Annotated in this window: 51 protein-coding genes and 4 pseudogenes (1 of these 55 only partly in view); 25 read left to right on the top strand and 30 right to left on the bottom strand. The window is 69.7% G+C overall.

Features of this window, described 5'->3' with window-relative positions:
* Together M8J74_RS28055 and M8J74_RS28050 are read right to left on the bottom strand one after the other, a co-directional pair.
* On the bottom strand, window positions 1–540 hold the 5' portion of the coding sequence (locus tag M8J74_RS28055; protein ID WP_372500292.1) for a SigE family RNA polymerase sigma factor. Its footprint begins 27 nt before the window's first position; 540 of the gene's 567 nt are visible here — the first part of the coding sequence; it begins with the start codon at window positions 538–540; its stop codon lies beyond the left edge, outside the window.
* Window positions 537–2,078, bottom strand: a complete 1,542-nt coding sequence (locus M8J74_RS28050; protein ID WP_249839111.1) for a sodium:solute symporter family protein — start codon at window positions 2,076–2,078, stop codon at window positions 537–539. The genes M8J74_RS28055 and M8J74_RS28050 overlap by 4 nt, the downstream gene beginning before the upstream one ends.
* A gap of 168 nt (window positions 2,079–2,246) precedes the next feature.
* Between M8J74_RS28050 and M8J74_RS28045 the strand changes: the two genes are divergently transcribed.
* From M8J74_RS28045 to M8J74_RS28030, 4 genes are all read left to right on the top strand, one after another.
* Complete coding sequence (locus M8J74_RS28045) at window positions 2,247–2,465, top strand: DUF3311 domain-containing protein (protein ID WP_249839110.1); 219 nt, start codon at window positions 2,247–2,249, stop codon at window positions 2,463–2,465.
* Window positions 2,466–2,556: 91 nt separating this feature from the next.
* A complete protein-coding gene (locus tag M8J74_RS28040; RefSeq protein ID WP_372500295.1) occupies window positions 2,557–4,644 on the top strand; it encodes a carbon starvation CstA family protein in 2,088 nt (695 codons plus the stop codon).
* Complete coding sequence (locus M8J74_RS28035; RefSeq protein WP_249839108.1) at window positions 4,641–4,829, top strand: YbdD/YjiX family protein; 189 nt, start codon at window positions 4,641–4,643, stop codon at window positions 4,827–4,829. Before M8J74_RS28040 ends, M8J74_RS28035 begins: the two co-directional genes overlap by 4 nt.
* 78 nt (window positions 4,830–4,907) lie before the next feature.
* Entirely contained in the window at window positions 4,908–5,840 is a 933-nt protein-coding gene (locus tag M8J74_RS28030; protein WP_249839107.1) for a hypothetical protein, read from the top strand.
* A gap of 829 nt (window positions 5,841–6,669) precedes the next feature.
* Here the strand turns inward: M8J74_RS28030 and M8J74_RS28025 are convergent.
* The 4 genes and pseudogenes from M8J74_RS28025 to M8J74_RS28010 all read right to left on the bottom strand — a co-directional run.
* Window positions 6,670–7,266: pseudogene (locus M8J74_RS28025) on the bottom strand (ABC transporter); the annotation flags it as partial.
* A gap of 241 nt (window positions 7,267–7,507) precedes the next feature.
* On the bottom strand, window positions 7,508–8,188 hold the full coding sequence (locus M8J74_RS28020; RefSeq protein ID WP_249839106.1) for a class I SAM-dependent methyltransferase: 681 nt from the start codon (window positions 8,186–8,188) through the stop codon (window positions 7,508–7,510).
* A 228-nt stretch (window positions 8,189–8,416) separates the two neighbouring features.
* On the bottom strand, window positions 8,417–9,142 hold the full coding sequence (locus tag M8J74_RS28015; protein ID WP_249839105.1) for a class I SAM-dependent methyltransferase: 726 nt from the start codon (window positions 9,140–9,142) through the stop codon (window positions 8,417–8,419).
* Window positions 9,139–9,654 carry a hypothetical protein gene (locus M8J74_RS28010; protein WP_249839104.1) on the bottom strand — a complete coding sequence of 172 codons (516 nt, stop codon included), beginning with the start codon at window positions 9,652–9,654 and terminating at the stop codon, window positions 9,139–9,141. Before M8J74_RS28010 ends, M8J74_RS28015 begins: the two co-directional genes overlap by 4 nt.
* Before the next feature lie 135 nt (window positions 9,655–9,789).
* Here M8J74_RS28010 and M8J74_RS28005 point away from each other — a divergent pair, with 135 nt between their 5' ends.
* The 3 genes from M8J74_RS28005 to M8J74_RS27995 all read left to right on the top strand — a co-directional run bounded on the left by M8J74_RS28005 (window position 9,790) and on the right by M8J74_RS27995 (window position 13,270).
* Window positions 9,790–11,064, top strand: a complete 1,275-nt coding sequence (locus tag M8J74_RS28005; RefSeq protein WP_249839103.1) for a sensor histidine kinase — start codon at window positions 9,790–9,792, stop codon at window positions 11,062–11,064.
* Window positions 11,052–11,702, top strand: a complete 651-nt coding sequence (locus tag M8J74_RS28000; protein WP_249839102.1) for a response regulator transcription factor — start codon at window positions 11,052–11,054, stop codon at window positions 11,700–11,702. Before M8J74_RS28005 ends, M8J74_RS28000 begins: the two co-directional genes overlap by 13 nt.
* A 485-nt stretch (window positions 11,703–12,187) precedes the next feature.
* Window positions 12,188–13,270 carry a class I SAM-dependent methyltransferase gene (locus tag M8J74_RS27995; protein WP_249839101.1) on the top strand — a complete coding sequence of 361 codons (1,083 nt, stop codon included), beginning with the start codon at window positions 12,188–12,190 and terminating at the stop codon, window positions 13,268–13,270.
* Here the strand turns inward: M8J74_RS27995 and M8J74_RS27990 are convergent.
* The 3 genes from M8J74_RS27990 to M8J74_RS27980 form a co-directional block, all read right to left on the bottom strand.
* The gene (locus M8J74_RS27990; RefSeq protein WP_372500290.1) at window positions 13,239–13,982 is read right to left on the bottom strand and encodes an ABC transporter permease; all 744 of its coding nucleotides are present in this window, start codon (window positions 13,980–13,982) and stop codon (window positions 13,239–13,241) included. The genes M8J74_RS27995 and M8J74_RS27990 overlap by 32 nt on opposite strands.
* Window positions 13,983–14,093: 111 nt before the next feature.
* Window positions 14,094–15,791, bottom strand: a complete 1,698-nt coding sequence (locus tag M8J74_RS27985) for a purine-cytosine permease family protein (RefSeq protein ID WP_249839099.1) — start codon at window positions 15,789–15,791, stop codon at window positions 14,094–14,096.
* A gap of 301 nt (window positions 15,792–16,092) precedes the next feature.
* Window positions 16,093–17,175: a substrate-binding domain-containing protein gene (locus tag M8J74_RS27980; protein ID WP_249839098.1), complete on the bottom strand. Its 1,083-nt coding sequence runs from the start codon at window positions 17,173–17,175 to the stop codon at window positions 16,093–16,095.
* A gap of 108 nt (window positions 17,176–17,283) precedes the next feature.
* Here M8J74_RS27980 and M8J74_RS27975 point away from each other — a divergent pair, with 108 nt between their 5' ends.
* Entirely contained in the window at window positions 17,284–17,745 is a 462-nt protein-coding gene (locus M8J74_RS27975; protein WP_249839097.1) for a MarR family winged helix-turn-helix transcriptional regulator, read from the top strand.
* A gap of 731 nt (window positions 17,746–18,476) precedes the next feature.
* On the opposite strand, the gene M8J74_RS27970 is transcribed toward M8J74_RS27975, so the two are convergent.
* The 13 genes from M8J74_RS27970 to M8J74_RS27910 form a co-directional block, all read right to left on the bottom strand.
* Window positions 18,477–19,166, bottom strand: coding sequence for an Rv1363c family protein (locus M8J74_RS27970; protein WP_249839096.1), 690 nt, complete (start codon window positions 19,164–19,166; stop codon window positions 18,477–18,479).
* Window positions 19,167–19,207: 41 nt separating this feature from the next.
* Window positions 19,208–19,732: an Rv1363c family protein gene (locus M8J74_RS27965; protein WP_249839095.1), complete on the bottom strand. Its 525-nt coding sequence runs from the start codon at window positions 19,730–19,732 to the stop codon at window positions 19,208–19,210.
* Window positions 19,705–20,982, bottom strand: coding sequence for an MCE family protein (locus M8J74_RS27960; protein ID WP_249839094.1), 1,278 nt, complete (start codon window positions 20,980–20,982; stop codon window positions 19,705–19,707). Before M8J74_RS27960 ends, M8J74_RS27965 begins: the two co-directional genes overlap by 28 nt.
* Window positions 20,979–22,256: an MCE family protein gene (locus M8J74_RS27955; RefSeq protein WP_249839093.1), complete on the bottom strand. Its 1,278-nt coding sequence runs from the start codon at window positions 22,254–22,256 to the stop codon at window positions 20,979–20,981. Before M8J74_RS27955 ends, M8J74_RS27960 begins: the two co-directional genes overlap by 4 nt.
* Window positions 22,253–23,359, bottom strand: coding sequence for an MCE family protein (locus M8J74_RS27950; protein ID WP_249839120.1), 1,107 nt, complete (start codon window positions 23,357–23,359; stop codon window positions 22,253–22,255). The genes M8J74_RS27955 and M8J74_RS27950 overlap by 4 nt, the downstream gene beginning before the upstream one ends.
* Before the next feature lie 8 nt (window positions 23,360–23,367).
* Window positions 23,368–24,441: an MCE family protein gene (locus M8J74_RS27945; RefSeq protein ID WP_249839119.1), complete on the bottom strand. Its 1,074-nt coding sequence runs from the start codon at window positions 24,439–24,441 to the stop codon at window positions 23,368–23,370.
* A gap of 383 nt (window positions 24,442–24,824) precedes the next feature.
* Window positions 24,825–25,862, bottom strand: coding sequence for an MCE family protein (locus M8J74_RS27940; protein ID WP_249839092.1), 1,038 nt, complete (start codon window positions 25,860–25,862; stop codon window positions 24,825–24,827).
* Entirely contained in the window at window positions 25,859–27,094 is a 1,236-nt protein-coding gene (locus tag M8J74_RS27935; protein ID WP_249839091.1) for an MCE family protein, read from the bottom strand. The genes M8J74_RS27940 and M8J74_RS27935 overlap by 4 nt, the downstream gene beginning before the upstream one ends.
* A 5-nt stretch (window positions 27,095–27,099) precedes the next feature.
* The gene (locus M8J74_RS27930) at window positions 27,100–27,903 is read right to left on the bottom strand and encodes an MlaE family ABC transporter permease (RefSeq protein ID WP_249839090.1); all 804 of its coding nucleotides are present in this window, start codon (window positions 27,901–27,903) and stop codon (window positions 27,100–27,102) included.
* Window positions 27,904–27,906: 3 nt separating this feature from the next.
* A complete protein-coding gene (locus M8J74_RS27925; RefSeq protein ID WP_249839089.1) occupies window positions 27,907–28,677 on the bottom strand; it encodes an MlaE family ABC transporter permease in 771 nt (256 codons plus the stop codon).
* Complete coding sequence (locus M8J74_RS27920) at window positions 28,674–29,615, bottom strand: ABC transporter ATP-binding protein (protein ID WP_249839088.1); 942 nt, start codon at window positions 29,613–29,615, stop codon at window positions 28,674–28,676. Before M8J74_RS27920 ends, M8J74_RS27925 begins: the two co-directional genes overlap by 4 nt.
* Window positions 29,616–29,899: 284 nt before the next feature.
* A complete protein-coding gene (locus M8J74_RS27915) occupies window positions 29,900–30,928 on the bottom strand; it encodes an RNA polymerase sigma factor (RefSeq protein WP_249839087.1) in 1,029 nt (342 codons plus the stop codon).
* A 114-nt stretch (window positions 30,929–31,042) separates the two neighbouring features.
* Entirely contained in the window at window positions 31,043–32,053 is a 1,011-nt protein-coding gene (locus M8J74_RS27910; RefSeq protein ID WP_249839086.1) for a lytic transglycosylase domain-containing protein, read from the bottom strand.
* A gap of 17 nt (window positions 32,054–32,070) precedes the next feature.
* Between M8J74_RS27910 and M8J74_RS27905 the strand changes: the two genes are divergently transcribed.
* The gene (locus M8J74_RS27905; protein WP_249839085.1) at window positions 32,071–32,238 is read left to right on the top strand and encodes a hypothetical protein; all 168 of its coding nucleotides are present in this window, start codon (window positions 32,071–32,073) and stop codon (window positions 32,236–32,238) included.
* 72 nt (window positions 32,239–32,310) lie between these two features.
* On the opposite strand, the gene M8J74_RS27900 is transcribed toward M8J74_RS27905, so the two are convergent.
* Window positions 32,311–33,003: a response regulator gene (locus M8J74_RS27900; RefSeq protein ID WP_249839084.1), complete on the bottom strand. Its 693-nt coding sequence runs from the start codon at window positions 33,001–33,003 to the stop codon at window positions 32,311–32,313.
* The gene (locus tag M8J74_RS27895) at window positions 33,000–34,649 is read right to left on the bottom strand and encodes a sensor histidine kinase (protein WP_249839083.1); all 1,650 of its coding nucleotides are present in this window, start codon (window positions 34,647–34,649) and stop codon (window positions 33,000–33,002) included. Before M8J74_RS27895 ends, M8J74_RS27900 begins: the two co-directional genes overlap by 4 nt.
* Window positions 34,650–34,747: 98 nt before the next feature.
* Here M8J74_RS27895 and M8J74_RS27890 point away from each other — a divergent pair, with 98 nt between their 5' ends.
* The 6 genes and pseudogenes from M8J74_RS27890 (at window position 34,748) to M8J74_RS27865 (ending at window position 41,242) form a co-directional block, all read left to right on the top strand.
* Complete coding sequence (locus tag M8J74_RS27890; protein WP_249839082.1) at window positions 34,748–35,734, top strand: Bug family tripartite tricarboxylate transporter substrate binding protein; 987 nt, start codon at window positions 34,748–34,750, stop codon at window positions 35,732–35,734.
* Window positions 35,735–35,852: 118 nt separating this feature from the next.
* A complete protein-coding gene (locus M8J74_RS27885; RefSeq protein WP_249839081.1) occupies window positions 35,853–37,298 on the top strand; it encodes a GntP family permease in 1,446 nt (481 codons plus the stop codon).
* A gap of 258 nt (window positions 37,299–37,556) precedes the next feature.
* Window positions 37,557–38,547: pseudogene (locus tag M8J74_RS27880) on the top strand (sensor histidine kinase); the annotation flags it as partial.
* Window positions 38,548–39,212: 665 nt separating this feature from the next.
* Complete coding sequence (locus M8J74_RS45055; RefSeq protein WP_372500289.1) at window positions 39,213–39,698, top strand: hypothetical protein; 486 nt, start codon at window positions 39,213–39,215, stop codon at window positions 39,696–39,698.
* Window positions 39,699–40,084: 386 nt separating this feature from the next.
* Complete coding sequence (locus M8J74_RS27870) at window positions 40,085–40,891, top strand: maleylpyruvate isomerase family mycothiol-dependent enzyme (RefSeq protein ID WP_249839080.1); 807 nt, start codon at window positions 40,085–40,087, stop codon at window positions 40,889–40,891.
* A 93-nt stretch (window positions 40,892–40,984) separates the two neighbouring features.
* Window positions 40,985–41,242 carry an IolE/MocC family protein gene (locus tag M8J74_RS27865; protein ID WP_249839079.1) on the top strand — a complete coding sequence of 86 codons (258 nt, stop codon included), beginning with the start codon at window positions 40,985–40,987 and terminating at the stop codon, window positions 41,240–41,242.
* A 367-nt stretch (window positions 41,243–41,609) separates the two neighbouring features.
* Here M8J74_RS27865 and M8J74_RS27860 read toward each other — a convergent pair whose 3' ends face one another.
* The 3 genes from M8J74_RS27860 to M8J74_RS27850 all read right to left on the bottom strand — a co-directional run bounded on the left by M8J74_RS27860 (window position 41,610) and on the right by M8J74_RS27850 (window position 44,698).
* Entirely contained in the window at window positions 41,610–42,272 is a 663-nt protein-coding gene (locus M8J74_RS27860) for a response regulator transcription factor (protein WP_249839078.1), read from the bottom strand.
* Window positions 42,269–43,399 (bottom strand): sensor histidine kinase, encoded by a 1,131-nt coding sequence (locus tag M8J74_RS27855; RefSeq protein ID WP_249839077.1) that lies wholly within the window; start codon window positions 43,397–43,399, stop codon window positions 42,269–42,271. The genes M8J74_RS27860 and M8J74_RS27855 overlap by 4 nt, the downstream gene beginning before the upstream one ends.
* A gap of 156 nt (window positions 43,400–43,555) precedes the next feature.
* Window positions 43,556–44,698 carry an ABC transporter substrate-binding protein gene (locus M8J74_RS27850; RefSeq protein ID WP_249839076.1) on the bottom strand — a complete coding sequence of 381 codons (1,143 nt, stop codon included), beginning with the start codon at window positions 44,696–44,698 and terminating at the stop codon, window positions 43,556–43,558.
* A gap of 913 nt (window positions 44,699–45,611) precedes the next feature.
* Between M8J74_RS27850 and M8J74_RS27845 the strand changes: the two are divergent.
* A pseudogene (locus M8J74_RS27845) lies at window positions 45,612–46,205 on the top strand (flavodoxin family protein).
* Between the two features lie 240 nt (window positions 46,206–46,445).
* On the opposite strand, the gene M8J74_RS27840 reads toward M8J74_RS27845, so the two are convergent.
* Both M8J74_RS27840 and M8J74_RS27835 read right to left on the bottom strand, forming a co-directional pair.
* Window positions 46,446–46,634 (bottom strand): hypothetical protein, encoded by a 189-nt coding sequence (locus M8J74_RS27840; protein WP_249839075.1) that lies wholly within the window; start codon window positions 46,632–46,634, stop codon window positions 46,446–46,448.
* Between the two features lie 19 nt (window positions 46,635–46,653).
* Window positions 46,654–46,833 carry a hypothetical protein gene (locus M8J74_RS27835; protein WP_249839074.1) on the bottom strand — a complete coding sequence of 60 codons (180 nt, stop codon included), beginning with the start codon at window positions 46,831–46,833 and terminating at the stop codon, window positions 46,654–46,656.
* Window positions 46,834–47,005: 172 nt separating this feature from the next.
* On the opposite strand from M8J74_RS27835, the gene M8J74_RS27830 reads away from it, so the two are divergent.
* The 4 genes from M8J74_RS27830 (at window position 47,006) to M8J74_RS27815 (ending at window position 51,344) form a co-directional block, all read left to right on the top strand.
* Window positions 47,006–47,812, top strand: a complete 807-nt coding sequence (locus M8J74_RS27830; RefSeq protein WP_249839073.1) for an ABC transporter permease — start codon at window positions 47,006–47,008, stop codon at window positions 47,810–47,812.
* A gap of 300 nt (window positions 47,813–48,112) precedes the next feature.
* Window positions 48,113–48,766, top strand: coding sequence for a response regulator transcription factor (locus M8J74_RS27825; RefSeq protein WP_249839072.1), 654 nt, complete (start codon window positions 48,113–48,115; stop codon window positions 48,764–48,766).
* Window positions 48,757–50,025, top strand: a complete 1,269-nt coding sequence (locus M8J74_RS27820) for a sensor histidine kinase (protein ID WP_249839071.1) — start codon at window positions 48,757–48,759, stop codon at window positions 50,023–50,025. Before M8J74_RS27825 ends, M8J74_RS27820 begins: the two co-directional genes overlap by 10 nt.
* Window positions 50,026–50,063: 38 nt before the next feature.
* Complete coding sequence (locus M8J74_RS27815; RefSeq protein WP_249839070.1) at window positions 50,064–51,344, top strand: hypothetical protein; 1,281 nt, start codon at window positions 50,064–50,066, stop codon at window positions 51,342–51,344.
* Between the two features lie 40 nt (window positions 51,345–51,384).
* Here the strand turns inward: M8J74_RS27815 and M8J74_RS44600 are convergent, their stop codons facing one another.
* Window positions 51,385–51,519 (bottom strand): hypothetical protein, encoded by a 135-nt coding sequence (locus tag M8J74_RS44600; protein ID WP_283948672.1) that lies wholly within the window; start codon window positions 51,517–51,519, stop codon window positions 51,385–51,387.
* A 300-nt stretch (window positions 51,520–51,819) separates the two neighbouring features.
* On the opposite strand from M8J74_RS44600, the gene M8J74_RS27810 reads away from it, so the two are divergent.
* The 5 genes and pseudogenes from M8J74_RS27810 to M8J74_RS27790 all read left to right on the top strand — a co-directional run bounded on the left by M8J74_RS27810 (window position 51,820) and on the right by M8J74_RS27790 (window position 56,007).
* Window positions 51,820–52,881 (top strand): bile acid:sodium symporter family protein, encoded by a 1,062-nt coding sequence (locus M8J74_RS27810; RefSeq protein WP_249839069.1) that lies wholly within the window; start codon window positions 51,820–51,822, stop codon window positions 52,879–52,881.
* A gap of 496 nt (window positions 52,882–53,377) precedes the next feature.
* Window positions 53,378–53,664, top strand: a pseudogene (locus tag M8J74_RS27805) (integrase core domain-containing protein); the annotation flags it as partial.
* Between the two features lie 155 nt (window positions 53,665–53,819).
* Complete coding sequence (locus M8J74_RS27800; protein ID WP_249839068.1) at window positions 53,820–54,389, top strand: potassium channel family protein; 570 nt, start codon at window positions 53,820–53,822, stop codon at window positions 54,387–54,389.
* Window positions 54,390–54,673: 284 nt separating this feature from the next.
* Window positions 54,674–55,162, top strand: coding sequence for a hypothetical protein (locus M8J74_RS27795; protein WP_249839067.1), 489 nt, complete (start codon window positions 54,674–54,676; stop codon window positions 55,160–55,162).
* Window positions 55,163–55,467: 305 nt separating this feature from the next.
* Window positions 55,468–56,007 (top strand): DUF1707 SHOCT-like domain-containing protein, encoded by a 540-nt coding sequence (locus M8J74_RS27790; RefSeq protein WP_249839066.1) that lies wholly within the window; start codon window positions 55,468–55,470, stop codon window positions 56,005–56,007.
* The last annotated feature ends 321 nt before the right edge of the window (window positions 56,008–56,328 follow it).

Here is a 56,328-nt window from a genome sequence, read left to right as displayed (position 1 = left end):
CAGCGCGGCGAGGCCGCGAGAGGTGTGGGTCTTCACCGAGCCGCAGGAGATGCCCATCGCGGCGGCGATCTCGCTCTCCTTGAGGCCGAGCCAGTGCCGCAGCACGAGCGCCTCGCGCTGCCGGGCCGGCAACTGCTGCAGCGCGCCGATCAGGACACGCTGGTCGTCGCGGAGCAGGGCCGCGCTCTCGGCGGAGACGACGGTCTCCTCGGGTGGGTTCTCCAGGTGCCGGCGTGCCACCTGGAGATGGCGTATCCGCATCCGGGTCAGATTGCAGACCGTGGAGCGCAGGTACGCCTCCGCCGCCTCGATGTCCCGCAGCCGGCGCCACTTGCGGTAGATCTGGTAGTACGCCTCGGCCACCACGTTCTCCGGATCGTCCGCGCCCAGCAGCACGGCCAGGCGCAGCATCGAGGAGTAGTGCACCTCGAAGAGCCGGGCGAGTCCGGCCTCCCGTTCCAGCTCGGCGGGGTCCGGCACGACGGGCGCCAGGGGCTCCACGTACGGCTCCGGTACCGGAACGGCATGTCTGCGTCTCACGGTTGGTTCGCTCCCGTCTCGGGGTGCCGCCTGACGGGCAGGCGGGACGGCAGGTCGGTCAGGTCGGCGCCGCGCGGGACGCCGAGACGTTCGAGGACCGCGGTGCCGGCCACCGTGACGGTCAGGTTCAGCAGGAGTGCGGCCAGACCGGCGTAGACCTGGAGCGGTCCGAAACCGAGGGCCACGATGGACGAGAAACCCTCACGGACCACCATGAAGGTGCCGGCGGCCATGCCCACAGCCCATCCGGCGAGCAGCGCCCGCGGGTGCAGCCGGCCGGTGAACAGCCCGACGGCCACGGCCGGGAAGATCTGCAGGATCCACACCCCGCCGAGCAGTTGGAGGTTGACGGCGTCCTGGTCGCGCAGCCCGAACACGAACGCGACCGCCCCCACCTTCGCGGTGAGCGAGACGGCCTTGGCGATACGGACCTGCCGCTTGGGTGTGGCCGTCGGGTGTACGTACTCGACGTACACGTTCCGTACGAAGCTCGTGGCGGCCGCTATCGACATCACGGCGGCCGGGACCAGCGCCCCGACGGTGATCGCGCCGAACACCAGCCCCGCCAGCGGCCCCGGCATCAGCCGGTCCACCAGCATCGGCACGGCCGCCTCGGCACCGCCCTTCGGCGCCCGCACCCCCGTCGCCAGCGCCGCGATGCCCAGAAACCCGAAGAGGGCGAGCAGTCCGGTCCAGGCAGGCAGGGCCACCGACACCTTGCGCAAAGTGCGCGGTCCGTCGGCGGCGAACCCGGCCGTCAGCACGTGCGGGTACATCAGCAGGGCGAGCGCGGAGCCGAGGGCGAGGGTGGCGTAGGCCGGCTGCTGGGCGGGGGACAGGAGCAGTGCCGGGCTGCCCAGGCGCCGCGCCGCTCCGTCGAAGACGGGGCCCGGTCCGCCGAGCCGCTCCAGCACCAGCCAGGTGACCGCGGTCAGCGAGACGAAGACGGCGACCGCCTTGAGCGCCGAGATGACCGCCGGCGCCCGCAGCCCGTGCCGGTAGGTGGCCACCGCCAGCCCCGCGAACAGGGCCACCATGACCAGGTCCCCGGTCGCGCCCCGCGGGTACACGCCCCCGGCCGTCAGCACGGCCCGTATGCCGAGCAGTTGCAGCGCCAGATACGGCATGGTCGCCAGGATGCCGGTGAGCGCGACGACGAGCGCCAGCGACGGCGAGCCGTACCGGCCCCGCACGAAATCGGCGACGGTGACGTAACCGTGCCGCCGGGCCACCGTCCACAGACGGCTGAGCAGCACGAAGGCGAGCGGACAGACGATCACGGTGTACGGCACCGCGAAGAAGGCGGCGGCCCCGTTGCCGTACGCCAGACCCGGCACGGCGGTGAAGGTGTACGCGGTGAAGACGGTGCCGCCCAGGAGGAACCAGGTCCACACCGGGCCGAGGCCGCGGTCGGCCAGCGCCCAGCCCTCCAGGGACGGCAGGCGGTCGCTTCGGTGCAGGCGCCGCGCGGTCACGGCGAGCAGCGACGCTCCGCCGATCACGGCGAGGAACGTCGCGGTCATGGCGCCGTCGGCCATGGGTCACCGTCCTTGGTGTGCCTGAACCTTCGCGCAAGAGTTGCGCGAAGGCCCGGAACGGATGACAGACAACCGGCGGGAAATGTTCTCGACATTCGCTGTCAACCGGTTGTGGGAGGTGGGCAACTCTTGCACAGACCGACAGCGAAGGGGAGAGGAGCGCAGGTCATGGCACGGACCGGTCATCACCGGCTACGGCGCGTCGCGATCGCCGTACTGCTTCTCGCACCCGCCGCGGGCCTGCTGTGGGTTCCCTGGTACGCCGGCGCGGAGCCGCGGCTTGCGGGTACACCGTTCTTCTACTGGTACCAGCTCGCCTGGGTTCCGGGGTGCGGTCTGTGCCTGCTCGCCGCGTACGCGCTGACGGACCGACATCGCCGACGCTGATCCACTCGCATCTTCTGTCACACCCTCGAGGTGAGGAGCCGCCATGCCCGAAACCGCCCTCAAGGCGCCCGAAAAGCCAGCTAAATCACGTATGTCACCTCGGTCGGTCCTGCTGTGGGCCACCGTCTCCGTGCTCGGCGCCGTCGCCTGGGGCGTCCTCGCCCTCTCCCGGGGGGAGAAGATCTCCGCGGTCTGGCTGGTCGTCGCCGCTCTCGGTTCGTACGCCATCGCCTACCGCTTCTACTCCCGCTTCATCGTCCGGCGGGTCCTCAGGCCCGACGACCGCCGCGCCACCCCGGCGGAGCGCCTGGAGGACGGGGTCGACTTCCAGCCCACCGACCGCCGGGTGCTGCTCGGCCACCACTTCGCGGCGATCGCGGGCGCCGGCCCACTGGTCGGCCCCGTCCTGGCGGCCCAGATGGGATACCTGCCCGGCACACTCTGGATCGTCGCCGGCGTGATCTTCGCGGGCGCGGTGCAGGACATGGTGGTTCTGTTCCTGTCGATGCGGCGCGACGGCACCTCGCTCGGGCAGATGGCCCGTGACGAGATCGGCCGGGTGGGCGGGGCCGCGGCCCTGGTCGCCGTCTTCGCGATCATGATCATCCTGCTCGGAGTGCTCGCCCTGGTCGTGGTCAACGCCCTCGCACACTCTCCCTGGGGCACCTTCTCCGTCGCCATGACCGTCCCCATCGCCCTGTTCATGGGCTTCTGGATGCACCGCATCCGCCCCGGCCGGGTCGTCGAGGCCAGCCTCATCGGCGTGGTGCTGCTGCTGCTCGCGATCGCCGGCGGCAGCTGGGTGCAGAACTCGTCGCTGGCGTCCACCTTCACCCTCAGCCCCACCACCCTCGTCTTCTGCCTGATCGGCTACGGTTTCGTCGCCTCCGTGCTCCCGGTGTGGATGCTCCTGGCCCCGCGCGACTACCTCTCCACCTTCATGAAGATCGGCACCATCGCGCTGCTCGCCGCCGGCGTCGTGGTCGCCGCACCCGTGCTGCACGCGGACGCGGTCAGTAAGTTCGCGACCTCGGGCGCGGGCCCGGTCTTCGCCGGCTCCCTCTTCCCCTTCCTGTTCATCACCATCGCCTGCGGCGCGCTGTCCGGCTTCCACGCCCTGGTCGCCTCGGGCACGACGCCCAAGCTGATCGAGAAGGAGTCCCAGGTCCGGATGATCGGCTACGGCGCCATGCTGATGGAGTCGTTCGTCGCGATCATGGCGCTGATCGCGGCGGCGACCCTGGAGCCGGGGCTGTACTACGCCATGAACGCGCCCGCCGGACTCCTCGGTACGACGGCCCAGTCGGCGTCCCACGCCGTCGCGGGCCTCGGCTTCACCATCACCCCGGAGCAGCTCACGCACGCGGCCGGCGCGGTGGAGGAACAGACCCTGATCGCCCGCTCCGGCGGCGCCCCCACCCTGGCCGTCGGCATGTCGGAGATCTTCTCCGGCGTCTTCGGCGGCACGGCGCTGAAGGCCTTCTGGTACCACTTCGCGATCATGTTCGAGGCGTTGTTCATCCTCACCACGGTCGACGCGGGCACCCGGGTCGGGCGCTTCATGCTCCAGGACATGCTCGGCAACGTGTGGAAGCCGGTCGGCCGGGTCAACTGGAAGCCGGGCATCTGGCTGTGCAGCGGCCTCGTCGTGGCCGCCTGGGGCTACTTCCTCTACACCGGCGCCACCGACCCGCTCGGCGGGATCAACCAGCTCTTCCCGCTGTTCGGCATCGCCAACCAGCTCCTCGCGGCCATCGCCCTCGCCGTCTGCACGACGGTCCTGATCAAGTCCGGTCGGCTGCGCTGGGCCTGGGTGACCGGCGTCCCGCTCGCCTGGGTCACCGCGGTCACCTTCACCGCCGGCTGGCAGAAGATCTTCTCCGGCGACTCCAAGGTGGGCTTCTTCGCCCAGCGCGCGAAGTACGCCGACGCCCTGCACGCCGGCCAGGTCCTGCCGCCCGCCAAGTCCCTCGACGACATGCACACCGTGGTCACCAACTCCACGGTCGACGGCGTGCTCATCGGCCTCTTCCTGCTGCTGGTGGCCGCAGTGATCGCCAACGCGGCACTGGTGTGCGTGCGGGCCGTACGCCGGCCGGGCGCGCTCCCCACGACCGAGGCTCCCTACGTCGAGTCCCGTATCGACGCGACTCCGGAGCTCGTGGAGGTGGGGCCGTGAAGGCCGTGGCCTGGGCGCGAACGGTGGGCTGGTACCTGCGCGAGCTGACCGGGGAGGCCGAATACGACCGCTACTGCGAGCGCCACCGGCGCCACCACCCGTTCGCACCGGTGCCGACCCGCCGCGAGTACCAGGTGCTGCGCACGCTGCACCGGGAGACCCACCCGCAGGGCCGCTGCTGCTGAGGAACGCGGGGCGGGCGCCCCGACCGGCGCGCCCGCCCCTCTCGGCACCGGGGCACCGGAGCAAGAGGAACAGGACCGATGTCCAGACGCCGCCCAGCCCTGCTGATCCGCCCCGAACTCGACGACCGGGCGCTGCACTCCACCCTGGAAGAACTCCGTCCCGGCCGGCAGCTCCACGGTCTCGGAGCGGGCCGCCCCCGTCCCCTCTGGGAGCCGGCCGCCGATCTGCTCGCGGAGACGGGGCCGGACTGGGACCGCCGGGTGCACCGGGTCGCGGTGCTGGCACGCGCCCTGCCACCCTCAGTCTCCGAGCGGTGGGCGGCCGACCGGCCCGGCGACGGGGACGCCCTCGTGCTGCGGGCCTGGGCGCGCTCGGTCCGTGCCGCGGCCGAGGGGCACGGCGCCGTCCCGGAGGCCGAGCGGGCATGCCTGCGGGCGGCCGAGTCCTGCCCACGGGACCCTGCTCCCTGGCTGGCGCTGCTCGAACTGCTGCACTCACTCGCCGTCCCCGCCCACGAGGCGGTTCCCGTGTGGAGCGAGGCCGTCAACCGCGCCCCCTGGCATCGGACCGCCTACCACCAGCTCCTGCGCTACCTGTCCCCGCGCGGCCACGGCACGGTCGCGGACATGCTCGACTTCGCCGCGCAGACCGCGGCTCGCGCGCCGCACGGCTCGCCGCTCGCCCTGCTCCCCGTAGCGGCCCGTGTCGAGCTCGTCGCCCACCGGCAGCGGCGGATGCCCCTCGGCGCCGACGGCCACTGGCACGAACCCCGGGCGGCCGAGGAGCTGACCGCGGCCCTGAGCGACTGGTTCGAGACCACCGCCGCGCCGCACGCCGAAGTCGTCACCGACCTCAACCTCCTCGCCTTCGCCCTGATCCGCAGCCGTCGCCCGGCAGAGGCGGGCGCCGTTTTCGGGCGCATCGGCCCCTACATGACGCCGCAGCCATGGGGGCTGCTGCCCGATCCGGAGCGCACGTTCCTGTACTGGCGGGACCGGCTGGGCCGGTGAGACTCACACCGAGGCCGGATCCGCCTGCACCGGGTCGTCCGCCGCGGCTACCTGCGCCCGGTGACGGCGCTCCCGGCGGACCAGCCCTTCGCCTACAGACGGCGGGTGGCATGCGGTGGTGGCTCCCTCTGTTCGACGCCGCGTGCGTAAGCCCGCTCGGGAAGCCGCGACGGAGTCGGCGCCGTTGAGGCTGCGGTCGATTGCGTGCGGGAGCGCAGCCGGTCAGGGTGTCCGCGCGGGATACCCGGCGCGGACACCGCCGGCAGGCGACCCACATGGGTGAGGGGCCGGCAAGCGGGGCGGAGTGGGGCGGCCGTCGCCGGGTGCCGGCGCAACCGGCGGCGGCCGCCGGCGCGAGGGCTCCGCGTCGCTCCCTATGGTGCGGTGCCCTGGCACGCGGATCGTTCTCGCGGGTTCTGGGGCCTGCGGTACGCCCCAGCTTGAAACCGGCCCCAAGGACGAGGGGCCTCGAGCGGCCGCGGGATCGTTCGCGTCGACGCGGGCCCGGTTTCCCTGCCGGTTCCGCCGCACCCTGCAACGCCGACGTCCCACACAGGTGCTCACGGCGATGGCCTGTGTGCGAAGCCGTTCCACCATCCGGAGGTCGGCATGTTCCGCCCACGAGCCGAGGCCTCACCGCAGGGTCACCCCGAGGAACTACTGGAACCGCTGACCACCCCGTCGACCGTCCACCGGCGGTCGGCCAGCGGGCATGTGCTCCTTGACGGCAGGTCAGCCGTGGTTCTCGGGGGCGTCCGGCAATGCGGCGTGCCGGAGGGTCCGCCCTTCGTCGCATGCCGCTGTCGGCGTTTCGCGGTGAGGATCCGGATCAGGGGCGCGCGAGCCTGGCCGCCACATAGGGTGCCGTGGCACTGCGGCGGGCCCTCGCCACCCTGGCCGGCGGCCCCGCCGCGACCACCCGTCCACCCGCGTCGCCGCCGCCCGGACCGAGGTCGATGACCCAGTCGGCAGTGGCGATGGTATCCAGGTCGTGCTCGACGACGACGACCGTGTTGCCGGCGTCGACGAGCCGGTGCAACTGTCGCAGCAGCAGCGCGATGTCCGAGGGGTGGAGGCCGGCCGTCGGCTCGTCGAGCAGGTACAGCGCATGCCCGCGCCGGGCTCGCTGCAGTTCGGTCGCGAGTTTGATGCGTTGCGCCTCGCCACCGCTGAGTTCCGTCGCGGGCTGGCCCAGCCGCGGGTACCCCAATCCCACCTCGCGCAACGTCTCCAGACTGCGGGAGGCGGCCGGGACGGCGGACAGGAACTCGGCGGCGGCGTCGACGGTCAGCACCAGTACTTCCGCGATGTTCTTGCCTTGGTGGGTGACTTCCAGCGTTTCGGCGTTGTACCGGGCGCCGTGGCAGGTCGGGCATGGCGCGTAGGTGCCGGGCAGGAACAGCAGTTCCACCGCGACGAATCCTTCGCGCCTGACCCAGGTCATGTGGCACCCCTACAGCGCCCACGCCCAGGCGTTCCTGCAGTCCCGCCGCGGGCCCGGCAGGCGGTCGCGGAGACCTTCGACATCCTCTGGCTGAACTGGGACCGGACGACCGCCGGCCTCGACACCCCGCAGCGCCTGGACGCTGCTGCGCACCAAGGTCCTCTCCCGCACCCTCGCCACCCGGCCCGCCACTACGACCTGCGCACGGCCGCCCTTCACCAGCTCAGCGCAGCCGTCGCGCGCGCAGCACCAGGTCGTCGGTATGGTGCGCGCCGGCGCCGCCGTCGGGCGCCACGCGTGGGCGCTGCTCGTTCACCTCCACCTTCCAGTCGTCGGTGAGCAGGGCGGCGACCATCGAGGGCCAGACGTAGTCAGCCGGGTCGAAGCCGCTGTCGTGCGCCTGCTGAGTGTCCATCCCCGCGTGGTGGACGAGCAGCAGCACGCCGCCGGGTGCGACGGCCGTGAGCAGCGCTCGCTCGGCTGCCGCGTCGGGGGTGCGCAGCAGGGCTGGATACTGCGCGGAGACCAGGTCGAAGGAGGCCGGCGGGAGCGCCGCTTCCGTCAGCTCGGCGTGGACCCAGCGAACGGCGACGCCTGCGTCCCGCGCGTGCCCGGCCGCCCGCTCCAGCGCCACGCCCGAGACCTCGAGCGCGGTCACGTCCCAGCCGCCGCGCGCGAGCCAGACGGCGTCCGCGCCCTCGCCGCAGCCGACGTCGAGGACCCGCCCGGGGGTGAGCCCGGCGACCTCGGCCACGAGCGCACCGTTGGGCCGGCCGCTCCACAGCTGTTGTCGGTCGGCGTATCGGTTGTCCCACTCCGCCCGCACCGCTGGGTCTCCGACGTATCCGTCGCCGGGCAGGGAAGTCTCAGACGCGGGCGATCCCGCTGTGATGTCGTCGGTCATGGGCCCAACGTCACCCGTCGTGGCCCGGTCACGCCAGTCCTGTTGCCGCTCCGGCAAAAGAGTCCAAGGAGAGAGGCACCGTGGCCGGCCGCGGTTGGGGCGGAGCCCTCTCGCTTCTTGGAGCGGCCCACCGTGCACCAGCTTGTTCAGCTCGGTGATCGCGGTCCCTGCGTGGGGTGTTCACGCTTTCCCGTCGTCGTCTTCGCGCCCGCCGTCGGCGAGGTGCTCTCACTGGGGAACGGGCGCATGGGCTCCGCAGGGTCGGAAGCGGGCGAGGTACGCCGGGCTTGGGCCGCGGCGCTCGGTCAGGTGGAGGCCGGCCGCGTCGGCGAGCCGATGCAGCCGGCCGAACGGGATCCAGTGCCGGTCGAAGAACTCGCCGATCACCAGTCGCCCGCCTGGTGCCAGCACCCGTGCCGCCTCGCGCAGTACCCGATCCGGCTCGGGGATCTCGCCGAGTGCGGTCACGGCGTATATGGCGTCGAAGGTCCCGTCGGCATAGGGCAGTTCACGTGCGTCCGAGCGGATGGGCGTGATCGTCGCCAGGCCGTCGCGCTCTGCGCGGCACATCACGTGGTCGAGCATCTCCTGCTGGATGTCGAGCACATCGAGCCGTCCCTCAGGCCCGAGCTGCGGAGCGACGTGCAGCGACTGCAGTCCGGTCCCCGGGCCGATCTCCAGGATCCGCTCTCCCGGCCGCGGCCGCAGGACGGCGTCCATCCGGTCGGCTGTCAGGAACGGCAACGGCACCTCGAGGAGGCCGCGTTGGGCGTACGGATAGGGTGCCGTGTCGCCCAGCCACCAGGCGGCGGCCAACGCAGCGCCGACGCCTGCGGCGAGCACCCAGCGGGTCCGGGCCGGCATCGGGGCGACGGGGGCGGTGGTGATGCGGTGCATGGTGTTCTCCGGTGGATCGATTCGGTCCATGGCATGTGGCTGGTCGGCCGGCGTCATCCGTGGCGGCTCAGCGCCCGCAGCGCCAGCCGGCCGCACAGCGCGGCCAGCGGCAGCTCGGCGCCGAGCGCCATGGCGACTGCGGAGGCGAAGTCGCCGCCCGGGGTCGCGGTCGTGGTGTCGAACCAGGCGTCCACAGCAAGCAGCGTCGCGGTCGCGGCGGCTGCCAGGGCGTGCCGCCGGTCGCCGCGGGCGGCGAGGAGGCCGGTGGCGATCAGGCCGAGCGCCTCCAGCGCGTCGAGCCCGACCCAGGCGACCGGCCAGTGCGCCGCGGCAGCGGTGGCCGGCAGGCCGGTGGCCAGCACGTACAGCCACGGCAGCAGGGCGAGACCGCAGGCGACGAGCAGCCAACCGGCCCGCCGCATGCCCCGCGCCGGGCGCTGCCACTGCGCCTCTTCGTGGAGCGGTGTGACCTCGGCCCGGTCGAAGCCTTGGGCACCGGCCAATTCGTCCTCGTACAAAACCAGTTGACGCATCGTCTTCCCCCGCTCTCCGCCGGCTCTGCCCTTCACGTGCTCCACCCTGCGCCGCACACTGGGGCGCCGTCAGTCACGCAGGGTTCCGACCCGGGGTGGAGAAAAGTGCACCCCCGAACCGGGCGGGAACGTCATGGCACGGGGATGGCCTGGGGCTTTACCGTTTGACGCATGCGAATCACGACGTGGCCGCAGCTGGTGCTGGGCCGGCCGTTCCGCAGGGCGGGACACCGGACCGCGCTCGTCGCCGCCGGCCTGCCGCTCCACCTCGCCGTGGTGCCACTGTGGCTCTGGCTGGCCGGCACGATGGCGGCGTTGGTGCGCGCGCCCGGCGCGCTGGCCGTGACTCCGCTGCCCGTGCTGCTCACGCTCGGCCTGACACCCCTGCTGACCGCCGGGCAGCGGCGGCGCTACCGGGCGCTCGGCGGCAAGGACCTCCCGCGCCCCGCCGTACCCGGGCCCGGACGCAACAGGAAGTCGGTGGTACGTCGGCTGACCACGCGGGCCTTGTGGCGGCAGGCCTGCTATCACGCCGTGGCGGGTCCGCTGCTCGCCGTCCTGGACCTCGCTGTCCTCGCCGTCTGGGCCGCCGCTCTCGTGGCCGCCTCCATCTACGTGTGGATCTGGGCGCTGCCCCCGCAGTGGCGGGTCACCGACCTCGGGTACACCACGCAGGCCGCGTACATCACCGCCGGCGGCCTCGCCCTGCTGTTCCTCGGGCCCCGGCTGACCGGCGCCCTGGTGCGGCTCGACACCCGGGCGGCCGAGGTCCTGCTCGGCCCCAGCCGTGCGGAGAAACTGGCCCGCCGGGTGGCCGACCTCGCCGAGAGCCGGGCCGGTGTGCTCGACGCCGCCGACGCCGAGCGGCGGCGGATCGAGCGCGACCTGCACGACGGCGCACAGCAACGCCTCGTCTCACTCGCCGTCAACCTGGGCCTGGCCAGATCCACCCTCGGCGACTTGCCGGAGGACGTCCGCAAGGTGATCGACGAGGCGCACCGTGAGGCGAAGGAGGCGATCGCCGAGCTGAACGACCTGGTGCGCGGCCTGCATCCGGCCGTCCTTGAGGACCGCGGCCTCGACGCCGCGCTGTCGGGGGTCGCCGCCCGCCTCCCGATCCCGGTGCGCGTGGCGGTGGACCTGCCGCGGCGCCCCTCACCCACCGTCGAGGCCGTCGCGTACTTCGTGGTCTCCGAAGCCCTGACGAACGTGGTCAAACACGCCCAGGCGACCCGGGCGGACGTGACCGTGGAGCGGATCAGGGAGACACTGCTGGTGGTCGTCGCGGACGACGGCGCGGGCGGCGCGGATCTCGCGGCGGCCGTTGATGGTACCGGGCTCGCCGGGCTCGCCAAGCGCGTCGCGTCCGTCGACGGCACGTTTTCCTGCCGCAGCCCCGCCGGGGGCCCGACCGTCATCACCGTGGAGCTGCCGTGCGCGCCGTGATCGCCGAGGATTCCCTCTTGCTGCGCATCGGCGTGGTCAAGGTGCTGGAGGCGGCCGGCTTCGAGATGTGCGCGCAAGTCGCCGACGCAGAAGGGCTGCTGGCGGCCGTCGAGGAGCACCGGCCCGACATCGCAGTGATCGACGTGCGCATGCCGCCCGGCTTCACCGACGAGGGAGTACGCGCCGCGCTGGTGATCCGCCGCCAGTACCCGGGTACCGCCGTGCTCCTGCTGTCGCAGTACGTGGAGGAGCGGTACGCCGCCGATCTGCTGGCCGCCAACACCTCGGGCGTCGGCTATCTGCTCAAGCAACGGGTCGCCGACGTCGAGGAGTTCACCGAGGCGGTACGCCGGGTGGCGGCCGGCGGCACCGCGCTCGACCCGCAGGTCGTCGCGCAACTGCTGGTGCGTCGGCACAGTGATCCGCTCGACCGGCTGACACCGCGCGAGCGGGAGGTGCTGGAGCTGATGGCGGGCGGCCGGTCCAACTCCGGCGTCGCCGCCGAGCTGGTCGTGAGCGAGAGCGCGGTCGCCAAGCACATCAACAGCATCTTCACCAAGCTCGACCTACCCAAGGCCGACGCCGACCACCGCCGCGTCCTGGCGGTGCTGCGCTTCCTGGGCATTGCGACCGCATAGTGGGCGATCACGCCTGCATGCCCAGTCGACCACGTTGCTGAGCAGCACTTGGTGGGGAATGCGGCACCTTCGGACAGGTGTTGACCATGCTTTGCCGCGCTGGGTGCCAAAGGCGGTGGCCGTGGTGCGCAGGGCCATGGCATGGGTGGGGCTGGTCATCACTGGTGTCCTCGCGGTCTTCGGGGTCGGGAGTGGGGCTCGGGCTGGTCGGTCGGCGAGGCATCGCCACCCGCTACGAGAAGACAGCAGCTGTCTACCTGGCCGGACTCCACATTGCGAGCATCTTCCTCGGGTCAGCCAGGTGATCCAATCGAAACCGCCGAGGGCATCTGCCGCCGGCGCTCTCTCAGGCGGCTGCGTACCTCATCCACAGGGTCGGGCGTTCTCGCTTCGTAAGATTCATGGCTTCGTATAGGGCTTAGCGTGACATATGGGGCACTGAGCTTTTCCGGTGCACCGTGGCTGCTACGGCGGAAGGAGCGATCATGTCCGTGATCGACAGGCAGCAGGCTTCCCTGGACCCCGCGAAGCAGGAGGCGTTTGCGGGCGAAGTCGTCGACGTCGTGAACAAGGCGGCGCTCGCTCTGCTGGTCAGCGTCGGCCACCAGTGTGGCCTCTTCGACACCCTGTCCGCACTTCCGCCCTCCACCAGCGCTGAGATCGCCAAGGCGGCGGACCTGGACGAGCGGTATGTGCGCGAGTGGCTGGGCGGCATGGTCGTCGGAGGGTTCGTCGAGTACGAGCCGGAGGCCCAGACTTACGTCCTGCCACCCGAGCATGCCGCTTCGCTCACGACCGCGGCGGGACCGGACAACTTGGCCGGGATAATGCCCTACATCGGCCTCATGGGCGAGGTCGAACAGCAGGTGGTGCGCTGCTTCCGCGAGGGCGGCGGCGTACCGTACTCGGCCTATCCACGCTTCCAGGCCCTGCAGGCCGAGGAGACCGTACGGGTCTACGACCTGGCGCTGGTGGACACGATCGTGCCGCTGGTGCCCGGACTTGATGAGCGGCTGAGCGCTGGTATCGACATGCTCGACGTGGGCACCGGGCAGGGACACGCCCCTCTGGTGCTGGCCCGGGCCTTCCCGGCCAGTCGCTTCCACGGCCTGGACCAGTCGGAGGCCGGCATCGAGAGCGCGCGAGCCCAGGCGGCTCGTGCCGGGCTGGACAACCTCCGTTACGTACAAGCCGATTCGACGCAGATCACCGGCGAGTACGACTTCATCACCGCCTTTGACGTGATCCACGACCTGGCCCGGACGGCCGAGACACTGGCGGCGATCGCGCGGGCCCTGCGCGCTGGCGGCACCTTCCTCATGGGCGACATCGCGGCGTCCAGCAAGCTGGAGGAGAACATCGAGCACCCCTTCGGGCCTGCGCTGTACGGATTCTCCGTCTTCTACTGCATGACGACCTCGCTCAGCACGGGTGGAGTCGGCCTGGGCACCGTGTGGGGACAGGAGACGGCGGTGCGGATGCTGCAGGAGGCCGGCTTCGGGAACGTCGACGTCGAGGCGGTCCCAGGCGACCCGCTCAACGTCTACTACGTTGCGACGAAGAATTGACGGTTGGTCGACGCGTCGCCGACGCAGGCGCCAGGACGCAACGAGCGCTGCCCTGGCCGGGCTGCGGCAGTACGGCGACCGCGGCGACCAGTACCGCGCCGCCCAGCACCTGCACGCGGTGGCGCTGGGCGAGGCCGTCGAAGACGCGGCGGCCCTGACCGCCGAAGGAGGCGTACGCGGCGATGGTGGCCGTGGCGACGACCTGGATGAGGGCGAGCCGCAGGCCGGTCATGACCAGGGGGAGCGCGAGCGCCAACTCGACCCGGAAAAGGACCTGACGGTTGCGTATCCCCTGGCCGCGCGCCGCATCCTTCACGTCGGGGTCGACGGCCGTCATCCCGGCGTAGGTGATGGTGACGATCGCCGGGACCGCGAGGGCGACCAGCGCGAGGTACACCGGCAGTATCGACAGGCCGCCCGCCGGGAAGACCAGCACGACCAGTCCGACGGTCGGCAGCGCGCGCCCGAAGGACGCGAGGTTGATCGCGATGAAGGCGCCCTTGCCGGTGTGGCCTATGAGCAGGCAGAGGGGGAGGCCGATCGTGGCGGCGATGAGGGTCGCTAGCAGGATCGTGAGGACCACGCCTACGATCACCGGTGTCGGGAAGTCGCGCTGGAAGCCCTCGGTGAAGAGCCGGCCGAGGCCGCCGTCGCCCGATGTAGGTGGCGACCGAGACCAGCGAGATCGGCATGACCGTGGCGATGCGGACACCTACCATCAAAGATCTCCAGAGCACACCTGACCCATTAACGGCGTCGACTCCGGCTCACGTCGAATGACGCGAGCCGGAGCCAAAAGCGACACACGGGAAGGCGGTGGCGGTCAGCCCTTGGACCGCACGGTGGGCATGGCCAGGGCGATCGGTCCCGTGCCGGAGCCGCTCTTGCAGGAGTCGTGGCAGTCCTTCTCCAGGCTGCAGCACAGTGAGCAGATCGCCCCGGCGTGGAAGGGGCAGTTCGCCACGTCCGGCCGCTCGAAGTCGGTCGTGCACACGGTGCAGGTCAGCAAGGCCGCGGAGGGCAGGCCGTCCGCCCCGAGCAGCGGCTCCTCCAGGTCGTCTACGCGGGCGATGTAGTACTTGCCCTTCGTGAGCACCGCGAACAGCGGTGAGAGGACCATCGCGAGGAACAGGGCGATGAAGGGGGAGTACGCCTTGCCGTAGTCTCCGAACGCCTCGAAGTAGGCCGCGATGGAAACGGCCGAGGCGATGAGCATCGATCCGAAGCCGACCGGGTTGAAGTTGTACAGATGGGCGCGCTTGAACTCGATGTACGAGGGGCTGAGCTTCAGCGGCTTGTTGATGACGAGGTCGGCGACGACCGCGCCGATCCAGGCGATGGCGACGTTGGAGTAGAAGCCGAGGACGGTGTTGAGGAAGCCGAAGACGCCGCCCTCCATCAGGGCCAGGGCGATGCCGACGTTGAGGAAGATGTAGACGACGCGGCCGGGATGGCGGTGGGTGAGGCGGGAGAAGAAGTTCGACCAGGACAGCGAGCCGGAGTACGCGTTCGTCGAGTTGATCTTGATCTGGGAGAGGATCACGAAGAACGTGGCCAGGCCCAGCGCGACGGGTGCGGCGAAGGTTTTGAAACCGTGGACGTACTGCTGGATGGGCTCGTTGGCCTTGGACAGGCCGACGCTGCCGGCGATGTAGAAGGCGAGGAAGGCCCCGCCGATCTGTTTGGCCGCGCCGAGTACCACCCAGCCCGGGCCGGCGGAGAGTACGGCGCCCCACCACTTCTTGCTGTTCTCAGGTGTCTTGTCGGGCATGAAGCGCAGGTAGTCGACCTGCTCGCCGATCTGGGCGATCAGGGACAGGGCCACGCCTGCGCCCGCGCCGACGCCGAGCATGCTGATGCTGGAGCCGGTGGGGGAGTTGCCGGCGAAGTGCGTGAACTGCGAGAACCTGTCCGGCTCCTGGACGGCGATGGACACGAACGGCGCGACCATCAGCACCAGCCAGACCGGTTGCGTCCACACCTGCATCTTCGACAGGGCGGTCATGCCGTAGATGACCAGCGGCAGGATGATCAGCGAGCAGATCAAATAGCCGACGGCGAGCGGGATGTGCAGGCCCAACTCCAGGGCCTGAGCCATGATCGAGCCTTCGAGCGCGAAGAAGATGAAGGTGAAGCTGGCGTAGATGACCGAGGTGAGCGTGGAGCCGAGGTAGCCGAAGCCCGCCCCCCGGGTGAGCAGGTCCATGTCGATGGAGTACTTCGCCGAGTAGTAGGAGATCGGGATGCCGGTCAGGAAGATGACCACCGCCGCGGCCAGGATCGCGACCATGGCGCTCGAGAAGCCGTTGGAGATGGCGATCGAGCCGCCGATGGCGAAGTCGGCGAGATAGGCGATGCCGCCGAGTGCCGTGGTGGCCACCACGTAGGGGGTCCAGCGGCGGAAGGACTTCGGCGCATACCGCAGCGAGTAGTCCTCCAACGTGTCGTTCTGCGCCCAGTTGTTGTACGTCCGTCCGCCTGTACTCGTCGGCGGTGCTTCCGTGTCGACGATCTCCGTCACGACATTCCCTCTTCCCAGCACTGGGGGCGGCCCCGGCGACACCGGGTGATTGCACGGAAGAGTCACGCCGCACTGTTTCTTGAGCGTTTCGCTTCCTTTAAGGGAAATCTCTTTAACGGGCCTTTATTCGACGCGCGTAGACAGCGAGCCACCAGGATTGGAATATCGTAGGACGGGGCGCCCGCCTGCGGGCGACTGAGGCGAGCGAAGGCCTGATTGAATACCAGTGCCTCGCCTCCGCCAGATGCTTCCCGTAGAAAGTATTTCTGTGGCAAGGTAATGTCAACGGCGGGGATCGGGGTCAGAGTTGGGTGACGATGTGGAAGTCGAAGACATCGGCCCGTGCCAGATACAGCCGTTGGGTGAGATGGTTGCCACGCAGCCGCAGTACGCCGCGCGGGCCCTCGTAGGAGACCGTGTCGCCCACTGCGCACATCACCCGCACATCCAGCGACCGCGCCCGCTCGGCCAACGCCGCCAGCAGGCGCACCCCCTCGAAACACGACTCGCCCAGACTGCCCACGACTGGGGCTTCCACGCCGAACCGTGCCGCGTAACGGGCACTGAAGTCCAGGCTCTCGGCGGTCGCGAGCGTCTCGAAGAAACCGGCCGTCGCCCACAGTCCGTCGGTGGCCTCGGCACCGGTGGCCAACAGGATGTTCTCGTCCATATGGGTGCTCAGCCGCAGACACCGCTGGTGAAGGCCGTAGGCGGCGAACGCGCGGTTGAAGCGTGCCGCGTCGTCGCCGACCAGCAGCATCAGCACCGCGTCCGCCTCGCACCGCTCGATCCGGCGCAGCACCGGCCCGAACTCGTGCGTCCCCAATGGCACGAAGACCTCGTCGCGCACCAGACCGCCGCACCCCCGGGCGTAGCGACGTGCAGCGCGGGCGGTCACGCGCGGCCACACGTAGTCGTTGCCCACCGTGCACCAACGTCGCGCGCCGGTCGCCTCGGTCAGCAGCCGCATAGCCGGCAGCAGTTGCGCGGCATCGGTCTCGCCCGTCAGGAAGACCCCGGGTGTGCGCTCGCCGCCCTCGTACTGGGCTGTGTAGACGTAGGGCACGCGGCCCGCGATCCGCGGCAGCAGTGCCTGGCGCACGGCCGAGGTGTGCCAGCCCACCACCCCGTCGACTGCGCGCAGGGACACCAGGGCCTCGACGTCGACCGCCACCCGCTCCGGCGATGCCCCGCCGTCCACCGTGACCAGGCGGACCTCCCGGTCCAGCACGCCGCCCGCGGCGTTCAGTTCCTCCGCGGCCAGTTGTGCGGCCAGCTCGCATGACGGGCCGAAGACCCCCGCGGGTCCCTGCAGCGGCACGACCAGGGCCACGACCAGCGTCGTGCTCGAATCGCCGTTCTCTGTCGGCGGCACCTGATGCACAGACCACCTCCGTGAGGGCACTGGGCGCGGATCCCGGTCCGGGCCCCGGCACCCTCGCGGAGGCTCGTCATCTGCACGAACACTAGACCTACCGGAAGGACACCGGCAATGCCGTCCGAACCCTCCTCCCCGGACCTTGCCCACCTCCTCAGTCACGCCGAACGACGCGTCGGCCGGCGCTTGGCCGCGGTGCTGGCCGAGCAGAACTGCTCGGTGGAGGAGTGGCGCGTCCTGTCGGCCATCGCCGACGGCCAGGGCCACCCGATGTCCGAAATCGCCGACCACGCCCTCATGCCGGCGCCCACTCTGACTAAGCTCGTCGACCGCATGGTCGCCGGCAACCTGGTCTACCGTCGCCCCGACCCCGACGACCGTCGCCGTGTCCTGCTCCACCTCACCGGCCGCGGCCGCATCCTCCACCAGCGCGCCGCCCACCGCGCCCACTCCGATCAATCCCGGCTTCTCAACGCCATCGGAGACCAGGGAGAACTCGCTCGGCTCCTGCCTCTGCTCGCGGCGACGATCGACGGATTGCCTGCTGTGGCGCCCAACAGGCCGCCGCAGCGTTGAACTGTTATGCCCGCTGCAGCTTCCCTGGGGCACCAGCGTTTCCGACCTGCACCTTGAGCTCGTCCATGCCCGGCGGCGGTTCTGAGCTGGTCAGGCGGCTTCTCGCAGTGTGTAGCCGTGGGTGACATCGTGGCGTGCGATTCAAGACCAGCCGCGGTCGCCGCCACTCCTTCAGCTCCGACCAGATCCTCCTCGCGCAGCTTCGCCAGCCGGCGAAGGGTCTGCTCGATCCGCACTGCCGGCGCCATGACCAGACGCATCTGTTCGGTGATGGCTATCCGGTACTGCGCCAGGAATTGCCTGCGCCAGTCGGTCCGTTCCGGGGCGCATCTACGTTCAGCATCAGCGGTGCCTGCCTTCCCGTGCGGTGCGGCGCCGTTCCTCATCCGGCTGCTGCGCGTACCGCCCAGGCCAGCAGCCGGCCCCGACCAAGATCCCGACCAGGCCGGGGCCATGGGTGGAACGGTCGTGACAGACAGCTGTCCGCAGCCACAAGGGCCGGGGCGTCGAAGAAGGCCAGCTTCGCCTCGCTCGCCGCACGTCAGCGGATGTCGGGCTTGGTGAACGACGCAAGGATTCTGTTCTTCGGCCGCCGGGTGCCATGGAGCCGCGTCACCACCACGGTGAACACGGGTTGGCCGCCACCATAGATGGAAGACTGCCTGCGGTGAGGGAAGCGCATACATGAATGCCCCCGCGCGGAGGGCGCGGGGGCGGGCCGAAGAGGCTCATCAGAGCGCGTCCACGGCGCTCACCTTCCAGCCGTCCGAGGTGCGGCTCATCGTCATCCGAACCCGGTTCAGGTCCAGGCGCGAGCCCGAGACCTGGGTGCTCTGCGTGACCTGGTTGACGAAGAGCAGGACGGTGCACCTGTCCGGTGCCGCCGAGACGACGGAGGCCGCAGTGACCGACGCCTTCACCACCCCGTGGTACTTCTTCGCCGTCGGCCCGACCACACTCGCCGTCGTCTTCCCGTACTCGTCCCGGAAGTGCCCGGTCAGCCGATCACGTGCCCGGGCGAAGCCGCGGTCCAGATGCCGGTAGTCGTACGACAGCACGACCGGCGCCGCCTTGCGCGCGGCCGTCAGGGCCTGTGCCCGGGCGCTCTCGGCCCGCCGCTCCTGCCCGTACTGCCAGCCGAGCAGCGAGACCGCGACCAGGCCCATGACCAGGAGGGCGCCGAGCACCGCGGTGAGCAGCCACCGCCGGGACGGGCGAGCTGGCGCCTCGTCCGTCAGGTCCTCGGGTGACGGTTCCGGCGGGTCCTCCCAGCCGTCCGCGGCCGGCGGGTCGATCGTCAGGGTGCGCCCGGTGAGGGGTTCCTCGGGCTGCTGCTTCGGGCCCTCGACCCGCCGGGTGCGCTTGGCAGCCGCACGGGCGGCCGCGTTCATCGTGCGGCTGCGGGCTGTCGGGTTCGTCATCGTCGTACTCCTCACTGGTGGTGCGTGACCGGTGGTGCGGGTCAGCCCACGAACTCGACGTCGGAGGTGAGCCAGCGCCCGTTCCGGTAGACCAGGTCGAGCTGCAGCCGATAGGTGCGTGCCTCTCCCTTGGGCACGGCAGTGTTGGTGACCTTGCTGTCGGCGACCACCAGGACGCGGGCCGAGTGCGCGTCGGAGCGGACGATGCCGGCGTCGAGGACCTGCCCCTCGGAGACCGACCGGTTCTCGGCGACGAGCTTGGTCAGGTCCTGGGTCTGCGCGCTGAACTGCTTCTTGAAGTCACCGGTGGCGCCATCGAGGACGTTGGCGCTGTCCCGGTCGTAGTGCCGGTAGTCGAGCGAGGTGAAGTTCAGCGCGGACTGACGGGCGGCAGACAGGATGCCTTGGCGCCGCACGTCCTTCTCGTGCTGGTCGTACAGGCGCAGGCTCAGCCAGAGAGCAACTGCCGTGGTCAGGAGGGTCGCCACGACGAGTCCGACCGTGAGTGCCTTCCCGTTTCCGCCGAGTTCCCTCACGGTCAGGCCATAGGACCGACGAGCAGCCATTGCCACGACTCCTTTCCGAACACCGTCTGCTGGCCGCCCGTCGAGCCGATCTCGACGGGCCTTCCGTCCGGGCCGGTCGCGGTGCCGGTCTCCGGGTCGTACGGCGTGACGTACGCCGCCTGGTTCGCGCCGCCCGAAGCCGAGCGTGCGCCGGGGGCGTTCTGCGCGCCCCGTACCGAGGTCTTGCTGCCGCGCGGAGCTGCGCAGCGCGCGTCGGTGTTCGCCGCGCGCGTGCCGGTGTCCGACGGGTCCCGCCGGGTCGTGCCGTATCCCTGGGTGCACGGCGCCGGGTCGTCGGCGTTCACCACAAGGCCGAAGTGGAAGGTGCCGTCGCCCGGGACGACCGTGTAGCTGCCCGAGACGAGCGCCGGGAAGGTGACGAGCGCCTGCTCGACGCCGGGCAGGTGGGCCAGTGTGACCTGGCCGCCGCTGATCAGGTTGGCCAGCAGGACCGAAAGCTGCGGACCGGTCGACTTCAGCAGGGAGTTGACCTCCTGCGCGGCCGGCGCGGCATTGCCGATCAGCTTGCGCAGGTCCCCGTCGCTCGACTTCAACTGCTGCGTGAGCAGGGCCAGGTCGTGCGCGAACGACTTGATCGACGAGCCTTGGTCGGCCTGGGTCTTGAGGACCTTCCGGGAGTCCTCGATCAGCGAGATCGTCTGGGGCAGCGAGTCGGACGCCGACTCGACGAGCGCGTTGCCGGAGTCCACCAGTCGGCTCAGGTCGGGGCCGGTGCCGTTGAAGGCCTTGCCCAACTCGTCGACGGTCACCCGGAGATCGTTCTTGCCGACGGAGTTCACCAGCCGGTCCAGGCTGAGGACGAGGTCGGTGGTGGGCAGCGGCACCCGTGTGCTGCCCCGCGGGATCGCGCTGCCGTCGAGGAGGTACGGGCCGTGAGCCGTGCGCGGCTGCAGGTCGACGTACTGCTCACCCACCGCCGAGCGGTTGGCCACCACGGCGAGGGTGTCCGCCGGGATGCGCGGCGCCCCGTCCTTGATGTCGAGGGCGACCGACACACCGTCGTCGCCGGTCAGTCCCAGCGAGCCCACACGGCCCACCGGCACCCCGCGGTAGGTGACCTCGGCGCCCGGGAAGATGCCCCCGGAGTCGGCGAAGTCGGCCCGCACGGTGTAGCCGCGGTCCAGGAGGCTGTCCATCAGGCCGGTGTATTCGGCGCCGACGTACGACACCCCGACAGCGGTGACGGTGGCGAAGGCGAGCAACTGTGCTTTGACGGTACGGGTGATCACGGCTGGACCCCCTTCAGCATCAGTTCGGCGAGCGCGAGGTCGATGCCCTCGGGTGCGCGGGCGCCGGTGGAGTAGGCGCTTGTGCACACGGGCGGGCACAGCACGTCGCCGCCGCCCGAGGAGGCCGAGGGGGTCGGCAGGCCCGGCGTGCTCGGCAGCGCGGTCGGTGTGGGGACGCTCGGCAGGTGAGGGACGTCCGGGACGTCCGGGAGATCCGGCACGGGCGGGGTGCTCGGCGGCTGCGAACCACCCTTGTTTCCGCCGGAGTTGCCGCCCGCCACGTTCCCGTACAGGTCCGCGAGGTCGAGGTCCGCGGTGAGGTGGAGGTTGACGTAGTCGCCCTTGACCGCCTCCGTGGCGTTGCGCGGGAACGGATACGTGGTGAGCAGCTCCAGGGAGTCGGGCAGGTCGCTGCCCGCCTTGTTCAACTCCTGCAGGATCGGCCGGAGGTTCCTGAGGTTCGCGACCGTGTCGTCGTGCGATGCCTCGACCACCTTGGTGCCGGTCTTGCCGAGCTTCGACAGGGCGGTGAGCATCTTCGTCAGGTTGCGCCGCTCGTCGGCCAGGACCTTCAGCGCGGGCGGCATCGTGTCGACGGCCTTGGCAATGGTCTGCTTCTCCTTGCCGAGCCGCCCCGCGAGCCGGTCGACGGCCTTGATCGCGCGCACGATGTCCGCCTTCTGCTCGTCCAGCCCGCCGACGAACGTGTTCAGCTCCTTCAGCAGCGACCGGACCCGGTTCTCCCGGCCGTCCAGGGCCTTGTTCAACTCCACGGTGATCGTCTTGAGCTGGGCCACCCCACCGCCGTTGAGCAGCGCGGACAACGCGGACAGCACCTCCTCGACCTCAGGGTTGCGGCCGCTGCGGGAGAGGGGGATGCGGTCGCCGTCGCGCAGCCGGCCCACGGGGGCCGTGCCGGTCGGGGCGGCGAGCGCCACGTACTTCTCGCCGAGCAGGCTGGTCTGCCGCAGTTCCGCGACCGCGTTGGCGGGCAGCTTCACCGAGTCGGCGACCCGTAGCCGTACCCGCGCGTGCCAGCCGTCCAGCTGCACTTTCTCGACCGCGCCCACGGTCACGTCGTCGACCTTCACCGCCGACTGCGGTACCAGGTCCAAGACGTCGCGGAACTCGACGGTGACGTGGTACGCGTGCCCGTCGTCGGCGGCGCCGCCGGGCAGCGGGACGTCGTACCAGCCGTTGAACTCGCAGCCGGACAGCAGCAGCGAGCCGACCGCCGCCCAGGCGAAGGTTCCCACCGTGCGTCGTATGCTCATGCGCTCGCCCCCAGGATCCCGCCGAGCGTCCTGTCCGTCGTGCCCGTCACCGCGGTGCCCTGCGTGGGAAGTTCGGGCAGGGAGTCGAAGAGTTTCGTCAGCTCCTTGCAGTCGGGGTTCTTGCCGCCTTCGTCGCCCGTCGTCCTGAGCAGGGAGCACAGCAGCGAGGCCGGATCCTGGGCCTGCTGGGCGTTGTTGCGGGTGTCGAGGGTGCCGGAGGACGGGTTGTAGGTGTTGTTCAGGTTGGACAGACCGACGGGCGCGACCGTCAACAGCTGGTTCAGCGCGGCCCGTTGGGTGACGAGCACCTTCGTCACCTTGCTGAGGCCGTCTACGTCCGAGGTCAGCGACTTCTTGTTCTTCTTCACGAAGTCGGACACGTCACCCAGCGCCGCGGCGAGGTTCGCGAGTGCCGCCGCGAGGTCCTTGCGCTCGCCCGAGAGCTGCTCGGCGACCTTGGCGAGGCTGCTGTTGAACGACCGCACGCTCTTGTCGTCGGCCGCCAGCGCCGCCGTGAACACCTGCAGGTTCCGTACCGTGCCGAACAGGTCCGTGCGGCCGTCGGACAGGGTGGTGACCGCCTGCGAGAGGTCCTGGACCGTCTGGTTGAGGTTCTCGCCCTGTCCGTCGAGGTTGTCGGCGCTGACCCCGAGCAGCCGCGACAGGGAGCCGTCCTTGTTGGCGCCCTGGGGACCGAGGGCGTCCGCCGTGGTGTGCAGGCTGTCGAAGACGCGGTCCAGTTCCACGGGTACGGCGGTGCGCCTCTCGGGGATGACGGCGCCGTTCCGCAGGACCGGACCCTTGCGGTACACCGGCAGCAGTTGCACGTAACGGTCGCTGACCACCGAGGAGTTGATGATCGCGGCCTTCGCTCCGGCGGGGACCTTGCGTCCTTCGTCGTACTCGAACTCGACGCGCACCCGGTCGCCCTCGGGAGTGATCTTCCGGACCTCGCCGATGCGGACGCCGAGGACACGGACGTCCGAGCCGGGGTAGATGCCGACGGTGCGCGGGAAGTACGCGGTGACGTGGACCTTCCCGGGGCGCGGCCACAGTGCGTAGGTGAGTGCGGCGATCAGCGCCACTACGGTGACCAGAACCAGGTTTCTCCTCACTGTCCGCCTCCCGTCTTCGGGACCACCGGAGCGGCGACGAGGTTCTGGACGTAGGAGTCGAACCAGCGGCCGTTTCCGAGGGTGTTGGTGAAGACCCGGACGTACGGCGCGAGCAGCTTCACGCTGCGGTCCAGGCTGGACTGGTTGCGTTCGAGCATCTGCACCACACGGTTCAGGCCTCTGAGGGCGGGCCCGATCTCCTTGTCGTTGTCGTCGACCAGGCCGGAGAGCTCGATGCCGAGCGTGGCCGAGGTCTTCAGCAGCTTGTGGATCGCCGTACGGCGCTTGCTGATCTCCTTGAACAGGCTGTCGCCGTCCTTGACGAGGGCGGTGAAGTCCTTGGAGCGGTCGGCGAGTACACCGGTGGTGCCGTTGGCGTGGTCGAGCAGTTCACCGAGGGCCTTGTCGCGCGAGGCCACCGTGCGGGAGATCCGCGACAGTCCCTTGATGGAGGCGCGTACCTCGGCGGGCGAGTCCTGGAAGGTGGTGGAGATGGTGTCCAGGGCCTTCGCCAGCTGCTGGGTGTCGACCTTCTCCGAGGTGGTAGTGAGATCGCTGAACGCCTGCACGACGTCGTAGGCCGCCACCGTGCGCCGCAGCGGGATCTCGCTGCCGGGGCTCAACTGACCCGGCCCCTTCGGCTGCAGGGCCAGGTACTTCGCGCCGAGGATCGTCTTGACCCGGATCGAGGCACCGGTCTGCGTGCCGAAAGCCGGGTCGCCCTTGACCTTGAAGGTCACCTTGACGTGGTCGCCGTCCAGGTCGACGTCCTCGACCTTGCCGACCTTCACCCCGGCGATCCGCACCTCGTCGCCGGGCTTGAGACCGCCGGCCTCCGAGAAGGCCGCGCTGTACGTCTTTCCGCTACCGATGTAGGGGAGGCTGTCGGCGTTGAACGCGGCCACCGTCAGCAGCGCGAGGACGGTGAGGCCCACGGCACCGATGACGACCGGGTTGCTCGCCCACCGCTTGAAAAGCGTGGGCGGTGCCCCCACGCGGAAGGGGAACAGGCGGGGGCGTCGGAGCCGTATGCGCGGGAGCCTGGGCGGGTCGATGCGGACCTTCATCATCGGCTGAGGCTTCGGCTGCGGCTTGCCGGGGCGTGGCGCTCGCCGGGGGAGCCGTGGTCTGGGCAGCTTCGGCGGGTCGATGCGGACCTTCATCATCGGCTGAGGCTTCGGCTGCGGCTTGCCGGGGCGTGGCGCTCGCCGGGGGAGCCGTGGTCTGGGCAGCTTCGGCGGGTCGATGCGGACCTTCATCAGGGGTTCCGGCCTGCTGGGGCGAGGTGCCCGACGAGGCAGCCGCAGGGTCGGCAGCTTCGGCGGGTCGATGCGGACCTTCATCAGGGGTTCCGGCCTGCTGGGGCGAGGTGCCCGACGAGGCAGCCGCAGGGTCGGCAGCTTCGGCGGGTCGATGCGCACTTTCATCAGGGGCTCCGGGCGCTGCTTGCGCGTCACGATCCGCACCTCGCCTTCGCCACGTGCATGCCAGGGCTCAGCACCTGCTTCGTCTTCGGCAGCACGATCCGGCCGTCGAAGTCGCAGAGGTAGAAGTTGAACCAGGAGCCGTACGACGCGGTCCCCGTCAGTGCGTTGAGCTTGTTCGGCAGCCGCTTCAGCACGCCCTCCACGGTCTTCTCGTTGTCGTTGAGCGTCCCGGTGAGATCGCTCAGTCGGGCGATGTCGTCCTTCAGCGGCGGCCGCGCGTCCGTCAGCAGCCCCGAGGTGGCGTCCGTCAGATCGCCGATGTTCACCAGCGACTCGCCGATCGGCTTGCGGTCGGCGGACAGTCCGGAGATCACCCGCCGGAGCTGCTTGAGCAGCCCGGAGAAGCGGGTGCCGCGCTTGTCCAGAGTCCCCAGCACGGTGTTGAGGTTGTCGATCACCGAGCCGATCAGCTTGTCGCGGTCGGCGAGTGTCGTGGTGAGCGAAGCCGTGTGCACCAGAAGGCTGTTGACGGTGCCGCCCTCGCCCTGCAGCGTCTTGATGATCTCGGTGGCGAGCTGGTTGACGTCCTGCGGGCTGAGTGCGGCGAACAGCGGTTTGAAGCCGTTCAGCAGGGCGTTGAGGTCCAGCGCGGGCTGCGTCTGCTTCAACGGGATGGTGGCGCCGGGCCTCAGCCGGGTGCCGTCGCCCGCGCCCTCGGTCAGGGCGACGTAGCGCTGTCCGACCAGGTTGCGGTAGCGGATGACCGCATGCGTGCTGGTGAGCAGCGGCCGGTCCGCGCCGACGGTGAAGGTGATCTCCGCCAGCGTCCGGTCCTTGATCCGGATGCCCTCGACCTCGCCGACCCGCACCCCGGCGACCCGGACGTCGTCACCCTTCTCCAGGCCGGTGACATCGCTGAAGACGGCACGGTACGTGCGCTCGGGAGTGAAGGAGACGTTGACGATGGTGGCGGCCAGCAGGGCCGTCGCCGCGATCGTGACCAGCGCAAAGACGCTGAACTTGACGAGGGGAGCCGCGGTCTGCCGGGCCGGGGTGGTCCTCATGCCACGCTCACCGCCGTCCCGCGCGCCATCGGCCCGAAGAGCAGCGTCGCGACCGGCGGCACCTCGTCGGCCGGCACGCCCATCACCGGCGACACCAGCGAGCCGACGGCCCGCTGCTCGGCCCGGGTGGCGGAGACGCCGGGCGGTCCTGAGGAACTCCCCTGCTTCGACCCGTCGTTGAGATGTACGCCGGGTGCGGGGACGGAAGGGCTGGGCAGATCACGGCAGTTGGGCCCCGAGTGCTCGCCGTATCGCGGCTCCTCCCCGGGCCGGTACGCCCCCCGCTGCCGTACGACTTCGAGCGTGATGTGCATCCTGCCGCCCCGAAAAGCCTGATCGGAGGCCTGTTCCTCGTGGGCCAGGCCGGCCAGGAGGCAGGGGTACTCGGGGGAGTAGCGGGCGAAGAGCTCCAGGGTGGGGCGGGAGACCCGGCCGAGGGTGATCAGCCGGTCGCCGTTCGCGTTGAGGAAGTCGTCCCCGGTGTCCGCGACCGTCACCGTCGTGGTGAGCGCGCTCGCGAGCCGGTCCCGCTCCTCGACCAGCGTGCGGCTGGTGGTGACAGTGTTGCGCAGGATCTCCATGAGGTCGGGGGCCGCGTCGCCGTACACCTCCGCGACGTCGGCCAGGCGGGCGAAGTCCTCGGTGAGGGAGGGCAGATGGGGATTGAGGCGGTGCAGATAGGCCTCCACGCGGGTGAGGTTGTCGCCGATCCGGTCGCCGCGGCCCTCAAGGGCGGTGGCGAAGGCGGAGAGCGTGGCGTTGAGCTTGCCGGGCTGCACGGTCCGCAGCAGCGGCAGCAGGTCGTTCATCAGCTGCTGCACCTCGATGCCGACCCGGGTCCGGTCCTGGGTGATGACGTCGCCGGCGCGGATGGGCGGGGCCGAGGTGTGCGCGGGCGCGACCAGGTCGACGTACTTCTCACCGAACAGCGTCTTCGGCAGCAGGCGTGCCCGCACGTCGGAGGGGATGTCGGCGACGTACTGGGGCTTGAGCGCGATGTCGAGCGTCGCCTTCGTCCCGTCGGAGTGCACCGAGCGCACCTCGCCGACCAGCAGGCCGCGCAGCTTGACGTCGGCGCGCGGGTCGAGCTGGTTGCCGAGGCCGTCGGCCTCCAGCTTGATCCGCACGACCGGGGTGAACGCCTGCCGGTACACGGCGACGGACAGCGACAGCAACAGTGCGAGGACGGCGAGGAACACCACGCCGTACAACCGCAGTCTCAGTACCCTCATACGGCTCACCCCGCAATCCGCACGGTCGTGTTGGCGCCCCAGATCGCGAGCGACAGGAAGAAGTCGAGGACGTTGATCGCCACGATCGAGGTCCGCACCGCGCGGCCCACCGCGACGCCGACGCCCGCCGGGCCGCCGCTGGCGTAGTAGCCGTAGAAGCAGTGCACGAGGATGATCAGGACGGCGAAGACGAGGACCTTGCCGAAGGACCACAGGACGTCGACCGGCGGCAGGTACTGGGAGAAGTAGTGGTCGTAGGTGCCCGCCGACTGGCCGTAGTAGCCGGTGGTGATGGTGCGGGCGGCGAGGTACGAGGACAGCAGGCCGATCACGTACAGCGGGATCACGGCGACGAAGCCGGCGATCATGCGCGTGGTCACCAGGAACGGCAGCGAGGGCACGCCCATGACCTCCAGGGCATCGGTCTCCTCGCTGATCCGCATCGCGCCGAGCTGGGCGGTGAAGCCCGCGCCGACGGTCGCGGAGAGCGCGAGTCCGGCCACCAGGGGTGCGATCTCCCGAGTGTTGAAGTACGCCGACAGGAACGCCACGAAGTTGGAGGTGCCCAGCTGGTTCAGCGCGGCGTATCCCTGCAGGCCCACCTCCGTTCCGGTGAAGAACGACAGGAACGCGATGACGCCGACCGTGCCGCCCACGACCGCGAGGGCGCCGCGGCCGAAGCTCACCTCGGCGAGCAGCCGCAGGATCTCCTTCTTGTAGCGCCGCAGGGTGCGGCCCGTCCAGGCCAATGAGCGGCCGTAGAAGGAGAGTTGGCGCCCCAGGGCCTCGAGAGTGTCGAACAGTGCCATGCCTCAGCCCCTCTGCGGGACGACTTGGAAGTACACCGCCGTCATCACGAAGTTCGTCACGAACAGCAACATGAAGGTGATCACCACGGACTGGTTCACGGCGTCGCCCACACCCTTCGGGCCGCCCTTCGCGGTGAGTCCCTTGTACGAGGCGACGATCGCCGCGATCGCCCCGAAGACGAGTGCCTTTATCTCGGCCGCCCACAGGTCGGAGAGCTGGGCGAGGGTGGTGAAGGAGGCGAGGTAGGCGCCCGGCGTGCCGTTCTGCAGAACGACGTTGAAGAAGTAGCCGCCGGCGACGCCGACCACGGACACCAGACCGTTGAGGAGTACGGCGACCACCATGGACGCGAGCACCCGCGGCACGACCAGCCGGTGGACGGGGTCGATGCCCAGGACCTGCATCGCGTCGATCTCCTCGCGGATCTTCCGTGCCCCGAGGTCCGCGCAGATCGCCGTGCCGCCCGCGCCCGCGATCAGCAGCGCGGTGACGATCGGCGAGGCCTCGCGCAGTACGGCGAGGACCGAGGCGGCGCCCGAGAAGGACTGGGCGCCGAGCTGTCGCGTCAGACTGCCGATCTGTAGCGCGATGACGGCGCCGAAGGGGATGGAGACGAGGGCGGTCGGCAGGATGGTGACGCTCGCGATGAACCATGCCTGTTGGATGAACTCCCGTGCCTGGAACGGCCGTCGGGGCATCGTCCGGCCGACGTCCAGCGCCATCGCGAACAGGTTCCCCGACTGCCGCAGCGCACCGGTCGGTGACAGTCTCATAGGTCCGCCACCGCCTTCCGCCGCCGCAACTCCGCTTCTCGCTCGGCGATCGCGTCCCAGCGGGGCGGTCGGAGGATGCCTGGGCCCGGCAGCAGGCGGGGAGTGAGAGCCTGGCTGCCGGGAGTCTTTGTGGCGCCGCCCAGTTCGGCCAGCTCCTGCTCGACCTGGGCGGCGTCCTTCTCCTCCGCCATGCCGATCGGGCCCTGCATCCGCCCGTTCAAAAACTGCCGCACGACCGGCTCGTCACTGGTCAGCAGCTCTTCCCGCGGCCCGAACATGACCAGCTCGCGCCGGAACAACAGGCCGATGTTGTCGGGGACCTGGCGGGCCGAGGCGATGTCGTGGGTGACGATCAGAAAGGTCGCGTCGATCTGCGCGTTGAGGTCGACGATGAGCTGGTTGAGATAGGCGACTCGGACGGGATCGAGGCCCGAGTCGGGCTCGTCGAACAGGATGATCTCGGGGTCGAGGACGAGGGCGCGTGCGAGCCCGGCTCGCTTCCGCATCCCGCCCGATATCTCCCCGGGGAGTTTCGGCTCCGACCCGAGCAACCCGACCATGTCCATCTTCTCCAGCACGATGCGGCGGATCTCGCTCTCGGACTTGCGGGTGTGCTCACGCAGCGGGAACGCGATGTTGTCGTAGAGATTCATCGAGCCGAACAGTGCGCCGTCCTGGAACAGGACGCCGAACAGCTTCCTCACCTCGTACAACTCGTGCTCACGAAGCTTCGTGATGTCCCGCCCCGCGATGCGCACGCTGCCGCGGTCCGGCTTGAGCAGCCCGACGAGCGTCTTGAGGAACACCGACTTGCCCGTGCCGGAGGGGCCGAGCATGACGGACACCTCCCCGGCGGGCAGCGTCAGCGACACGTCCTGCCAGATGACCTGGTGACCGAAGGACTTGGTCAGCCCTTCCACACAGATCTCGACACCCATCCGGTCCACCTCTCGGCCCGTGGAGCTGCTCCGACATCTGCTCTACGGGGAGGGACGGGCGGTCCGTCGCTCGGGAGGGAGATTTTTTTCCGGTGGGTCTGCGGGACGGAGTCCCAGTGGGGTCTCAGGGGGCACTGCGGGTCGGTCCGGGCACGGCCCGCGGGACCGTTCGACCGGTCCCGCGGGGGCGGTTCGGGGCGACTTGTGGTGTTGATGCAGGCGGGATCGCGGGGGTGACTCGCGGGGCGGCGCCGGGCGGTCCGTCGCCCTGTTCCGGGTGCGGATTACGGGGCCGACGGGAGCGCGCTCAGGGCGGAGGTCGGCAGTGCGGCGGACGGTAGCGCGGGGGTGGGGACAGCGGACTCGACCGGCGTGGTGGGCAGATCGGGGAGATCCGTCACCGTCGGCAGTCCGGACACCTTGGGCACGTCGGGTACCCCCGGCACCTTGGGGACCGTCGGCGCCGCAACCTGCGGCAGAGGCGGGACCGACAGCGGTCCCACCTGCGTTCCGTCGCCGGGGGCCCCGGCCGCCGGGGGAGTGGTCGACGTGGCCGAAGGGGCAGGTGACTGCCGGGTCCGGCTCGTGCCGGTGCTGACTGCGATGCCGGGTCGCAGGGCCCCCGCGCCGGGAGCCACCGACGGATGCGGAGCCGTCGTGGTGGCGCCGCCCCCGTCCAGCGCGTACGGCAGCACGAACCCCGCCACCGCCAGCGTCGCCGCCGTCGACGCGGCCGCCACGGCCTGTGCCTTCCCGCCGGCCTTGAGGCGCCCGCGGCCGAGCAGGAACAGCACGAAGCCGAGGGTCGCGGCCAGGGAGTTGCGCAGGGTTCGGCGGGCCCGGGCGAGCAGAGACTCAACGGTGCGGTAACTCAGTCCCATCTTCACGGCGACCTGGCCGACGTCCAGGTCCTCCGACTTCAGCCACAGCGCCTCCGCCTGCCGAGCGGGCAGCTCAGCGCTGCGCACCGCAAGCCACTTCGCCTCCGCACGGTCGCACACCGCCTCCTCCACGGGCACCGGACCCGGCGCGATCGACCTCGGGCTGACGCGGACCTCGGCCTCGCGGTTGACCTGCCGGTACCGGTCGACGCACAGCCGCATCGTCACCGTCGTCAGCCACGCACCGAGCCGCTCCTCATCGAGATCCGGCCGCTCCGCCGCGCGCAGCATCGCGTCGTGCACGGCGTCCTCTGCGTCCTCCTGGCTCATCGACCTGCGCCGAGCCACCTTGAGCAACTGCTCGCGGTGGCTCCACATGCGCCGCCAACGCTCGTCGGCGGCATCCGTCTCCGCAGGCATCTCCGTCGCCATGAGGGCCCCTTCGCGTTCACTCGCCGGTGTCCCGGTCCGGCGGGTTGCGACATTACCGCCGGGTAGTCGCGGTTGTGGAGGGGGAGGAGGCCATCGAATCCGCGCCGTTACTGGTCACAGGCCGGTGCTCGGGAGTACGCCACCCACGGGGAGGTCGATGCTCGGGGTGGGTAGAGGGGCGACCGGTTCCGCCGTACTCCCGCTCGGCGGGCGGGAGTTGGAGGGGGTCGGCGAGGCGGAGACGGACGGCGTCGGGGAGGGGGAAGGGGTGCTCGGGCGAGGAGACTGTTCCGGTTTCGGCTTCGCCCGCGAGGGCTCGGGGCGCGTCGAGGTTCGTACCGCCGGATCCGCCGCACTCGTCGAACCGTCCGCCACCACCCGATGCCCCTCCAGGAAGTACGCGTACCAGGCCCGCACCGTGCGCAGATACGCCGCCGAGTGGTTGTAGCCGAGGATCGCCCGGTCCAGCCCGGCTGCCTGGGACAGGTCCCGCCCGGCCGCGCACAGATACCGCCCCGCAGCGAGCGCCGCGTCGAAGACGTTGTCGGGGTCGGACCGCTCGTCGCCGTTCCCGTCCGCACCCCATCGCGCCCACGTCGACGGGATGAACTGCATCGGCCCCACCGCCCGGTCGTACACCGCGTCCCCGTCGTACGCACCACCGTCCGTGTCCCGTACGACGGCGAAGGCACCGCCGTCAAGCCGCGGACCCAGGATCGGCGTCACCGTCGTACCGTCGGAGGTCACCCGTCCACCGCCCGCCTGCCCCGACTCCACCTGGCCGATCGCGGCCAGCAACTGCCAGCGCAGCGCGCAGCCGGGAGCAGTGCGGCCGATCTCGGCCTCGGCGTGCCGGTAGGCGGCGAAGACGGTGGCGGGCACCGCGCCGGCCGTCGCCGCCGATGCCGCACCCGTGTCCGTGTCCTTGTGCCTGCGCGTGAGCGGCGGAAGATCCGTGCGGTACGGAGTGTCACCGGACACGCTCGGCCCGTGCTCCGCGGTCTCCCGAGCCGGCACGGCGGCCCGCGCCTCGGTCACCTCCGGCGCCTGCGACGCCGTGAGCGCCGCCATCGCCGCCGCCGCGACCGCCGTACCTCTGATACGTCTGACCCTCTGCCCTGCCACGTCCCGATCCCCTCTCCATGAGCGGTGAGCTGCTCTCGACTGCTCTACGGGGACGGGCGGCACGTCCGTCGCTGTGCTCAGGGCCTGCCTGGCGGATCACCTCCTCGGCAGTGCGGCCGGCCCGGTCCGACGACGAGGTCGCCGCCCTGCTCCAGGAGGACGCGGACCTGATCTCGATCACCTGAGGAGATGCGGTCAAAGCACGGCGTCTACGAGAAAACTGCCCGCGTGCACGTACGCTCAGCAGCACCCATCTCTCAGTCTCGCCAGCCATAGCGCCGCTCGGGCCGGCCGGCGGCGCCGTAACGCAGGGAGACGTCCGCCGTGCCGGTGGTGTGGAAGTGCTCCAGGTAACGGCGGGCGCTGACACGGGAGATACCGGTGGCGGCCGCGCATTCGGCGGCCGACAGGGTGCCGTCCGCCTCGCGAAGCGTGCGTTCGACGAGGTCGGCGGTCTCCACGCTCAGGCCCTTCGGGAGTCCGGCGACAGCAGCGGGGACAGACCCTGCGGACAGAGCCCGGTCGATGTCGGCCTGGCCGCGCACCACCGTGGTGAGAAGCCGGCCGCGCCGTGCGGCGTAGCGGTCCAGGCGGGGCTTGAGGTCCTCGTAGTCGAAGGGTTTGAGCAGGTAGTCCACGACGCCGTGACGGACCGCGCCGCGCACGGTGTCGGCCTCGCGCGCGGCACTGATGACCATGATGTCGCAGTCGTGTCCCGCGGTGCGCAGCCGCGGGATGACGTCCAGGCCGAAGACATCGGGCAGATAGAGATCGAGGAGAACGAGATCCGGGCGCAGTTCGTCGACTGCGGTGATGGCCTGCTCACCGGTGCCCGCGGTGCCGACGACCCTGAACGAAGGCACCCTCTCGACGAAGGTGCGGTGGACCCGAGCCACCATGAAGTCGTCGTCGACGACGAGGACGTCGATCGTGCCGTCGGTGCCCGTCAATGTGCTGCTCCATCCTCGATCGCTTCCGCTGAGTGGCGCACGGACATGCGCGCGGTGAACCGGGCGCCCTCGGCGGTGTTGGTCACCCTGACCTCCCCGCCCCGTCGTTCACAGACGAGCCGGGTGAGTGCAAGGCCGATGCCACGCTCGCCCTCCGCGGCGGCCTTGGTGGTGAAACCGTGGTGGAAGACCTCCTGGGCGAGTTCGGGAGCCACACCCGGGCCCGAGTCGCACACCACGATCTCCACGCTGGACGCGTCCTGCCGGAGTTCGACCTCGATCCAGGGTTCCCGGTCGTCGAGGTCGCTTCCGGCTGCGGCGTCGATGGCGTTGTCGACCAGGTTGCCGACCACGGTCGCCACGTCGGCGGCGTCCTCCGCGGCGAGCCGGCCGAGGGAGGTGACGTCCGAGATCCTCAGGGTGATCTTACGTTCGGCCGCGAGGGAGTCCTTCGCCATGAGGAGGGCGGCAACGGCGGGATCGTGGATGCGGCGGCCGATGGTCATGTCCAGCGACTGGCGGCGCCGGGTGAGCGCACGGACGTAGCGTACGACCTCGTCCTGCTCGCCGATCTGGATGAGTCCGGATATGGTGTGCAGCTGGTTGGCGAACTCGTGCGTCTGGGCCCGTAGCAGCTCGGACGTGCTGCGGAAGGAGCCGATCTCGCGTTCCAGCCGAGCCAGTTCGGTGCGGTCCCGCAGCGTGGTGACCGAGCCGAGCAGGCGGTCGTTCTTCGTGACGGTCATCCTGTTCATCACCAGCACGCGACCGTGCCGTATGACCACTTCGTCGGGTTCGTGCTCCGCTTCCGGCCGGGTGCCGGTGAGTACGTCGTGCAGACGGCCGTCGATGCCGAGCTCGTCCAGCGTCCGGCCCACGCACTCCTCGGGCAGATCGAGCAGCTGTCTGCCCACCTCGTTCACCAGGGTGAGGCGCTGCTGGGGATCCAGGGCGACCACGCCCTCGGCGATCCCGTACAGCATGGCCTCGCGGTGTTCGGCGAGCCCGGTGATCTCTCGCGGCTCCAGACCGAGCGTCTGCCGTTTGACCCGTCGGGCCAGCAGCCACGAGCCGGCCAGACCGAGCCCGCTGGCGATGCCCAGATAGGCGAGGAGATAGGACGACGCACCACTGAGCCGCTGCCACACCGTCGGGGACGCCTCCCCGATCATGACGATGCCCAGGGTCCGCCCCAGGTCACCGCTCGACGCGCCGAGCACCGGCACCTGCGCCACCAGTTCGCGGCTGCCGTCCCAGGTGAGCGAGCCGGACCAGCCTCGTCCGCGAGCCACCCCCGGTCCGAGCCGCAGCCGGTCACCGACGACCGTCGGATTGGTCGAACTGACGATGCGACCGGAGGAGTCGGCGATCGTCACGGAAGTGACCCCCGACTGCACCAGCGTGGAATGCGTCAGCGGGGCCAGCGTCTCCTCCGGCGCCGGACGCGGGAGCTGGTTGCGCACCAGTGGATTGGCGGCCAACTGCTCGGCCAGCGCACTCACGCGGCGCCCCTCGACCCGGCTGAAGGTGGCCTCCGACTGGGCGAGCGAGAGCGCCGCGACCGCCAGCAGCACGACCACGACGATGGCGAGCTGCAGCGCCAGCATCTCGCCCGCGAGGGTATGACGCCGAAAACTGGTGACCACAACGAACTCAATCTCTACTGCTGACACAAACTGGGCGGCTCGCACCACGGGCCGCACAATCATGACGTCCATCGCGACGGCTGCGGAAGAGAGGTGCCATGAGAGGTCGCTCGCACGCCCTTCGAGGCGCCCTCCTCGCGCTGTCACTGTTCCTCGTCACCGGGTGCCAGGTGCTGCCCGATGGGGAACCGGCCGACACCGGGCTGCGGATCATGGTTCCGAACACCCCCGGTGGCGGATACGACACCACGGCCCGGACAGTGGCCCGCGTGCTGCAGGAGACCGGCGTGGACTCCGGCGTGCAGGTCTTCAACCTGCCGGGAGCAGGCGGCACGGTCGGCCTGCAGCGCATCGTGAACGAACGGGGCAACGGCCATCTCGTCCTGCAGATGGGTCTCGGAGTGATCGGTGCGTCGCACGTGGCCCACGCGAAGGCGTCCGTCATCGACACCACTCCGCTGGCCCGGCTGGTCGAGGAGGCCGGCGCGGTGGTCGTGCGCCGTGACTCGCCCTACCGGTCGATCGCCGATCTGATCGCCGCCTGGAAAAGGAACCCCGCGCGCTTGAAGGTCGGTGGCGGATCCTCACCCGGCGGACCGGACCACCTGCTGGCCATGGAGCTGGCCAAGGCCGTCGGTATCGGCCCGCACCGGGTCGGCTACGTCGCCTACGGCGGCGGTGGCGGCGACCTGCTGCCCGCTCTCCTCGACGGCAAGGTCGACTTCGCCACCACCGGCTTCGGCGAGTTCCTCGACCAGATCGACGCCAGTCAGCTCAGGGTCCTGGCGGTGACCAGCCCACGACCGATCGACGCACTGCCCGGAGTGCCGACCCTCAGGGCGTCCGGCATCGACCTGGTCTTCAGCAACTGGCGAGGAGTCGTGGCGCCGCCCGGCATCAAAGGCGCCGACCGGAAGCGGTGGATCGAAGCGCTGACAGCGATGCACCGGTCCCGGCAATGGAAAGCGGAACTCCGCCGCCACGGCTGGACCGACGCGTTCACCACCGGCGACGAATTCGCCGCGTACCTGTCCGAACAGGACACATCAGTGGCCCGTCTCGTCAGGGACCTCGGACTGGACTGACCGGGCCACCGCCCGCCCCTCCTGACACCAGCCGCACAACCACCCTTCTGCGCCGCGGCTCACTTCGCCATGCCCCTCACCTGTCCGTCTGTCCATCTGTCCGTCGAAAGGCACCCGCATGACCACGCACACCTGGTGGTTGCTGCTCATCCTCACCATCGCGATCACGGCCCTGATCTACCTCATCAACTCCCGCTTGCGCATCCATCCGTTCGTCGCGCTCATCGTCGTCGCCGTCGGCACCGGCCTCGCCGCCGGTGAGCCCGCCGCCAAACTGGTGGAGTCCCTTGAGGACGGTGCCGGCGGCACCCTCGGGGACGTGGGCATCACCCTGGCCCTGGGCGCCATGCTCGGGCGCCTGCTGTCCGACTCGGGCGCCACCGACGCCCTCGCCCACGCCCTGATCGACCGCTCCAGCACCCGCAGGCTGCCCTGGCTGGTCACGGCCGCGGCGTTCGTGATCGGCATCCCGATGTTCTTCGAGGTCGGCCTGATCGTGCTGCTGCCGCTGATCTTCAGCGTGGCCCGCCGGCTGGAGGCCCAGGGCGGCACGAAGGGCTCCCCGTACGTCCTGCTCGGCGTACCGGCCATCGCCGCGCTGTCCACCCTGCACGGCATGCTGCCGCCGCACCCGGGGCCGCTCACCGCCATGACCGGTCTCCACGCCGACCTGGGCCTCACCATGGTCGTCGGCTTCGTCTGCGCCGTGCCCACCGTGATCCTGGCCGGCCCCGTCTACGCCCGGTGGATCGCGCCGCGGCTTGCCGAGGTTCGTCCGGACGAGGCTCTTGTCGCGCAGTTCACGGGTGCGTCGCAGTCTGTACGAGCGAAGTCGCCTGTCAGCGTGACGGTCGGCGCTCCGAATGCGTCATCGGCGGAAACGGACGTCACGTCCCGGTCCGGGATACCGACCGCGTTGGCCATCACCGCGGTGCTCGTCCCTGTCGCCCTGATGCTGCTGCGGACCCTCGCCGAAACGGTGCTCGACGAGTCGAGCCCCGTGAGTTCCGCGCTGACCTTCCTGGGCGAGCCCGTCGTGGCGATGCTCGCCGGGCTGCTCTTCGCTCTCGGCGTGACCACTCTGGGCACGGGTCGCCCCGGCGAGGAGGTCCGCGCATCCCTGACGGACAGCCTGAAATCCATCGCCGCCATCCTGCTCATCATCGGTGGCGGTGGTGCGTTCAAGCAGGTCCTCCAGGACTCCGGCATCGGCGACGCGATCGCCTCCGCGGCCAAGGGGGCCCATCTGAACGTCATCGTGCTGGGCTGGCTGATCGCGCTTCTGCTGTCGCTGACCACCGGTTCCGCCACCGTCGGCATCGTCTCCGCCACCGGCATCATCGCCCCCATGGTCAGCGGAGGCGGCCTGGAGGCATCGCTGCTCGTGGTGGCCATCGGGGCAGGCTCCCTCGGGCTGAACTACGTGAACCACGCCGGCTTCTGGCTGGTCAAGGAATCCTTCGGCATGGATCTTACCCAGGCCACGAAGACGCAGACCGTGGTGCAGACCCTGGTGAGCGTGCTCGGCCTCGGAATGGCGCTCCTGCTGTCCGTCTTCGCCTGACAGCCGCTGAGTGGTGTGCATCGTGAAGGTGCACACCGCTCAGTGTCCGCGCCTGACGCGGAAGCAATGGCGGGAGCTCCGGCCCTCGTGCAACACCAGCTCGAACGAGACAGGGCCAGACATTCAGTGAGAAGCCGGCACGCCTCAACCGTCGTCAGGCGGGCCGGCGGACCTGGACCCCGGCCATCACGCGAACACGCAGGACGAACTGCCCGGAGTGGCGCTGCTGGATAGGCTCGGGACGTGGAGCCAAGCGGCATGCAGCCGAACCACCGGTTCCCCGGAGAAGTCCGGGGAGGGCTGTCGTCCCGGTCGGCCCGGGCGTTGTGGTGGGGGTCGGGCGGCCTGGTGCTCGGCGTGCTGGGCACCTCGGTGCTCGTTGCCGGTGCGGAGCACGGCTGGCGGCTGCCGGTGACCGTGGTTCTGGTCCTTGCCCAGGTATGTGCCCTGCGGTGGCAGACGCGAGCCCCCGTGGTCGTATTGGCCGTCAATGCGCTGACGGGGCTCACTGTGTGGGCTCTGCTGCCTGCGGTGTACTTGTCGGGGGCGCTGCTCGCCGCACAGGTCACGTTGTGCGTGCTGTCGGCCACCAGGCCGCGGCGGGTGTCGGTGCGGGCGCTGGCGGCGATGTGTCTACCGGCGCCGTTGGCTCTCGGCGCGGCCGGCGCCGCGGGACCGTCGGTCTGTCTGCTGGCGGTGATCCTGGCGTGGACCGCGGGTCAGAGGCGCAGGGCGCAACAGGTACGGATACGGGCGGAGGCGCGCCGGGCTGTGGTGGAGGAGCGGGCCCGGATCGCGCGCGAGGTGCACTGATGTCGTGGCGCACACACCCTCAGTGATGGTCATTCAGGCGGGCGCCGCCGACGATGTGTTCGTCCAGCGGCTCGAACGGGCACGTGAGGCGCTGCGGGCGATCGAAACGGGTGCCCGCTCGGCACTGGGCGAACTCCGTTTACTGCTGCGGGCCTTTCATCCCGACGCGGGGGCGGGCGCGGATGGGGACCAGTGTGAGCAGCGGCCCTCGCTCGCGCGTCTGCAGGAGTTGGCCGACAGCGTGCGCGCGACCGGGATCAGCGTGCACGTTCATTGCGAGGGCGTGACCGACGTCCTGCCGGCCGCGGCGGACCTGGCGGCATACCGGATCGTCCAGGAGGCCCTCACCAACACCGTGCGCCATGCGGCCGATGCCGACGAGGTGAGCGGGCGGGTCACGGCCGAAGGGGAGTGCGCGAAGTCCAGTCCCGCAGACGTCACCAGGCTGTCCCCCCCCCCGAGCAGCCCACAACAGTTCGTAGACGATGCCCGCCATCGCCACGCAGTCCGATACCGGCAGCCGCGAGCTTCGGCGGCAACATTATTGAGCCTGAGGCCGACTCCTACCGTCTTCCCCACCACCCGCGCCCGCATCCGAACACCAACCAGCCGGCTGACCGCTTGCTGTCCAAACCAACGCCATCTACCGTTGCACGGTCACTCGTCCACGCATCAGGAAGTGCCCATGCCTCGCCGGTCACCGGGCGAGATCAGAACCGCGCAACCCCCTCGCAGGAGCGCCAGAAGTCGGCAGGTCATCCCTGGTCTGTCTACTGCGACGAACCGGCAGATCGCACAGTTCGAAGTTCAGTACCGATTGCCTCCCGGTCACGTCGCCCACGCCTTCAATACGTGGGGCCTGGCGCTTCGTCCATGGCCCGACCACGGCCCCAACCACGGTCTGGGAACCACCCTCTGGCGGGATATGCACGCGCGAACCCTGCTCCAGGACGTGGCCTCGACTATGACTCGCAAGGCACGCCGTGAACTTCTCGGAGCGGTTGCTCCCCTGGACGACCGCTTCTTGTCACGGACGCTGCCAGATCCCTTCTCACCGCTCACAGATCCCTGGTGGAAGCGCCGCCTCGCAGAGACCGCATCATGATCGAGGTCGGCGACGGCATCACCTTCCCAACCGTCGGCCATGGCGGCCTAGCCCCGGCCATTCGGAACTCGGGCGCCTCGATCCGCAGCGAACAGCCGCCCCGAGGAGGAAACAAGCACCTGGCCCACGTCGGCACGGCCTTCTACGCCCCCTGCATCGCCGGCAAATGGCCCGTGCGCGGGCCGACCAGGACGGCCGCGCTGGAGCTGGGGCGGGACAACATGCGGGTCATCCAGCCACCCCGGCGTCGTCTCCACTCCGCTGATCAACCACCCCACCGTCGCAGGCCAGCCGCCCATCGCCGACTTCCACTCGCCCGATCCCTTCGCTATCCCCGGCTCGCCGACCCCTCTGACATCACCCGCCGGTTACTCTTCATCACCTCCCAGGACGCATTTTTCGCTACCGGCTCGGAATTCGTCCTGGACGTAGGCATGCTGCTCGGCCCTGTGCCCCAACCCGAATTCGAGATCGCAGCTTGAACCGGCATCGCAGTACGGAGTGTGCGGCTCGACCGCGGTGGGGAGGGTGGTCTCGAAGTTGATGAGCTGCACCCCAGGTCGGAGTGACGACGAGGCGGACCAGGCCGTACGAGAGGGAGCGCAGTTCCGCCGCCCACTCGACGCGTTCGCCCGGGGCCATCTCGTAGCTGCCGTTCCTCTGCGGGTACTCCTCCGGGATGTCGTCGACGACGTCGGGCTCGGCACGGCCGCGGATGAGCTGGATCTTCGGTGGGTGCGCCTTGGTGTCGATCTTCAGCGCGATCTGGGGCCGCCCACTGCCCCCCGGGGCCGATTCACCTTCGAGTGCGCTCCAGCCGCCACACTGATCGCTGAATCGAGTGCACAGCACAGAACGGCGGCTGCAGATGACGACGAATCAGGCAGGACACCCCCTGCCGTACGACACCTACCGTGAGGCGATCGGGCGCGAGACCCATCGGTTCGCCGACGCGGTCCGGGACGCCGACCAGGCCGGCGCTGTGCCGTCCTGCCCCGGCTGGACCCTGGCCGATCTCACCCGGCACGTGGGAGCGCTGCAGCGCTGGTTCTGCGTCCTGCTGTCCCGGCGGGTGCAGGAGGTTCCCCGCGACCGGGATGTCGAGCTGGATCTCCCCGAGGACGTGCGGGACTACGCCGACTGGCTTACGGCGGGCGTGCCCGCGGTGGCGGCCGTGCTGCGGGACGCCGATCCCGGCGCGGCGATGTGGACCTGGGGCGCCGACCCGCACGCGCGGTTCTGGGCCCGGAGGATGCTGTTCGAGACGCTGGTGCACCGGGTGGACGCGGAGCATGCTGTCGGCCGCGACGCCGATGTCGACCCGGAGCTGGCCGCGGACGGCGTCGACGAGTTCCTGATGAACCTGCCGTACGCGGGGCTCTTCGCACCTGGGGTGACCGAACTGCGCGGCGACGGCGAGGTCCTCGCGTTCGGGTGCACGGACGCCAGGGGCGCGGTCGTCGAGGAGTGGCGGGTACGGCTGGAACCCGACGGCTTCCGGCCGGTGCCGGGCGGCGGAAGCGGCCCCGCGGCGGCGGACTGCGCGGCCGTCCGGGCGCCGGCCGCGGACCTCCTGCTGCTGCTCTACGGTCGCCGGTCCCACCGGGAGCCGGTCTTCGAGGTATCGGGGGACACCGGGCTCCTTGACCGTTGGTTCGCGCACACGGCGTTCTGACCGGGCGCCGGGGCTCGTGCCGGCCGGTGCTCATCCGGCCTTCGCCGATGCTGGCTCCTCGGCGGTGAGGCAGACGCATCGCCGGTCATCAAGGTGTCACTGACCTCCACCTCAGGCGCCGAACTCCGCACGTGGCTGAAAGCGTGCACCACCGAAATGGGCCGCGGTGAAATCGACTTCGACGAGGTGTTCGCCGCACTGGCCTCGGTCGGATTCCATGGACTCATCTCCTCGTGCGTCTTCGGCTGGGAGGAGTATGCCGCCGAGATCAGCGTCCGCCAACGCGAGAAGGCAACCGCACTGATTGACAAGCACGTCGGAAGGGGCAGCCCGGAGACCGGGAGGCACTGAGTTCTAAGAACGCCAGGAGGTCTCGTCCCGCGGAACCGTCCCCCGCGTGCTCCTGCGGCTCACCCGAAGTACGCACCAATCGAAAGCCCTCGGCGAAAGGCCCGCCGCGTGCCGTCGTTCGGCCGGCAGGTGTGAGGAAACACCTGGGCGCCTTCCTCGGCTGTCTGCGCGGAGTGCTGGACAACCGCGGACCAGGACCTGACAGTCGTCGTCCGAGAGGCCGGCGAGTTGCTCACGCTTCTGCATGCGCTGATCAGCACGGCGACGGAGGACCGGCGCGAGCCGGGAATCAAGCCGAAGGGGTGCCTCTCACGAGAGCGGTACCCCTTCTGGCATGCAAAGGTCGGACACGCGGCATCCCGAACGGTTAGCCCACATCCAGTTCGAGCAGGCCGCGCCGCACGGCCTCACTGACCGTGCCGGCCCGGTTCTCGGTGCCGAGCTTGCGATAGATCCTGACCAGGTGGGTCTTGACCGTGGCTTCCGTGACGAACAGGGCCGAGGCGATGGCCCGATTGCTGAGCCCCTCGGCGAGCAGTCGAACGACCTCGGACTCACGATCGGTGAACACGGGCCCCGCTTCGGCGGGCCGACCCACGAGTCGAGCCGCCGCCTCGGGGGCCAAGCCCATGCCGCCGGCCGCTGCGGCGCGCACGGCACGGAACAACTCCTCGGGCGGGCCGGCCTTGAGGATGTAGCCCCGGGCGCCTGCCTCGACGGCGCGGACGACATCGCCACGGCCGCTGTAGCTGGTCAGCACGACGACATGCACGTCCGGTGCGGCGGCGGTGATACGGCGTGTGGCCTCGATCCCGCTGAAGCCGTCGTCCGACGTTGCGCCGTCCGACAGCCGCAGGTCCATGAGCACCACGTCGGGCCGCAGTCGCTGGGCCAGCCGTACGGCCTCCCTGCCATCGCCTGTCTCGGCTACCACATCGAGGCCTGGCTCGCCCTCCAAAAGAGCACGCAGACCGGCACGCACAACCCTGTGGTCGTCGACGATCAGCACCCGCAGCGTCTTCTCGCTCACGACGTGCCGACCAGGTCGCGGTCGGCCACCGGCAATTTGGCCTGGACGCGGGTGCCGTGGCCCGGGGCGCTGTCGACGGTGAGCGTGCCGCCGAGGGGGCTCAGGCGTTCCCTGGCTGCGGCCAGTCCGAACCCGCGGTTCGGGCTTACGGGTTGAGCAATCCGTTGGTCGAATCCCCGCCCGTTGTCACGGACTTCGACAGCCGCCCAGCCGTCCCCGTGGGTGAGGGTGACATGGACGTGGGTCGCCCGGGCGTGCTCGCGGGCGTTGGCGAGGAGGCCCTGAGCCACGCGCAGCAGCGTCACGGCAGGTCCGGTGGGGAGGGGGTGTGGTGTTCCTTCCGCGCGAAAGGTGACGCGCGGTGCGGTGGTGGCGGACTGCAGGCGGGTGCACAGCCCGCGCAGGGCGGTTTCCAGGTCGTCCCGCTCCAGGGCGGGCGGTGTGAGGTCACCGATGATGCTCCGGGTCTCCTCCAGGTGCGCGCCGAGGGCCTGGGAGACCGCACGCACCTGGCGCAGGGCGGCGTCCGGGTTGCGTTGCCAGTCCCGTTCGGCGGCCTGAAGGAGCATGCAGTTGCCCGCGAGTTCCTGAGCGAGGGTGTCGTGCAGGTCCCGGGCGATTCGCGCCCGCTCGGCGAGCCGTCCGGCCTCATGCTGACGGTCCGCCAACTCGATGCGCGTGGACTCCAGTTGGCTGGTCAGACGTTGCTGGGAACGATAGAGGACGACCGTGGCGCCAAGGGCGGCGAGCGGGGGCCCCAACACATCGGCGTCGACGCCGCCGATCCGTACCAGCGAGGCGAGGAGCCCCGCCGTGATCGCGCTTACCGTCGCGACCGTCACCCCGCGCCCGGGCATCCGCAGGGCCAGCACCGCCAGCGGAACAGCGAGCCATGTGTAGGCGAAGGCCAGTGGTACCGGGATCTCCCATGAGGTCCAGGCCCACAGAAGTACCAGCGTCCACAGCCAGACCGGCCGTCCTGCGGCGCCGAAACGGTCCCAGCGGGCCGGCCCGGCCATGTAGAGCAGGCCGAGGGCGGCGGTAGCTGGTGCGACCTTCCAGCACAACTCGCTGTTCAGCTCGACGAGCCGCACCAGAGTGGCCGCGACCGGAAGCAGGAAAACCAAGTGCGCGAAGTGTCGCACGGTCGGAAACGGCCGTCGCTGAGCGACGGGATGGGAAGGGGACACACGAGCTCCCTGCGGCGGGCCGAACGCAGTCGACAACGGTGCCACGAGTGTAGGACGAGCCTGTGTGCCCCCGGTAAACCACCCGCCACGTGGTCACCGCCCCGGGTGCAGGCCCAACCACCCCGGCGACGGGTCGCCCTTGACCTCACCGAAGTACAGGGAGAAGGTCTGCTTCAGCCGCTCGACTTCGGCCCGGTCCTCCATGAACTTCGGGAAGTCGTCGACGTGAGCGTTCGGGAATTCCCAGACGGGCTTGAGGCTCGCGTTCGGAGTGATGTCCTCGCGGACCGACCAGCCGTTGAAGGCCGCTTTCTGGCGAGCCTCGGACAGTTGCCAGTTCATGTAGAGCTTGGCCGCTGCCGGATGAGCGGCCTGCTTGAGGATCGCAGCCCGCTGGCCCCAGGCCATGAAGGGCGTATTGTCCGGGAGAACCCACTTCAGGGTGGTCGAGGTGGAGACCGCGCTGCCGGAGCCACCGACGCCGATGGTCTTCTGCCCGCCGGTGACCGCGGTGCCAGGGGTGTTGGTGCCGCGCGCGAACTGCGGTTGCTGGGCCGCGAAGGCGGCCACCCAGTCCCAGCCGTAGGTGCGCTGGTAGAGGCTGTAGAGGTAGAGAACCGCGTCGTCGTCGTTGGGGTAGGAGGACGCGATGGCGTTCCTCCAGCGGAGGTCGACCAGGTCGGCGGCGGTCTTCGGGGCGTGGGTGCCGGCGGCCTGAATGTCGTACATGAAGCTGAAGGCGATGACCATCAGCGACGTCCACGCGCCGTCGGGGTCCTTGAAGCCCTTGTGCACCTCGGAGAAGCCGGCCGGCTTGTAGGGCAGCAGCTTGCCCTGACGCTTCCAGCGGGTGAAGTCCTGGAGGGTCTGCAACTGGACGACGTCGGGGACCAGGGTGCCGGTCGCGAGCTGGTTGTCGACCCGAACGTCGTGGTACTTGCTGTAGTCGACGACGACGGTCAGGTCGACCTCAGGGAAGGCGGCGGCCCATGCGGCCCGAACGCCGGCGGCCTGGCTGTCGACGTCGCCGCCCTGGTAGAGGACGAGCTTGCCACCCTCGGCTACGGCGGCCTCGTACAGCTCTTCCAAGGAGCGCCGCTCCTCACGGACTCCGAACAGGGAAGCCTCGGCGCTTCTGGCGCCGGGCGCGGCAGATGCCTGCCCGGCGGCGGCCCCGGCGAACGCGACGCCCGCTCCTGCGGCGAGCAGTCGACGCCTGCTGAAGTCCCTTGACATGGTGGGAATCCTCTCCTCATGTCTGATCTGCGATTCATCGGCGACTCACGCTCGACGACCTGGCAAGTCTCGCGAGACGAAGCCCTGTTGTGCGTCAGCCGTAAGCCGGGACCATGTTCAACCGTTCGATGGACTCTCGAGCTCTTCCATCGACCGGACTCCACTTGAAACGGGGATATCGGCACATAAAGGATCTACGTGGCACAACGAGGAGCGATTCATGAGTCGAACAGTCATCGACCTCGAGGACGAGGCATTGGACGATGTATCACCGCGAGTAGCGGCGACCGGGAACGCCGTCGAGCGAGTCTGCCCAGTTCCGGGCCGCTCGCCGGCGGATCCATGAGCTGGAAACCGAGCCGGGGATCGTCCGGCAGACGGCGCAGCTCCTCGGCGAGGACAAGCCGGTCCCAGAAGGCTCTACCCGGTGATCGACCGACTCGTCGATGCCGGGGCACCGGTCAACAGGTGCTGCCGGATCCTTGATGTCGCCCGGCGGAACTACTACAAGCACAAGCGCACACAGACCACTCCACGGCAGCTACGACGGGACTGGCTGACCGGGCTGATCCGAGAGGTTCACGTCGCTTCCCGCGGCACCCTAGTGGTGGTGCTTGGTGGGGGCGGGCGAGCATGCAAGCTACGTGCCGCCGAGGGCGGGTCCGGAGGCTGTGCCGTCCTGGTGGACGGTCAGGCGCACCAGTTCGGAGGCGTTGACCAGCCGCCGATGGTGGTCGGGATCTGCGCGCTTGGCCGGCTCTGCCGAAGCCAGGCGGTGGTCACGGTGTGGACGGTGCCGGTGGCGATGATCAGGTCGAACTATGTGCCTTGGGGGCACAGACCGTTGCCGGCCGTTTTACACGGGAGGAGGAGCGGTGGTCCGCCGGGGTACCAGAGTGGGTGAAAGCTTGATCTGTGCCGCTCCTTCTCCCGCCCCACGATCGCCGTCGCTTTCCATTCCGGTTACGGCCACACCGCCGTGATAGCCGAGGCAGTGGCCCGTGGTGCCGTACAGACCGGTGCCGAGGTGATCTCCATCGCCGTGGACACGATCACGGATGAGCAGTGGGCGCAACTGGATACCGCCGACGCGATCACCTTCGGTGCCCCCACCTACATGGGCACCGCCTCCGCGGCCTTCCACACCTTCGCCGAGGCCGGCAGCAAGCGCTGGTAGACGCAGACCTGGGCCGACAAGATCGCCGCCGGCTTCACCAACTCCGGGGCCAAGAAAGGCGACAAGTCCTCGACCCTGGGCTACTTCTTCACCATGGCCGCCCAGCACAGCATGCACCGGGTCAGCCTCGGCGTGCAGCCGGGCTGGTCCTCCACCGAGGGCAGCGAGGACGACATCAACCGTCTGGGCTACTTCGTCGGTGCGGGCGCCCAGACCCCGGTCGATGCCGGCCCGGAAGCGGTCCACAAGTCGGACATCGCGACTGCGGAGGGCCTCGGGGCCCGCGTCGCACAGCAGACCGCGTTCTTCCGCGCCGCCCTCGCCGCCTGAACCCAGAACCACACCCGCAGCCCGTCCCCGAATAGGGAGCAGCATCATGTCCGCCTCCCCGAACCTCGCTCTCGTCCGTCGGCTCTACGACTCCGACATGGCTCCGGACGTGGTCGCCGAGGTCATCGACCCCGACATCATCTGGGACATCACTCCCGGCTTCCCCTGCGGCGGCGTCTACAGGACGTGGGCGAGTGCCGGGGCGGACTTCTTCGGCCGGCTAGCGCCAATGCCGTTGCTTTACGGGTCGGCGGGTTGGAGCCGTTTGATGCGGATGGCTCGGGTGCTGGTGTGGGTGGGCTGGGGCCAGGTGTGGTGTTCGGCCCGTTTGAGCCGGTAGTTGGACATCTTGCGTTTGACGACGCGGGGGTGGCTGCGCAGCCGTCTGAGTGGCAGGAGGCATTCGAGCAGGTCGTACTGGAGCAGCACGAGGGCTCTGACCAGCAGCTCAGGGGGAAAAGCTGCCCGGTGCGAGGGTCACGCTGCGCCGGGCGGAGCGCAGCGTCTCGGTGAAGGAAACCCGGTCGGGGAGAATCGCGGCGCCGATCAGCGTTCCCGACGACCGGGCACCAAAACCGTCGATGATCAACCCGAAGACCAGCTGCCAGCACAACGCAAAGGCCGGCACCAGCTGACCCCAGCCAGAGATCCGCGGGGCGCGAACATGACGCCGGTTCCAGGGAAGCACCCAGCCGTTTCGGACCGCCGCAACGCCGCAAGCGGCGATGAGCAAAACATCGGCAGGCGTCGGCGTTACGTCCGGAGCACCGACCTGGGCAGCGGTTCCTTAGGGTGGGGTCGTGACTTCGAGCGCGGCGTCGTTGATACCGGTCAACCTCCCCTTGGGGGTCCTCCTTGCCGTGCTGCTCCTGGTGGCGGCGGTGGTCGCGGGCCAGTTCCATCTCGACCCATATCCGTACAGGAGTCGGGCCCGGGAGATCCTCGTCGCTGGGGTGCGCGCCGCTGTGCAACTCGCCGTGGTGTCGGTGGTCATCGCCTGGGCTGTCAAGTCCGTGCTGGGGCTGGTGGCGTTCCTCCTCGTGATGTCCTGCGTGGCGGTGCGTACGGCAGGACGCAGAATCACCGGCAACAACACCTGGTGGCTGACAGCCGCTCCGATCGGCGTCGGCGTGATGCCGGTCGTCGCGGTGCTGCTGCTGACGGGACTCGTTCTCGTCAAGGGCATTGCACTGATCCCGATCACCGGCCAGCTCATCGGTGGTGCTCTCACCGTGACCGTACTGGCCGGACGACGTGCACTGGACGAGTTGGCGCAGCGCCACGGCGAGGTGGAAGCCGCGATGGCCCTGGGCTTCCTGGACCGGGACGCCAGGATGGAGATCGCGCGCCCCGCGGCCTCCGAGGCGCTCCTGCCTGGCATTGATCAGACCCGTACGGTCGGGCTGGTCACGCTCCCCGGCGCATTCGTCGGCATGCTGCTGGCAGGGGCCGGTCCCGTCATGGCCGGGGCGGTGCAGTTGTTCGTCCTGATCGCGCTCATGGCCGTGCAGTCCATCGCGGTGGCGGTGACACTCGAGCTCGTCGCTCGCCACCGTCTGCACCGCCTGCCCCGGGCACCTCGCCTGCCTGTCAAAGAGGCAACATGAGACGCCGCCGAGACGAGGATCGTCAGCCGTGCTCCCGGAGCGTGTCGGCGGCGGTGGGGCGCCGCGGGCTGCTCAACTGACGGACGACGCGGTTCTGCTGACCCACTGAGGCAGCGTGACCGGCATGGTTCGGGCCGAACGGAACAGCCTGCGCCCGCACGGCGAGGCGTGACCGCAGGCGCCGGGGGTGGCCGCGCGCCTGTGCGTGGCGGTCCTTGTCACACGCCAGGGCGTCGCGGGGATGACGGCACCTGATCTGGGCAGATGGAGAATTTGGACCTGAGTATCTAGGGTCTGCGCGTGGCCTTCATCATGGTGTGCGAAGACGATGCGGCGGTTCGCAGCATCCTCAGGCGTGCCCTGGAACACGATGGGCACACCGTTTCCGTGGCCGCCACGGCTGACAGCCTGCTGCGTCAGCTCGCACCGACGCCTCATCTGGTCGTCTTGGATCTCGGGCTGCCGGACGCCGACGGCCGGGACGTCTGCCTGGCCCTTCGGGCTCGTGGCGTGGACGCGCCGGTGTTGATGCTCACCGCCCTGGACGGTCTACACCACAAGGTGGGTGGCTTCGAGGCCGGAGCCGACGACTACATGACCAAGCCCTTCGACATACCGGAGCTGCTGGTGCGCGTTCGAGCGCTGTTGCGGCGGTCCACCGTGGCGCCCGCACCGCAAGACGTGGTTCTCGATCCGGCCAAGCACGTGGTGACCTGCGATGCGGTGAGCATGGACCTGACTCCGACCGAGTTTCGGCTGCTTGGCCGCTTGATCGCCTCTCAGGGCGACGCGGTACGCCGCCACGCCCTCGTCGCCGCCGGATGGCCTCACGGAGCCCAGGTCAGCGACAACACCCTCGACTCCTATGTGCGCCGACTGCGGACCAAGCTCGGTCCGCTGGGCGTTGCCGAACGTCTGGCGACGGTCCGTGGCGTGGGCTACCGATGGCAGTGACAGGATTCCGCAGCAGGGTCGTCGCGCTGACCGTGCTGATCGCCACTGCCGTGGTCGCGGTCCTGGTCGTGGTCTCACATGTGCTGCTGAGCCGGGTGACGGACGCCGACGCGCACGATCTGGCCCATGCCCGCGCCGAGGCGGTCGCGGCGAACGTCACCGCCAAGGGCGGCCAGGTCGTGCTCACGGAGAACGGCAGTGAGGCGCTGGACGAGGTCGCCTGGGTGTACGCCGACGGCCGTCTGATCGACGGGAACGTGCCGGCGAGGATGGCCGGTCGTGTCGAGGTGCTGGCGGACTCGGGACGATCCCAGACCGCGTCTGTCGGCGACTACCTCCTGTACGCGCGGCGGGTCCCGGTCGACGGCCATCAGGTCATGGTGATCGTTCGGGTGGACCTCACGCCGTACGAGACCTCCGAGCAGCGCAGCCTGACCTTGTCATTGATCTTGGGCGGCCTCACGATCCTCATCGCCGGCGGCATTGCTCACCTCGTGGTGCACCGCGCGCTGCGAGTCGTGCACGAGATGGCGGCCCTTGCCGACGAATGGGGCCATCACGAACCCGGACGCCGCTTCAATCTCGGAGTCCCGCGCGATGAGTTCGGGGAGCTGGGACAGACCCTGGACCGTCTCCTGGAGCGCGTCGACAACGCGCTGGCGGACGAGCGCCGACTCACCGATGAGATCGCCCACGAACTGCGGACCCCGCTCACGGTCCTGCGGGGCGAGGCACAGTTGGCTCAACTGTCCGGCGAGCCGGTGCCGCCGAAAACCGTACTGAGTGAGGTCGACCGCCTCGATACGGCGATCGCGGCGATCCTGCGCGCCGCGCGAGCACGCGCGGACGAGGGGAACCTCTGCGACCTGCGCTCCGCCGCGCGGCGGGCCATCGGCAGCCGCGCGGTCGAGGTCACCTTCCCTGCGAGGACCGAGGTGGCCGTGGCACCCGACACCGTCGTGTCACTGCTGTCACCCCTACTGGACAACGGCCTGCGGCACGCGCGCTCCCACGTGTGGATCACGGCGCGCGACCGGGGTGACTCCATCGTGGTCGACGTTCTGGACGACGGCCCCGGGTTCGACCCCGCGGACGTCGAGCGGGTATTCGAAGCGGGCGTGACCGGCGGCGACGGGTACGGGCTGGGGCTGCCGGTGGTCCGGCGCATCGCCGCCTCGGCCGGCGTGAAGGTCCGCGCGATCGCGGACGGCCAAGGACACGTCGAAGTGACCTTCCCTGCCGCAGGCGCGGCGACGTAGTCAGGTTGCTTGCAGGTTCCCCGCGTCAACCTCCCTGCATGACAACGACAACGGAAGCGCGCACACGCACCGGGCGCCTCATGCTCAACAAGGTCCCCGAGGTCACCATCTGGTTCTGGGTGATCAAGATCCTGTGCACGACGGTGGGTGAGAGCTTCGCCGACTGGATCAACATGAAGCTGGGCGTCGGCCTGGTGAACACGGCATGGATCTTCACCGCTGTGTTCGTGGTGGTCCTGGCCGTCCAGCTGCGGCTGAAGCGCTATGTTCCCTTCCCTTACTGGCTGACCGTGGTCGTCGTCAGCGTCACGGGCACGCTGTACACGGACATCCTGACCGACCAGCTGAACGTGCCGTTGTGGATCAGTTCCGCGGTCTTCTCCGTGCTGCTCGCGGTGGTCTTTGGCACGTGGTGGCTGCGCGAGCGCACGCTGTCGATCCACTCCGTCACCACGTTGCCGCGGGAGTCGTTCTACTGGCTCGCCGTTCTCGTCACCTTCGCACTCGGCACCGCGACCGGCGACTGGACGCTGGAGCTGACCGGATGGAGCCCCGGCCTCTCCGTGCTGCTGCCGCTCGGCCTCATCGCCGCGATCACGGCGCTGTGGAGGTTCGGCGCGAACCCGGTGCTGTCCTTCTGGCTCGCCTACATCTTGACTCGCCCGCTGGGCGCGAACATCGGCGACTGGCTCGCCTCCCCGAAGGTCGCTCAGCCGGGCGAGCCGACCGGTCTGGCGCTGGGCACGTTCACCACCAGCCTGATCTTCCTCGGCCTGATCCTGGCGACCGTGATCTACCTGACGGTGACGCGCTCGGACGTCACCGAGACCTACGAGGCCGCCCATGCTGCTCACGCCGCACAAACCACCGGCGACCAGCGCAAGGAGCGCGTCGGGCTGGCCGGGTTCGGAGTGCTCGCCGTCGCCACCACGGGCCTGTTGGTCTGGGCCCACGCCCAGCCGCACGTCGGCCCGGCGCCGGAGACCGACGCCACCTCCACCGTGCACCTCGCGCCTGGCCAGGCCGTGAAGAAGTTCCCGCCCGCGAAGGTCGCCGCACTCAAGTCGCTAGGGTCGACCTCGCTCAGGGACGCCGAGGCGGGGAACGCGTCCGGGGCCCATGCAGCTGCCCAGTCACTGCGCGATCTCTGGGATGCCGACCAGGCTTCACTGCAGCCGTTGGACAACACCGGCTGGACGTTCCTCGACGCCCAGATGGACCGCGTCCTGAAGACGTTCGGCATCGACCACCCCAACCCGCCGATGTCACCGGCCCGGCAGGAGGCAGAACTCAACACGCTCCTCACAGACATGCGCTGACGGACCTGATCGGCGGCGACTCGTCCGGGTCCGCCGCCGATCACACCTTCGCGGTCTTCGCCACCAGCGACGGCGGCTCTACGGCTGCGATCATCGGCTCACTGTGCCGGGCGTGGCTGCCCGCGTCGAGGAGGGTGCGGTCTGTGGGGCTGCGGCGAGGTACGAGATCGTTCACACGCGTTATGACAATTGGACCGAGTATCGGACCGATTGAGGCCAGGAGTGCCCCCTTCCCGCGCGTCGAGGCGACGACGAAGCGGCACCACCGGACCTCGGCTGGCCGGTTGTCCCGGAGGTTCCACAATTCAGGGTGTCCGACCGTGTCACCACAGACCTGAACGCATCCTGACCATTGCGCGGCACCGCCTGCACCACCGCGCACAACCGGCCACTCTAAAGACCATGCACACCACCGTCTGCCTGCGCATAACGGCCTTCCGTCCCACCCCCGCCCCTCTGACGGAAGCAGACCGCCTTGAGTCCCGCACGACCCGCCGACCGCCCATCGGCTGACGGAATCACCGCGTGGCTGCGGCGCCGGCTTGGCCGGGCGGTGATCCTTTCCTACGCGGCCGCCGTGCTCTGGCCTGCTCCTGGACTGTGGCTGCGCCACCCTCACACCTTGGCCCTTGGCGAGGTGCTCCACCCGCGCGTGCACACCGCTTCAGTCCTGCTCTCACTTGTTCTGTTCTCGGCCGGCCTGCAGGTCCCCGTGCGCGCGCTGGCCGGCCTGCTACGCAGTCCGAAGGCGCTGCTCGCGGGGCTTGTGCTGCACCTGGCGATCCCGTTTGTAGTCATTCCCGCTGTCGCGTTCCTGCTGCATCAGACGCCCGACAGCGACGGCGGCAGTGGCCTGATCACCGCGATGATCCTCATCGCTGCCATGCCCATCGCCGCCGGCGCCACTGTCTGGACCAGCAAGGGCGACGGCGACCAGCCCACCATGGTGGGCCTTGTCCTCGTCTCCACGCTCCTCAGCCCGATCACCATCCCCTTCCTCATCAGCAGCCTGCTGCCGCTGCTGGACAGCAGCTACTCCAAGAGCCTGGCTGCGACCGCGCACGCCACCCAGGACGGCTTCGCTTTTGTCGGTGTGGTCCTGCCTTGTGCCGCCGGCCTCCTGTGTCGCCTCCTTGTGCCCCCGCCCCGGGTGGACCGTCTCTTGGCCGTGGTGGTGCCGACTGCACTGGGCGGCTCCCTCGTGCTGACCTACGTCAACGCCAGCGGCGCCCTCGGCTCCTTCGTCGCCCACCCCCGCCCCCTGCTGTTCGCGGCCGCACTGGCCACCGCGACCACGGTCTGCCTCACGTCCTTCACCCTCGGACGCATCGCCGCCCGCATCCTGAGGCTGAACACCTCATCGGCCTCCTCCCTCACCCTTGCCTGCGGCATGAACAACAGCAGCGCCAGCGCAGTCCTCATCGCCACCGCGCTCCCCGACAAGCCCCATCTCCTCCTGCCCGTCCTGGCCTACGGGCTCCTGCAGAAGACGGCCGCCAACCGCGTCGTACGCCGCCGCGCAGCCCCGGCCGCATGACCCCCGCCTGATGACCAGGGGCAGCAACCCGCCTGACGGCTGGTACAGGAGACAGGCTCCGAGCAGGGAAGACATCATGTCAATGTGCGGCTGATGGCGAGTTAGCCGCTGGCAGGCGGGCTGGGGGAGAGGGTTGCATGCCGTGGTGTCGACAGTGATCTGCCGCTGGCCGGCGCCCGGGCGGCACTGTCGGCCCCAGGCTCGGGGGTTACCGTATTTCCCCTGCTGCACAGCAGCCGGACCCCACGTCAGCCGTCTGCTGTGACCGAGCAGTCATTGAACGGGACGCTGAGAAGTTCACAGGCGGCGTCCTCCCCTGCGGAGCCCTCCGCGTCCGTGGATCAAGGCTTGTGCAATTTCGCCGCTGTCGCGTGCATCGCGCCACCGAAGCAGGTCGGATTCTGCTCGATGATCAAGCCGAGGATCTGCACTTGGGCCGATTCCATGTACGGGTTTGTGGAGTTGAGGTAGTCCTCATCGTGGGCTTCGCGCTTCTCAACCCCTGCCGTTCCAGGTCGAGGTCATCCAGACCGACAACGGCGCCCAGTTCCATACATCAAGCGCCGCACCCCGCGGCTCAAAGGCAAGGTCGAACGCTCCCACCGCATCGACGCCGAGGAGTTCTACCAGCTCCTCGACGCCGTCACCATCGACGACGCTGAGGTCTTCAACGACAAACTGCGCGAGTGGGAGGCCTGCTACAACCACCATCGCCCCCACGGCGGCCTCGGCGGCCAGACGCCTTACGAACGCCTCAAGCAGAAGACCACGGCCCAGGCGTAATCGATCAACTTCAGTGGCATACCGGCACGGGTGCGGCCCTCAGCGTGAAACCTCTGGGCTCTGGCCCTGGTGTCGCGGTGTCGTCAGCGGGCTTTTCCGGCAGGGTGCTGAGAGGTGAACGTCGGGAGGTCGGCATGGGCGAAGGCTGAGGCGCGGTGAGACGGAGCTTCGAAAATCTTTCCCGCAAGACGCGGCTGCTGCTGCTGTTTCGCACGTTGTTGCGTGCGGCGACGATGGTGACCGCCATGGTGGTCGCCTACTACTTGCTGCCGCTGGACCAGGTGTACTCGGTCGCTGTCGTCGTCTGGCTGGTCGCGGGGGTGCTGTGTCTGGTGGTTTTGATTGCCTGGCAGGTGCAGCGGATCGCACGTTCCGAGGCGCCGCGGCTGCGCGCGGTCGAAGCTCTGGCTACGTATCTGCCGCTGTTTTTGCTGTTGTTTTCTGCGGGGTATTTTGTGCTCGCCCGGAACCAGGCTGGTGCCTTCACCGAGTCGTTGACGCGTACCGATGCGCTCTATTTCACGGTCACGGTGTTTGCGACGGTCGGCTTCGGTGACATTGCCCCCCGGCTGACCGAAGCCAGGGTCATGGTCATGCTGCAGATGATCGGCAATCTGATCCTGGTCGGTGTGGCGGCGCGCGTGATCCTCGGCGCGGTCAAGACCGGGCTGGAACGTCACGAAGCATCGAAGCAGGGCGGCGAGGACCCCTCCGGCCGCCGTTAGGCCGCGGGGATGGATGGCGGGTCACCCGCCCTGCATACACACTCAATGTGCAGCAGGCTCAGCGCATCAGGCGGGTCCGGGGCCCGTCTGGACATGAGCCGACGACACCCAGCCACGGCGGCGAGCGATCCGACCCATTGGGCACGCGTATGCCTCGCTGCACCACCACCGCCCTCAGCCACGCTACCGGGAGGTCGAGACCCGCCACGATGGCTGATCCGGGCGCGGCGACTCTTGTCTCCACCCTGCGGCGGCTCGCTTCCTGGCTGCCTTGACAGAAGGTCATGACCTGGCTGTCGAGGGTGTTCGAGCTCAATCCTGGAGGGCTGAACAGGCCGCGGGCGGTGGCGTTCCTGGACGCCGCGCCGGTGCTGATGTTCGTGTTCTGGGCGATCGGGAATGAGGTGTACCTGCTCAGCGCCTTGTTCGGCCTGCTGTTCGCGGCGCTGGCCGACCCCGGAGGCAGCTACGGCCATCGCGTGCTCTCCATCGCCCTCTTCCCGTTGATCGGCGCCGGGGTGACCGCGCTGGCCTTGGGCGTCGGGTCAAGGGCCTGGGGCTGGCTGGTGCTCGTCGCCTTCGTGGTGACGTTGGCGGCCGGGCTGGCGGCCGCGTTCGCGGTTCGCAGATTCGTCACGCACTGCTGCTCAACATCTGGTTCATCGTTGCGGTCGGATTCGAGGTCAGCATCCATGACCAGGGCCACATCACCAACTGTGTCTGGGCGCAAGTGCTCTCCTGGACCGGAAGGGCCGCGCTGTGGATCACGGTGACCTTCTTGTGGTGTCTCATCCGGGGGCGCACGGACCGGGGTCAGCCCTTCTCGGGGCTCCCGGGTGGCACTTCCCGATGGAAGCTGACCCGTCCGCTGGTCCTGTTCACGGTGATTCGCGCCGTGGTCATCGCCGGTACCGTCGCGCCGGCCTTCGGACTGGGCCTGTCGTACGGCTCCTGCTCCTCGTGCGGCGGGAGTCCTTGGACGACTTCCGCGGCCGCGACCTGGGCCTGTAGGGCCGTCCCAAAGCGGCGTCATGGCCTGGTAGTTCGAACTCGCTCCGGCGCTGTTACCGTGGCTGGCATGTCCAACGAGCAGCCCGGCCTGCGGGCATCGCACCAGGATCGCGACCGCGTGGTGGATGTGCTGCGGGTCGCCGCCGGTGATGGCCGGCTCAGCGCCGACGAACTCGACAGCCGACTGGAAACTGCGCTGTCGGCCCAGACGCTCGGCGAGTTGGCCGAACTCACCGCCGACCTACCGGTCACGGCCATGGCGCAGGTCAAGGATGTCCTCGTGGTCGAGCAGCACGGCGGCAGGTACGTGCGGGAGGGACGCTGGTACGTACCCGCGCGCATCGAGGTGCGCTCGCAGCACTCCCGGGTCACCTTCGACTTCACCGACGCGGTGATCACCTCGGGCGTCCTGCGGATCGAGACGGAAATGGTGCACAGCAAGCTGGTCATCGTCGGCGCGCAGGACATCGTGATCGACACCGACGGGCTCAGCAGCACCTACGCCAAGGTGAAGCTCCGCTCCAAGAGTCACGTCGGCGATCCGCGCCTGCGCATCGAGCTCGCCGGCACGCTCCTGCACGCGAAGGTCATCGAGAAGCGTCGATGACGTGAGGATCGGCGCCTTCGAGTCTTTCGGCGCAGTCCCGAGCCGAGTCCTCGCGCGGTGCCGGCACACGGCACTTGCCGGCGCTGCGGCCCTTTTCCGAGCAGGCCGTCTACTCAGCGCCGCCGCGCTCGCCGGAGCCGGATGTTTCCTGGTACTGCGCCCGCCAGTTCGTCTTCGCCGATCCCGCCCGTGACAGGACGACCGTCTGCACCCGGATCGCGGTACCGGCCCAACATCCACACCCTCGCCGAGCTCGGGCTGTGGGGGCGCGTAGTTAGAGCTGCAACCGGGCCAGGGTTTCAGCCATCATCTGTGCGAGGC

This window comes from Streptomyces panaciradicis (assembly GCF_023516615.1).
GTDB lineage: Bacteria > Actinomycetota > Actinomycetes > Streptomycetales > Streptomycetaceae > Streptomyces > Streptomyces panaciradicis.
The sequence above is the reverse complement of the archived record's forward strand: the minus strand, read 5'-3'. Positions and strand labels throughout refer to the sequence as shown.

Excerpts from the sequence above, each read along its gene's own strand:
- M8J74_RS27920 (WP_249839088.1), bottom strand. The coding sequence starts at position 29,615 with ATGGGTGTCGAGATCTGTGTGGAAGGGCTGACCAAGTCCTTCGGTCAC.
- M8J74_RS27915 (WP_249839087.1), bottom strand. The coding sequence starts at position 30,928 with ATGGCGACGGAGATGCCTGCGGAGACGGATGCCGCCGACGAGCGTTGG.
- M8J74_RS28020 (WP_249839106.1), bottom strand. The coding sequence starts at position 8,188 with ATGACCGACGACATCACAGCGGGATCGCCCGCGTCTGAGACTTCCCTG.
- M8J74_RS28015 (WP_249839105.1), bottom strand. The coding sequence starts at position 9,142 with ATGACGCCGGCCGACCAGCCACATGCCATGGACCGAATCGATCCACCG.
- M8J74_RS28040 (WP_372500295.1), top strand. The coding sequence starts at position 2,557 with ATGTCACCTCGGTCGGTCCTGCTGTGGGCCACCGTCTCCGTGCTCGGC.
- M8J74_RS27795 (WP_249839067.1), top strand. The coding sequence starts at position 54,674 with ATGACCTGGCTGTCGAGGGTGTTCGAGCTCAATCCTGGAGGGCTGAAC.
- M8J74_RS28050 (WP_249839111.1), bottom strand. The coding sequence starts at position 2,078 with ATGGCCGACGGCGCCATGACCGCGACGTTCCTCGCCGTGATCGGCGGA.
- M8J74_RS27930 (WP_249839090.1), bottom strand. The coding sequence starts at position 27,903 with ATGGCACTGTTCGACACTCTCGAGGCCCTGGGGCGCCAACTCTCCTTC.
- M8J74_RS28045 (WP_249839110.1), top strand. The coding sequence starts at position 2,247 with ATGGCACGGACCGGTCATCACCGGCTACGGCGCGTCGCGATCGCCGTA.
- M8J74_RS27820 (WP_249839071.1), top strand. The coding sequence starts at position 48,757 with ATGGCAGTGACAGGATTCCGCAGCAGGGTCGTCGCGCTGACCGTGCTG.
- M8J74_RS28030 (WP_249839107.1), top strand. The coding sequence starts at position 4,908 with ATGTCCAGACGCCGCCCAGCCCTGCTGATCCGCCCCGAACTCGACGAC.
- M8J74_RS45055 (WP_372500289.1), top strand. The coding sequence starts at position 39,213 with ATGATCGAGGTCGGCGACGGCATCACCTTCCCAACCGTCGGCCATGGC.
- M8J74_RS27870 (WP_249839080.1), top strand. The coding sequence starts at position 40,085 with ATGACGACGAATCAGGCAGGACACCCCCTGCCGTACGACACCTACCGT.
- M8J74_RS27975 (WP_249839097.1), top strand. The coding sequence starts at position 17,284 with ATGCCGTCCGAACCCTCCTCCCCGGACCTTGCCCACCTCCTCAGTCAC.
- M8J74_RS27890 (WP_249839082.1), top strand. The coding sequence starts at position 34,748 with ATGAGAGGTCGCTCGCACGCCCTTCGAGGCGCCCTCCTCGCGCTGTCA.
- M8J74_RS27955 (WP_249839093.1), bottom strand. The coding sequence starts at position 22,256 with ATGAGCATACGACGCACGGTGGGAACCTTCGCCTGGGCGGCGGTCGGC.
- M8J74_RS27925 (WP_249839089.1), bottom strand. The coding sequence starts at position 28,677 with ATGAGACTGTCACCGACCGGTGCGCTGCGGCAGTCGGGGAACCTGTTC.
- M8J74_RS27940 (WP_249839092.1), bottom strand. The coding sequence starts at position 25,862 with ATGAGGACCACCCCGGCCCGGCAGACCGCGGCTCCCCTCGTCAAGTTC.
- M8J74_RS27790 (WP_249839066.1), top strand. The coding sequence starts at position 55,468 with ATGTCCAACGAGCAGCCCGGCCTGCGGGCATCGCACCAGGATCGCGAC.
- M8J74_RS27885 (WP_249839081.1), top strand. The coding sequence starts at position 35,853 with ATGACCACGCACACCTGGTGGTTGCTGCTCATCCTCACCATCGCGATC.
- M8J74_RS27905 (WP_249839085.1), top strand. The coding sequence starts at position 32,071 with ATGAGCGGTGAGCTGCTCTCGACTGCTCTACGGGGACGGGCGGCACGT.
- M8J74_RS27965 (WP_249839095.1), bottom strand. The coding sequence starts at position 19,732 with ATGGCTGCTCGTCGGTCCTATGGCCTGACCGTGAGGGAACTCGGCGGA.
- M8J74_RS28005 (WP_249839103.1), top strand. The coding sequence starts at position 9,790 with ATGCGAATCACGACGTGGCCGCAGCTGGTGCTGGGCCGGCCGTTCCGC.
- M8J74_RS27850 (WP_249839076.1), bottom strand. The coding sequence starts at position 44,698 with ATGTCAAGGGACTTCAGCAGGCGTCGACTGCTCGCCGCAGGAGCGGGC.
- M8J74_RS27935 (WP_249839091.1), bottom strand. The coding sequence starts at position 27,094 with ATGAGGGTACTGAGACTGCGGTTGTACGGCGTGGTGTTCCTCGCCGTC.
- M8J74_RS27815 (WP_249839070.1), top strand. The coding sequence starts at position 50,064 with ATGACAACGACAACGGAAGCGCGCACACGCACCGGGCGCCTCATGCTC.
- M8J74_RS27995 (WP_249839101.1), top strand. The coding sequence starts at position 12,188 with ATGTCCGTGATCGACAGGCAGCAGGCTTCCCTGGACCCCGCGAAGCAG.
- M8J74_RS27945 (WP_249839119.1), bottom strand. The coding sequence starts at position 24,441 with ATGATGAAGGTCCGCATCGACCCGCCCAGGCTCCCGCGCATACGGCTC.
- M8J74_RS27970 (WP_249839096.1), bottom strand. The coding sequence starts at position 19,166 with ATGACGAACCCGACAGCCCGCAGCCGCACGATGAACGCGGCCGCCCGT.